At 71.0% G+C, this 57,671-nt stretch carries 39 protein-coding genes and 1 pseudogene (2 of these 40 cut by a window edge); 32 read left to right on the top strand and 8 right to left on the bottom strand.

Annotated elements, in window-relative coordinates; translation table 11 throughout:
- Positions 1-1,754 carry the 5' portion of a hypothetical protein gene (locus OG514_RS35850; protein ID WP_266901970.1) on the bottom strand. 394 nt of this gene lie to the left of the window's left edge, so only the first 1,754 of its 2,148 coding nucleotides appear in the window; the start codon lies at positions 1,752-1,754; its stop codon lies off the left edge, out of view.
- A gap of 292 nt (positions 1,755-2,046) precedes the next feature.
- Between OG514_RS35850 and OG514_RS35855 the strand changes: the two genes are divergently transcribed.
- From OG514_RS35855 to OG514_RS35930, 16 genes and pseudogenes are all read left to right on the top strand, one after another.
- The gene (locus OG514_RS35855; RefSeq protein ID WP_266901972.1) at positions 2,047-3,414 is read left to right on the top strand and encodes a ricin-type beta-trefoil lectin domain protein; all 1,368 of its coding nucleotides are present in this window, start codon (positions 2,047-2,049) and stop codon (positions 3,412-3,414) included.
- A 77-nt stretch (positions 3,415-3,491) separates the two neighbouring features.
- Complete coding sequence (locus OG514_RS35860; RefSeq protein ID WP_266901974.1) at positions 3,492-5,762, top strand: RICIN domain-containing protein; 2,271 nt, start codon at positions 3,492-3,494, stop codon at positions 5,760-5,762.
- Positions 5,759-7,021, top strand: a complete 1,263-nt coding sequence (locus tag OG514_RS35865; protein WP_266901976.1) for a ThuA domain-containing protein — start codon at positions 5,759-5,761, stop codon at positions 7,019-7,021. The genes OG514_RS35860 and OG514_RS35865 overlap by 4 nt, the downstream gene beginning before the upstream one ends.
- 106 nt (positions 7,022-7,127) lie before the next feature.
- A pseudogene (locus OG514_RS35870) lies at positions 7,128-7,891 on the top strand (IS5 family transposase).
- A 420-nt stretch (positions 7,892-8,311) separates the two neighbouring features.
- Positions 8,312-9,820: an MFS transporter gene (locus tag OG514_RS35875; RefSeq protein ID WP_266902313.1), complete on the top strand. Its 1,509-nt coding sequence runs from the start codon at positions 8,312-8,314 to the stop codon at positions 9,818-9,820.
- Positions 9,821-9,865: 45 nt separating this feature from the next.
- Positions 9,866-12,187, top strand: coding sequence for an alpha-N-acetylglucosaminidase (locus tag OG514_RS35880; protein WP_266901978.1), 2,322 nt, complete (start codon positions 9,866-9,868; stop codon positions 12,185-12,187).
- A 17-nt stretch (positions 12,188-12,204) separates the two neighbouring features.
- Positions 12,205-12,810 carry a maleylpyruvate isomerase family mycothiol-dependent enzyme gene (locus OG514_RS35885; RefSeq protein WP_266902315.1) on the top strand — a complete coding sequence of 202 codons (606 nt, stop codon included), beginning with the start codon at positions 12,205-12,207 and terminating at the stop codon, positions 12,808-12,810.
- A gap of 199 nt (positions 12,811-13,009) precedes the next feature.
- Positions 13,010-16,927 (top strand): Pls/PosA family non-ribosomal peptide synthetase, encoded by a 3,918-nt coding sequence (locus tag OG514_RS35890; RefSeq protein ID WP_266901980.1) that lies wholly within the window; start codon positions 13,010-13,012, stop codon positions 16,925-16,927.
- Positions 16,928-16,971: 44 nt separating this feature from the next.
- The gene (locus tag OG514_RS35895) at positions 16,972-18,384 is read left to right on the top strand and encodes a M1 family metallopeptidase (RefSeq protein ID WP_266901982.1); all 1,413 of its coding nucleotides are present in this window, start codon (positions 16,972-16,974) and stop codon (positions 18,382-18,384) included.
- 263 nt (positions 18,385-18,647) lie between these two features.
- A complete protein-coding gene (rhaI, locus tag OG514_RS35900; RefSeq protein WP_266901984.1) occupies positions 18,648-19,814 on the top strand; it encodes an L-rhamnose isomerase in 1,167 nt (388 codons plus the stop codon).
- Positions 19,815-19,900: 86 nt separating this feature from the next.
- Positions 19,901-21,940: a bifunctional aldolase/short-chain dehydrogenase gene (locus OG514_RS35905; RefSeq protein WP_266901986.1), complete on the top strand. Its 2,040-nt coding sequence runs from the start codon at positions 19,901-19,903 to the stop codon at positions 21,938-21,940.
- A 125-nt stretch (positions 21,941-22,065) separates the two neighbouring features.
- Positions 22,066-23,565, top strand: coding sequence for a rhamnulokinase family protein (locus OG514_RS35910; protein WP_266901988.1), 1,500 nt, complete (start codon positions 22,066-22,068; stop codon positions 23,563-23,565).
- A complete protein-coding gene (locus tag OG514_RS35915) occupies positions 23,565-24,320 on the top strand; it encodes a (Fe-S)-binding protein (RefSeq protein WP_266901990.1) in 756 nt (251 codons plus the stop codon). The genes OG514_RS35910 and OG514_RS35915 overlap by 1 nt, the downstream gene beginning before the upstream one ends.
- On the top strand, positions 24,317-25,741 hold the full coding sequence (locus OG514_RS35920) for a LutB/LldF family L-lactate oxidation iron-sulfur protein (RefSeq protein ID WP_266901992.1): 1,425 nt from the start codon (positions 24,317-24,319) through the stop codon (positions 25,739-25,741). Before OG514_RS35915 ends, OG514_RS35920 begins: the two co-directional genes overlap by 4 nt.
- Entirely contained in the window at positions 25,738-26,382 is a 645-nt protein-coding gene (locus tag OG514_RS35925; RefSeq protein WP_266901994.1) for a lactate utilization protein C, read from the top strand. Before OG514_RS35920 ends, OG514_RS35925 begins: the two co-directional genes overlap by 4 nt.
- A 242-nt stretch (positions 26,383-26,624) precedes the next feature.
- Positions 26,625-28,862 (top strand): hypothetical protein, encoded by a 2,238-nt coding sequence (locus OG514_RS35930; RefSeq protein ID WP_266901996.1) that lies wholly within the window; start codon positions 26,625-26,627, stop codon positions 28,860-28,862.
- A 73-nt stretch (positions 28,863-28,935) separates the two neighbouring features.
- Here the strand turns inward: OG514_RS35930 and OG514_RS35935 are convergent, their stop codons facing one another.
- Both OG514_RS35935 and OG514_RS35940 read right to left on the bottom strand, forming a co-directional pair.
- Positions 28,936-30,828 (bottom strand): long-chain fatty acid--CoA ligase, encoded by a 1,893-nt coding sequence (locus tag OG514_RS35935; RefSeq protein ID WP_266901998.1) that lies wholly within the window; start codon positions 30,826-30,828, stop codon positions 28,936-28,938.
- A 141-nt stretch (positions 30,829-30,969) separates the two neighbouring features.
- The gene (locus OG514_RS35940; protein ID WP_266902000.1) at positions 30,970-33,210 is read right to left on the bottom strand and encodes a CHAT domain-containing protein; all 2,241 of its coding nucleotides are present in this window, start codon (positions 33,208-33,210) and stop codon (positions 30,970-30,972) included.
- Positions 33,211-33,437: 227 nt separating this feature from the next.
- Between OG514_RS35940 and OG514_RS35945 the strand changes: the two genes are divergently transcribed.
- On the top strand, positions 33,438-34,685 hold the full coding sequence (locus OG514_RS35945) for a hypothetical protein (RefSeq protein ID WP_266902002.1): 1,248 nt from the start codon (positions 33,438-33,440) through the stop codon (positions 34,683-34,685).
- A complete protein-coding gene (locus OG514_RS35950) occupies positions 34,682-37,141 on the top strand; it encodes a caspase family protein (RefSeq protein WP_266902004.1) in 2,460 nt (819 codons plus the stop codon). Before OG514_RS35945 ends, OG514_RS35950 begins: the two co-directional genes overlap by 4 nt.
- A 61-nt stretch (positions 37,142-37,202) precedes the next feature.
- On the opposite strand, the gene OG514_RS35955 is transcribed toward OG514_RS35950, so the two are convergent.
- The gene (locus OG514_RS35955) at positions 37,203-37,724 is read right to left on the bottom strand and encodes an SMI1/KNR4 family protein (RefSeq protein ID WP_266902006.1); all 522 of its coding nucleotides are present in this window, start codon (positions 37,722-37,724) and stop codon (positions 37,203-37,205) included.
- A gap of 373 nt (positions 37,725-38,097) precedes the next feature.
- Between OG514_RS35955 and OG514_RS35960 the strand changes: the two genes are divergently transcribed.
- Positions 38,098-39,219: an ABC transporter substrate-binding protein gene (locus tag OG514_RS35960; protein WP_266902008.1), complete on the top strand. Its 1,122-nt coding sequence runs from the start codon at positions 38,098-38,100 to the stop codon at positions 39,217-39,219.
- Between the two features lie 59 nt (positions 39,220-39,278).
- On the opposite strand, the gene OG514_RS35965 is transcribed toward OG514_RS35960, so the two are convergent.
- Positions 39,279-40,190, bottom strand: coding sequence for a YhjD/YihY/BrkB family envelope integrity protein (locus tag OG514_RS35965; RefSeq protein WP_266902010.1), 912 nt, complete (start codon positions 40,188-40,190; stop codon positions 39,279-39,281).
- A gap of 6 nt (positions 40,191-40,196) precedes the next feature.
- Positions 40,197-41,513 (bottom strand): hypothetical protein, encoded by a 1,317-nt coding sequence (locus OG514_RS35970; protein ID WP_266902012.1) that lies wholly within the window; start codon positions 41,511-41,513, stop codon positions 40,197-40,199.
- Positions 41,514-42,097: 584 nt separating this feature from the next.
- Between OG514_RS35970 and OG514_RS35975 the strand changes: the two genes are divergently transcribed.
- From OG514_RS35975 to OG514_RS36000, 6 genes are all read left to right on the top strand, one after another.
- A complete protein-coding gene (locus OG514_RS35975; protein WP_266902014.1) occupies positions 42,098-42,511 on the top strand; it encodes a hypothetical protein in 414 nt (137 codons plus the stop codon).
- The gene (locus tag OG514_RS35980; RefSeq protein ID WP_266902016.1) at positions 42,508-44,406 is read left to right on the top strand and encodes a GMC family oxidoreductase; all 1,899 of its coding nucleotides are present in this window, start codon (positions 42,508-42,510) and stop codon (positions 44,404-44,406) included. The genes OG514_RS35975 and OG514_RS35980 overlap by 4 nt, the downstream gene beginning before the upstream one ends.
- Positions 44,403-45,290, top strand: coding sequence for a hypothetical protein (locus OG514_RS35985; protein WP_266902018.1), 888 nt, complete (start codon positions 44,403-44,405; stop codon positions 45,288-45,290). The genes OG514_RS35980 and OG514_RS35985 overlap by 4 nt, the downstream gene beginning before the upstream one ends.
- Before the next feature lie 204 nt (positions 45,291-45,494).
- Positions 45,495-47,171, top strand: coding sequence for an FAD-dependent oxidoreductase (locus OG514_RS35990; protein ID WP_266902020.1), 1,677 nt, complete (start codon positions 45,495-45,497; stop codon positions 47,169-47,171).
- Positions 47,168-48,685, top strand: coding sequence for an ATP-binding protein (locus OG514_RS35995; RefSeq protein ID WP_266902022.1), 1,518 nt, complete (start codon positions 47,168-47,170; stop codon positions 48,683-48,685). Before OG514_RS35990 ends, OG514_RS35995 begins: the two co-directional genes overlap by 4 nt.
- The gene (locus tag OG514_RS36000; protein WP_266902024.1) at positions 48,682-49,035 is read left to right on the top strand and encodes a UBP-type zinc finger domain-containing protein; all 354 of its coding nucleotides are present in this window, start codon (positions 48,682-48,684) and stop codon (positions 49,033-49,035) included. The genes OG514_RS35995 and OG514_RS36000 overlap by 4 nt, the downstream gene beginning before the upstream one ends.
- A gap of 30 nt (positions 49,036-49,065) precedes the next feature.
- Here the strand turns inward: OG514_RS36000 and OG514_RS36005 are convergent, their stop codons facing one another.
- Positions 49,066-50,289, bottom strand: a complete 1,224-nt coding sequence (locus tag OG514_RS36005; RefSeq protein ID WP_266902026.1) for a saccharopine dehydrogenase family protein — start codon at positions 50,287-50,289, stop codon at positions 49,066-49,068.
- Positions 50,290-50,479: 190 nt separating this feature from the next.
- Between OG514_RS36005 and OG514_RS36010 the strand changes: the two genes are divergently transcribed.
- A complete protein-coding gene (locus OG514_RS36010) occupies positions 50,480-51,208 on the top strand; it encodes a TetR/AcrR family transcriptional regulator (RefSeq protein WP_266902028.1) in 729 nt (242 codons plus the stop codon).
- Between the two features lie 239 nt (positions 51,209-51,447).
- Positions 51,448-51,837: a VOC family protein gene (locus OG514_RS36015; protein WP_266902030.1), complete on the top strand. Its 390-nt coding sequence runs from the start codon at positions 51,448-51,450 to the stop codon at positions 51,835-51,837.
- Positions 51,838-51,937: 100 nt separating this feature from the next.
- On the opposite strand, the gene OG514_RS36020 is transcribed toward OG514_RS36015, so the two are convergent.
- Positions 51,938-52,915: a GNAT family N-acetyltransferase gene (locus tag OG514_RS36020; protein ID WP_266902032.1), complete on the bottom strand. Its 978-nt coding sequence runs from the start codon at positions 52,913-52,915 to the stop codon at positions 51,938-51,940.
- A 53-nt stretch (positions 52,916-52,968) separates the two neighbouring features.
- Between OG514_RS36020 and OG514_RS36025 the strand changes: the two genes are divergently transcribed.
- From OG514_RS36025 to OG514_RS36045, 5 genes are all read left to right on the top strand, one after another.
- Positions 52,969-53,643, top strand: a complete 675-nt coding sequence (locus OG514_RS36025; RefSeq protein WP_266902034.1) for a TetR/AcrR family transcriptional regulator — start codon at positions 52,969-52,971, stop codon at positions 53,641-53,643.
- A gap of 211 nt (positions 53,644-53,854) precedes the next feature.
- Positions 53,855-55,087: an aminotransferase class V-fold PLP-dependent enzyme gene (locus OG514_RS36030; protein ID WP_266902036.1), complete on the top strand. Its 1,233-nt coding sequence runs from the start codon at positions 53,855-53,857 to the stop codon at positions 55,085-55,087.
- Entirely contained in the window at positions 55,072-56,406 is a 1,335-nt protein-coding gene (locus tag OG514_RS36035) for an extracellular solute-binding protein (protein WP_266902038.1), read from the top strand. Before OG514_RS36030 ends, OG514_RS36035 begins: the two co-directional genes overlap by 16 nt.
- A gap of 2 nt (positions 56,407-56,408) precedes the next feature.
- Positions 56,409-57,392 carry a carbohydrate ABC transporter permease gene (locus OG514_RS36040; RefSeq protein ID WP_266902040.1) on the top strand — a complete coding sequence of 328 codons (984 nt, stop codon included), beginning with the start codon at positions 56,409-56,411 and terminating at the stop codon, positions 57,390-57,392.
- Positions 57,389-57,671 carry the start of a carbohydrate ABC transporter permease gene (locus OG514_RS36045; protein ID WP_266902042.1) on the top strand. It continues 533 nt past the right edge of the window, so the window shows 283 of its 816 coding nt (coding positions 1-283); it begins with the start codon at positions 57,389-57,391; its stop codon lies off the right edge, out of view. The genes OG514_RS36040 and OG514_RS36045 overlap by 4 nt, the downstream gene beginning before the upstream one ends.

A 57,671-nucleotide genomic window follows, 5' to 3' on the forward strand; every position in this document is an offset into this window, starting at 1 on the left:
CGTACCACCGACCACCGGGACCAGGAGCTGCGCTCGGCGCGGGCGAGGACCGAGTCCAGAACTGCAGCGGCCTCGTCCGCGTCTCCGGTGATGCGCCAGAGCGCCTCGGCGAGAGCGGTGTCCGTGTCCAGCGCGGGCGTGGTGGTGCTGTCGGAGTCGCTGAGCGCCTCCCGCAGGGCCGGGGCCAGCGCCGCTCCCAGGGGACCGAGCGCGCCGAGGATCCCGGCCTCCCAGCTCATGTCGCGGGCGCCGGACCGAAGTTCGCGTTCGAGACAGCGCAGCAGCGGCGCGGACTCGCCGACGAGCGTGTGCAGGGTTTTCGCCGCGTGCAGCACTCCCCGTTCGGCCGCTGCCCTCAGGCACGTGACGGCGCGGGTACGGTCCGGTGGAGCGCAGGCTTCGGCGACGGACGCGATGGCCCGGGCCGCCTGGCTCGGATGGTGCGGAAGCGCCGCGCACAGCTCGGGCAACGCCGACGCGGCGTCGGCGCCCCACCCGGCCAGCAGGTTGGTCAGCTGCCACGGTTCGTTGCCGGTCAGGGAATCGGGCCGGGAGAGGCGGTCGCGGACCGCGTCGAGGAGCCCCTTGTCGAAGGGGAGGGCGGGATCGACCGGCTTCCGGAGTCCGGTGGCCGTGCCGAGGGCCCGTGGGCGGTGCCCCAGACCCGCGGTCAGCAGGGGAAGCGCCTGGTCGGGTGCGACGAGCACGAGCGCCGCCAGGGCCCGGTCCGCATGGTCGTCGTCCTCGCGCGGGTTTCGTCCGGCGAGCGGGGCGAGGACGTCCGCGGCCGGTGCGGCGACGCTGCCCAGCCGGCCGAGGAGGGACGCGATGTCGACCACGGACTCCTCGTCGACGGCCGCCGCGCGCAGGCCCGGCACCAGCCGTGACGGAGCGCTGCGGGAGAGCATGCAGGCGCGGTCGGCCGCCCAGAGGCCTTCGGCCCGCACTTCGGCCCGGCCGTCGCGCAGGGCCGCGTCGACCAGGGCGAAGGCGGCCTCGCGCTCCGGCTCGCGGCCCCTTTCCAGGAGTGCCTCGACGACGGCGGGCAGCGGTTCGGCGCGTTCCAGGTCGAGGTCGGAGTACAGCAGTTCGGCGGGCAGCAGGGACAGCATCGTCGTGTGCAGCGTCTCGGTCCACGGGGCGTCCGCGTCGAGGTGGGCGAACACGGCGGCCATGCGCACCTCGTCGGCCTGGGACGGGCCCAGTGCGGTGGCGGCCGCCTCCAGTCCTGCCCGTGGGTCGAGCCGGGCGATCCCACCCAGGACCGCCGCGCGAGCGGTGGGTTCGCCCTCCGCCTCCCAACGCGCGCGCAGCGGGGACAGCGCGATCCCGGTCACGCGGGCGTGGGAAATGGCCCAGGCAGCGATCCGGCGGATGTCCGGCTCGGCCGCGGCCAGCAACGGGAGGAGCAGGGGCAGCTGTCGGGCCACCGCCGCCCGCACCGCGCCCGGCGCGACGTCGTGCTCGTCCTCGCTCTCGGCCATGCCGCCGAGCAGCCCCAGGACGTCCGCCGAATGGTGCCCGGCCGCCGCGATCCCGGCAAGGAACGGGACCGCTTCCGCGCTGGCGGAGTAGACCGTCCCCTGGTGCAGCACACACCCGTACAGCTCCGACAGCGCCTTGTCCGCCGCATCCGTGTCGGTGCCGGTCAGCGCCTTCAGCAGACCGGGAACGTCCTCCGCGCTGCCGTACGCGTGGGTGAAGGAGCGCCAGGGGCGGGTGTCCAAGCCGTCGAGGGGACGTACGAGATCCATGCGGAACATCGTGCCAGCCGCGTCCGACGGTCAGCACTGCCGCTTCTGTCGTCAACACTTCACGCCAGCTCCCGACAAAACCCAACTCGCAGCGCCTCCAAGGGCGTTGTGCGTTCAAGGCCTGAATGCGCGAACTCTTGACGTGCCTGGTTCAGACCTTTACTTTTGCCGATCAGAAAGTGGAATGGCGTTCATGTCCTTGAACTGCCTGGTCGACCCGGTAGATCCGCGGTGGGCGTCGGCGCCCGGCCGCGTCCACCGACGAACCCTCCGCCACCCGAGAGGACCCCACATGCACCGGACCCGTCTGCCACTCACCGTGGCCGCGCTCGCCCTCGCCGCCGGTGGTCTCACCGTCGCCACCGACGCCCCCGCGGAAGCCGCCGCCGGCCGGATCACCGGAATCGGCGGCAAGTGCGTCGACGTCGCGGGGGCCAACACCGCGAACGGCACCCCCGTCCAGCTCTACGACTGCAACGACACGACCGCCCAGACCTGGGACGTGGGCGCCGACGGCACCGTCAAGGCCCTCGGCAAGTGCCTCGACGTGACCTCCGGCGGCACGGCGAACGGATCGACGGTCCAGCTCTGGGACTGCAACGGCTCCGCCGCCCAGCGCTGGACGGTGACCGCCGCCCGCGACCTCGTCAACCCGCAGGCCGACAAGTGTCTTGACGCCACGGGCAACAGCTCGGCCAACGGCACCCGGCTGCAGATATGGACGTGTACCGGTGCGGCCAACCAGAAGTGGACGGCTCCCCCGGCCGGCGGCACCGGCCCGGCCCCCGGCGGCACCATGGCCGTCGCCCCGTACCTCTACAACGGCTGGGGCAGCCCGCCGAGCCCGACGACCGTCATGAACGCCACCGGCGTCAAGTGGTTCACGCTCGCCTTCGTCCTCAGCAACGGCTACTGCAACCCGCAGTGGGACGGCGGCCGCCCCCTCGTCGGCGGCGTCGACCAGCAGACGGTCAACACGGTCCGGGCGGCCGGCGGCGACGTCATCCCGTCCTTCGGCGGGTGGAGCGGCAACAAGCTGGAGAGCTCGTGCTCCAGCGCGGGCGAACTCGCCGCCGCGTACCAGAAGGTCATCAACGCGTACGGCCTGAAGGCCATCGACATCGACATCGAGGCCGCCGCCTACGACAGCCCCACCGTCCAGCAGCGCACGGTCGACGCCCTCAAGACGGTCAGGGCCGGCAACCCCGGCCTGAAGGTGTACGTCACCTTCGGCACCGGCCAGAACGGCCCCGACACCAGCCTCATCAACCGCGCCGCCGCAGCCGGCCTCACGGTCGACAGCTGGACCATCATGCCGTTCAACTTCGGCGGCAACGGACAGAACATGGGCACCCTGACCGTCCGCGCGGCCGAGGGGCTCAAGACCGCGGTGAAGAACGCGTACGGCTACAGCGACGACCAGGCCTACCGCCACACCGGCATCTCCTCGATGAACGGCGTCACGGACGTGGGCGAGACCATCACCCAGGCCGACTTCCGCACCATCCTCGGCTACGCGCAGCAGCGGCACCTGGCCCGGCTGACCTTCTGGTCCGTCAACCGCGACCGGCCCTGCACCGGCGGCGGCGCCGACACCTGCTCCGGCATCGGACAGCAGGCCTGGGAGTTCACCCGGATCCTCGCCGCCTACAACGGCTGATCCACGGCCCCGGCGCCCCTCCCCTGCGCCTCCGCAGCTCCGTGTCTCTCCCCCTTCCCCTCCGTCCAAGGAGCCCCATGCCCGCCCCCGCCCCGCTTCCTCCGTGGAACGCCGCGCCCCGGCGCCCCGCCCGTGCCCGTCCGCGTCCCCACCGCCTCGCCGCGGCCCTGGCCACCGGCACGGTGCTCTGCTCGGCCCTCGTCGCGCTCTCCCCCGCCTCCGCCGCACCCGCCGCCAAGGCCGGGATCACGGCGGCTGCCGAAGTCCCCACCGGCCTGGTCACCGTCGTCAACTCCGGCAGCGGCAAGTGCCTCGACGCCCGCGCCGCCTCGACCGCCAACGGAACCGCCGTCCAGCAGTACGCATGCAACGGCACCACCGCCCAGCAATGGAACATCGCACCCACCTCCGACGGCCACGTCCGGATCGGCAGCAGCACCGACTCCGCCCAGGTCGTCGACGTGAGCGACGTCTCCACCGCCGACAACGCCGCCGTCCACCTGTGGACCTACGGCGGCGGCCTCAACCAGCAGTGGCGGGCCGTCGACGAGGGAGGCGGCGCCTTCCATCTCGTCAACCGCAACAGCGGGAAGTGCCTCGACGTCCCCGCCGCGTCCACCGCCGACAGCGTGCAGCTCGTCCAGTACACCTGCAACGGCACGGCCGCCCAGCGCTTCCAGGTCACGCCCGTCAGCACCGCGCCCGGGGACGTCGACCTCGGGCCGAACGTCGTCGTCCTCGACCCCTCGATGCCCTCCGCAACCGTCCAGGGCCGCCTGAACACGATCTTCCAGCGCCAGGAGACCAACCAGTTCGGGCCGGAGCGCTACGCCGTCCTGTTCAAGCCGGGCACGTACAACAACGATGTCAACGTCGGCTTCTACACCCAGGTCCTCGGGCTCGGCCAGTCGCCCGACGCCGTGACGATCAACGGCGCCGTGCACGTGGAGGCCGACTGGTTCCCGCCGCAGAACGCGACCCAGAACTTCTGGCGCGGCGCCGAGAACCTCTCCGTCAACCCCACCGGCGGCACCGACCGCTGGGCCGTGTCCCAGGCCTCGGCGTACCGCCGGATGCATGTGCGCGGCAACCTCGAACTGAGCGACGGCGGTTGGTCCAGCGGCGGATTCATGGCCGACACCAAGATCGACGGCCAGGTGCGGTCCGGCACCCAGCAGCAGTGGCTGACCCGCAACTCCCAGCTCGGCTCCTGGACGGGGTCGAACTGGAACATGGTCTTCGTCGGCAGCCAGGGCGTCCCCGGCACGAGCTTCCCCAATCCGCCGCACACGACCGTGGACCGCTCCCCCGTGGTCCGCGAGAAGCCCTTCCTCACCGTGGACGCCGCCGGCGCCTACAAGGTCGTCGTGCCCGCCCCGCGCACCGACTCCACGGGCACCACATGGGCGGCCGGCGGCACCCCCGCCGGGACCCAGCTGCCCATCGACCGCTTCCACATCGTGAAGCCGGGCGCGACCGCGGCCCAGATCAACGCCGCCCTCGCCGCGGGCAAGGACCTCCTGGTCACCCCCGGCGTGTACCACCTCAACGAGACCCTCCGGGTCACCCGTCCCGACACCGTGGTCCTCGGGCTCGGCCTCGCCACCTTCGTCCCCGACAACGGCGTCACGGCCATGACCGTCGCCGACGTCGACGGGGTGAATATCGCGGGTGTCCTCTTCGACGCCGGTACGGTCAACTCGCCGACCCTGCTGGAGCTGGGCCCCGCCGGATCGTCCGCCTCCCACGCCACCGACCCGACCTCGCTCCACGACGTGTACTTCCGCGTCGGCGGCGCGGCCGTCGGCAAGGCCACCACGAGCCTGGTCGTCAACAGCGACCATGTCATCGGCGACCACCTGTGGGTCTGGCGCGCGGACCACGGCACGGGCGTCGGCTGGAACACCAACACCGCCGACACCGGCCTCGTCGTCAACGGCGACGACGTCACCATGTACGGCCTGTTCGTCGAGCACTACCAGAAGCACCAGACCGTCTGGAACGGCAACCGCGGCCGGACGTACTTCTACCAGAACGAGATGCCGTACGACCCGCCCAACCAGGCCGCCTGGATGAACGGTTCGACCCAGGGCTACGCCGCCTACAAGGTCGCCGACTCCGTCACCAGCCACCAGGCCTTCGGACTGGGCAGCTACTGCTACTTCAACGTGAATCCCGGCGTCACCGCCGAGCACGCCATCGAGGCCCCCAACCGTCCCGACGTGCGTTTCCGGAGCATGGTCACCGTCTCCCTAGGAGGGACCGGCACGATCCGGCACGTCGTCAACGACCGCGGCGGCCCGTCCAACTCCTCCACCAACGTCGCGAACCTGGTGAGCTACCCATGAGACGACACCTGATACGGCTCCTCGGCCTGATGGCCCTCGTCCTCGGCGCCGTCGCACCCGCCCAGGCGGCCCCGGCCGCACCGGAGTTCAAGGTACTCGCGTTCTACAACGGCACCTGGGACGCGGCCCACATCGACTTCGTCAAGGAAGCCAACGACTGGTTCCCGCGCACCGCGGCCGCCAACAACTTCAGCTACACGGCGACCACCGACTGGAACCTGCTCGCCAACGGCGGCGTGGACGCGTACGAGGTCGTCGTCTTCCTCGACGACGCCCCGCAGAGCGCCGCCCAACGCGCGGGATTCGAGCGGTACGTACGGGGCGGCGGCGGCTGGCTCGGCTTCCACGTCTCGGCGTTCACCACCAACGCCTCGGGCTGGAACTGGTACTACAACCAGTTCCTGGGCAGCGGGAACTTCCGCTCCAACACCTGGGGCCCGACCACGGCCCTCGTGCGCACCGAGAACGCGACCCACCCCGCGGCGGCCGGGCTGCCCGCGACCTGGACCTCGGCCGTCAGCGAGTGGTACAGCTGGTCGAACAACCTGCGAGCGAACCCGTCCATCAAGGTGCTCGCCTCGGTCGACCCGGCCGGCTTCCCGCTGGGCACCGACCCGAACCAGACCTGGTACAGCGGCGACTACCCCCTCGTGTGGACCAACACGCAGTACCGCATGCTGTACGCCAACTTCGGCCACAACGCCATGAACTACAACACCGACACCCGGCTCTCCTCCACCTTCGCCAGCCCCACCCAGAACCGTCTCCTGACCGACGGCCTCAAGTGGCTGGCGGGCACCGGCACCACCCCACCGCCGGGCCCCTTCCCGGGGGACTCCTGGTACGCGCTGGCCGCCGAGGCCAACGGTCTGTGCGTCGACGTCCGGGCGGCGGGCACGGCCAACGGCACGCCCGTCCAGCAGTACACCTGCAACGGGACCCAGGCCCAGCAGTTCCGCTTCACCCCCACGACCGACGGCTACAGCCGCATCGGCGTCCGCCCCGCGCCCCAGCAGGTTCTCGACGTCACCGACCGGTCGACCGCCGACGGCGCGCCCCTGCAACTGTGGTCCTCGTCCGGCGGCACCAACCAGCAGTGGCTGCCGGTGGCCGAAGCCTCCGGCCGGTACCACTTCGTCGCCCGCCACAGCGGCAAGTGCCTGGCCACCACCGGCACCGGCACGGTCGGCGTCCCTCTCGTCCAACGCCCCTGCGACGGCTCCCCGTCGCAGAGCTTCCGGCCCACCGCGGTGCCCTAGGCCGTGTCCGTAAAGTCGATCGCTCGTTGCTCTGTTCGTGGTGCGTCGACATGAACTGACGGATGAGTCGTGGGCGTTGATCGCTCCTTTGCTGGCGCCGGGCCGGATGGGCCGGCCGGTGCGGGACCGGCGCCAGGTGGTGAACGGGATCCTGTGGAAGTTGTCCACCGGGGCCGCCTGGCGGGACCTGCCCGAGCGTTACGGCCCGTGGAAGACGGTCTACGAACGCTTCCGGCACTGGTCGGCCGACGGCACCTGGGACCGCCTCCTGGCCCACGTCCAGCAGCACTCCGACGCCGTCGGTCAGGTCGACTGGACGATCGTCTGCGTCGACTCCACGACGGTGCGAGCCCACCAGCACGCGGCCGGCGCCCGAAAAGGGGGCCCTGGGAAGGGGAAGCCCTCGGCCGGTCACGCGGCGGGCTGACCAGCAAAATCCACCTGGCCTGCGACGGACAGGGCCGGCCGCTGGCGTTCACGCTGACCGGTGGGAATGTGAACGACTGCACGCAGTTCGAGCCGGTCATGGACCGGATCAAGGTCGCCCGGCCGGGGCCGGGACGGCCCCGGACCCGGCCCGGACGCGTCGTCGCCGACAAGGGTTACTCGGCCCGCAAGATCCGCGCCTACCTGCGCAGGCGCGGGATCGCCTGCACGATCCCGGAGCGGATCGACCAGATCAACGGACGCATCCGCCGCGGCGAAAGCCTTTGTCGCCTCGACAAGGCCGCCTACCGGCGGCGCAACGTGGTCGAGCGCTGCTTCAGCTTGCTCAAGCAGAACCGGGCCCTGGCCACCCGCTACGACAAACGCGCCGCCCACTTCCAGGCCATGGTCACCCTCGCCTGCCTACGGCTCTGGCTCCCATGACTTTCCGGACACCCCCTAGGGGGTGTCTTGTCGATCAGGCCGGGCTCGCGACGCCTGGCACCGCGCCTCGCCGCGTTGTCGTCGGTCGGCATGGCTCCGCCATGCCTCCCTCCTCCGCCTTGCGATGCGTCCCCTCGGCCCCTGCGGGCCTGGGGAGACCCCATGCACCAGCCGCCGCTCCCTGATCCGGCCTGATCGACAAGACACCCCCTAGGCACCACACCCGCACCGAGGCCCCCATTCGGAGGCACCCCACCCACACGGTTCACCCTTCCGGCGCCGCCGCCCCCCGGGCGGCGGCCTCGGCATGCACGCCCGGTGCCCCGGGACGATCATCCGTACATGGCAGGTACTCCCCCACTCCCCGCTCCGACCGGCACCATCACCGAGGCGCCCCGCCAGAAGCTGGCGCTCGCGGCCATGCTCTTCGCGGTGTCGATGACCTTCATCGACCAGACCATCGTGTCGATCGCCGCCCCGAGCATCACCGACGAGCTCGGCCTCTCCGCCTCCGGAATGCAGTGGGTCGTCAACGCCTACCTGCTCTCCCTCGCCGCGTTCTTCGCGCTCGGCGGCCGGCTCTCCGACCTCTTCGGACACCGCCTCGTCATGCTGATCGGCACCCTGGTCTTCGTCCTCTCGTCAGTGCTGTGCGGATGTGTGCCGACCGGCGGCCTCGCACAGACCTGGCTGATCGTCTTCCGTGCCACCCAGGGTCTCGGCGCCGCCCTGATGTTCCCGGCGGCGCTGGCCGTCGTCATCGCCGTCTTCCCCGTCGAGCGACGAGGCCGGGCCCTCGCGCTCTTCTTCGGGCTCTCCGGCGCCCTCACCGCCGTCGGCCCCCTGCTCGGCGGCTGGCTGACCGCGTGGACCTGGCGGGCGATCTTCTGGGTCAACGTGCCGGTGGCCGTCGTCGCCATCGTGCTCGCCCTGCTGGCCCGGATCCCCGAGAGCCGTCGGTCCGAGCGACTGGACGCCGTCGGCGCCGTGCTCGTCGCCGTCGGGATGGGTCTGAGCGTGCTGGGCTTCCAGCAGGCCTCGTCCTGGGGCTGGGGCAGCTTCGCGACCTGGGCCTGTGTCATCGGCGGCCTGCTCGTTCTGGTGCTCTTCTTCGGTTACGAGCGGCGCACCACCCACCCGCTGATCGACTTCGACGTCTTCCGGGACCGGGCCTTCACGGTCGACAGTCTCGTGCTGTTCTTCGCGATGCTCGCCTTCGTGCCGGTCTTCTTCTTCTCGTCCGTGTACGCCCAGGTGTCGCTGAGCGCCTCGCCGAACCAGGCCGCGCTGTTCCTGCTGTACTTCTTCATCGGCTTCGGCATCGCCTCGCAGTGGGGCGGCAGGATCCTCGACAAGCGCGGTGCCCGGCCTGCGATGAAGCTCGGCTGCGCACTCGGCGCGGTCGGGTTCTACCTCTGGGCCCAGAAGATGACCGACCTGTCGATGCACGACCAGTGGCCGTACGCGGCCATGGCGGGCGCCGGCATCGGCTTCCTGCTCGCGCCGGCCTCCACCGACGCCGTCAACCGGGCCATCGGCGCCTCGTACGGCGAGGTCACGGGGATCACCCAGACGATCCGCAACTACGCGGCCGCCATCGGCATGGCCGTCTTCAGTACCCTGCTGGCCCATGTCTCCACGGACCGCATCACCGCCACGCTCCAGGACCGCGGCCTGCCGGCGGCCGAGGCCTCAGCCACCGCGGAGAAGGTCGCCGAGGCGGTCACCGGTCACCCGGACGGCCAGGGGCCGACCGGTGACGGGCCGGTGGCGAAGGCCCTGCAAGGCGCCGGGGACGCGATCCGGATGGACTTCGCCGAGGCCAACCAGTGGGTGTTCTACGGCATGGCGATCGCCCTGACCGTGGCGTTCCTGTGCGCACTCGCCCACCCCGGGACGCGGGTCACCGAGCGCACCCCGGAGAGCTGACCTCCGACCCCCGTCGCCGACCTCTTCCCCCCAGCAAGGAGCCATATGGGCCGCCGCCTGATCCTTCGATGCCGTACCGTCCTCACGGCCCGCTGCCGGAACGTCCTCACCCCCCACCGGCGTACCGCCCTCGCCGCCACGGTGCTCGCCGCCATGACGGCGGCCGCGCCCGGGATGCCACTGCCGGGCACCACCGCCTCCGCGGCCGCGACACCTGCCTCCGTCACCCCTTCGGCGGCCCTCGGCCCGTCCGGCACCTTCGACCCGGCGCCGGCCCGGGCGAGCCTGGAGCGCCTGCTGCCCTCCCGGGCGGAGCAGTTCACCCTGGTCCCGGTCGAGGAACCCGCCTCGGGCGACTACTTCTCGGTGTCGGGCGAGGCCGGGGCGATCCTCGTACGGGGCACCTCGCCGGCCACCCTCCTCACCGGGGTCGGCTGGTACCTGGAGCGGGTCGCGGGCGTCGACATCGGCTGGCCCGGGTCCAGCGTCGGCCGGCTGCCCGGCACGCTCCCGGCGGTCACCGGGACCATCACCCGGTCGGCGGCCGTGCCCCACCGCTACGCCCTCAACGACACCGACGAGGGGTACTCCGGGGCCTACCGCGACTTCGCCTCCTACCGGCACGACATCGACCTGATGGCGCTGCACGGCGTCAACGAGGTCTTCGTCCCGACGGGAGCCGAGTACCCGTACTACCGGGCACTCCAGGAGTTCGGCTACGACGCGGCGGAGTTGCGCGACTGGATCCCCGCCCCGGCCCATCAGGGCTGGTGGCTGCTGCAGAACCTGTCGCACTTCGCGGGGCCGGTCTCGGAGCAGCTGATCGAGGCCCGCGCGACCCTCGGGAGCCGGATCGCGGGCCACCTGCGTTCCCTGGGGATGGCGCCCGTGCTGCCGGGCTTCTTCGGCACGGTGCCCCCGGACTTCGCCGCGCGGAACGACGGCGCGGTCACCGTCCCGCAGGGCAGATGGGTGGGTTTCGACCGGCCCGACTGGCTGGATCCGACCGGCCCGGTCTTCCCCCGTCTGGCCGCCGCCTACTACCGGTTCCAGCAGGAGCGGTTCGGTGCCGGAGACATGTTCAAGATGGACCTGCTGCACGAGGGCGGGATTCCCGGCACGGTCGACGTCGCGGCGGCCGCCGGGGCCGTCCAGCGGGCCCTGGAGGCCTCGCATCCCGGCGCCACCTGGGTCATGCTCGGCTGGCAGCACAACCCGACGCCCGCCCTCCTGAGCGGGGTCGACCGCAACCGGGTGCTGATCGTCGACGGCCTCTCCGACCGCTACGACGGGCTCGACCGCGAGACCCAGTGGGACGGCACGCCGTACGCCTTCGGCACGATCCCCAATTTCGGCGGCCACACCAGCATCGGCGCCAACACCGGCGCGTGGGTGGACCGCTTCCACACCTGGCTCGCCAAGCCGGACAGCGCGCTGCGCGGCATCGCGTACCTCCCCGAGGGCACCGGCGGGAACCCCGCCGCGTTCGACCTCTTCACCGAACTCGCCTGGCAGCCGGACCCGATCGACCAGAAGAGCTGGTTCGCCGCGTACGCCGCCCGGCGCTACGGCGGTGCGGATCCGCATGCCGCCGCCGCGTGGGAGGAGCTGCGCCGCGGCCCGTACAGCATGCAGACCGGCACCTGGAGCGAGCCGCAGGACGGCCTCTTCGCGGCGCGGCCGAGTCTGACGGCGGCCACCGCCGCGAAATGGAGCCCGAAGGCCATGCGGTACGACGCGGCCACGGTGGAGCGGGCGCTCGCGGAACTGCTGAAGGTGGCCCCCCGGCTGCGGGCCACGGACGCGTACCGCTCCGATCTCGTGGACGTGGCACGGCAGGCGCTGTCGAACCGCAGCCGGGTCCTGCTGCCCCGTATCAGGGCCGAGTACGAGGCCGGCGAGCTGGCGTCCTTTCGGGCGCTGGTACGGGAGTGGCAGGCGCACGAGGAGCTGCTCGGACGGCTCGTCGGCTCCGACCGGCGGTTCCTGGTCGGTCCCTGGCTCGCCGACGCGCGTTCCTGGGGCGCCGACCCGGCCGAGCGGGACCGCCTGGAGTACGACGCCCGCTCGATCCTCACCACCTGGGCCGACCGGGGACAGAGCGAGACGGGCGGTCTGCGCGACTACGCCAACCGTGAATGGTCCGGCCTCGTCCAGGACGTCTACGCACCCCGCTGGGCCGCCTACTTCGCGAGTCTGGACAGCGCGCTCGTGAACGACACGGCGCCGGTCGCCGTCGACTGGTTCGCCAGGGACCACGCGTGGGCACAGGGCCACCAGCAGTACCCGACGACACCGACGGGTGATCCCGTCGCCCTGGCGGGCGAGGTGCAGACGGCCCTGACGGCGACGAGGGAGAAGGCGTGACCGAGGAAGTCTGGCCGATGGTGCACGCCGAGCGTGCGGCGCTGATCGGCGACCTGGCCCGTCTTGAGGACGAGCGGTGGCTGGAGCAGTCGCTCTGTGACGGTTGGACGGTGCACGACGTGCTCGCCCATCTGGTCGACAACGCCCGCACCACGCGCCTCGGTTTCGTGAAGGGCATGGTCCTCGCGCGGTTCGACTTCGACCGCCAGAACAGGCGCGGTGTGGAGCGCGAGCGCGCGGCCACACCGCGGGAGACCCTGGAGCGGTTCCGTCGGGTGTCGTCGAGGACGTCGGCCCCGCCGGGGGCCCTGGACAGCCGGCTCGTCGAGGAGATCGTCCATGGCGAGGACATCCGTCGGCCCCTGGGTCTCGCCCGCGGCTACCCGTTCGAGGCCGTCGTCAGGTCCCTGCGTCTCCAAGCGCGTACGCCGGTGTCCTTCGGCGGTGCCAAGGAGCTGCTGACCCGGGTCCGACTCACGGCGACGGACGCCGACCTGACGCTGGGAACCGGGCCGGAGGTGAACGGCCCCGCGCTGTCCCTCCTGCTGGCGGTGACGGGGCGTCGGGCGGTACTGGACGACCTCCGCGGCCCGGGCGTCGCCACGCTGTCGGCCGGCGCCTGAGCTGCCGGACGGTGGTGCGGGGGACCCCGTACCGCCGTCCCCTTTACCGTCCCGAACCGGCCACGCGCAAGACGTCGGCCGGAGAATCCTCGCCGGCGCATTAGACTGGCGGGCTGTTTGGCGTCGGACCGGAACAACCTGGGCAGACCCGGGCTCCGCCGACGACCCGGACGTTGCCGGGAACGAGACGCGAGGTCCGATGGCAGCCACATCCGAGCACGGTGACACCACTCTGCTCCACGACGGGGACGCGTGGGAGGAGGAGTCCGGAAAGTCCGCCCGGTTCTCCGCCGGGCCCGCGGCCCCGGTGCGCACCCTCGTCGACATCTTCGAGGCATCCGTCCTGGCCCACCCCGACGAGCTCGCCCTGGACGACGGCACCACCCGGCTGACCTACCGGGCGCTGGCCGTGGAGGTCGAACGCCGGCGGCGTGCCCTGGCGGCCGCCGGAGTGGGGCTCGGCGACCGGGTCGGCGTCCGGGTGCCCTCCGGGACGAACGAGCTGTACGTGGCCATCCTCGCCGTGCTCGCCGCGGGCGCCGCCTATGTGCCGGTCGACGCCGAGGACCCGGACGAGCGGGCCGAGCTCGTCTTCGGCGAGGCAGGCGTACGCGCCGTCGTCGGGCCGGAGCAACGAATCGACACCGTAGGGCCCTTGGAGGACCCGGGACACCGCACCCCCGCCGTACGGCCCGGCCCCGAGCACGACGCGTGGATCATCTTCACCTCCGGATCCACGGGCAAGCCCAAGGGGGTCGCCGTCAGCCACCGCAGCGCCGCCGCGTTCGTGGACGCGGAGGCCGCGCTGTTCCTCGTCGAGGAGCCGATCGGACCGGGCGACCGGGTCATGGCGGGGCTCTCCGTCGCCTTCGACGCCTCCTGCGAGGAGATGTGGCTGGCCTGGCGCTACGGCGCCTGCCTCGTGCCCGTCCCCCGGTCCCAGGTGCGCAGCGGCGCCGACCTCGGGCCCTGGCTGGTGGAGCAGGAGATCACCGTGGTCTCCACCGTGCCGACCCTCGCCGCGCTCTGGGATCCGGAGACCCTCGACGAGGTCAGGCTGCTGATCTTCGGCGGCGAGGCCTGCCCGCCCGAGCTGACCCAGCGTCTGGTCACCGAGGGCCGCGAGGTGTGGAACACGTACGGCCCCACCGAGGCCACGGTCGTGGCGTGCGCCTCCCTCCTGACCGGTGAGGAGCCCATCAGGATCGGTCTGCCGCTGAACGGCTGGGAACTGGCCGTGGTCGACGAGTCCGGCGAGCCGGTGCCGATGGGCGGCAGCGGCCAGCTGGTGATCGGCGGCGTCGGGCTCGCCCGCTACCTCGACCCCGAGAAGGACGCCGAGAAGTACGCCCCGCTGGAATCCCTCGGCTGGGAACGGGCGTACCGCAGCGGTGACCTCGTCCGCGCCGAACCGGAGGGCCTGGTCTTCCTCGGCCGCGGCGACGAGCAGATCAAGCTCGGCGGGCGCCGCATCGAGCTGGGTGAGGTGGACTCCGCGCTGCAGGCCCTGCCGGGCGTCGCGGGCGCGGCCGCCGCCGTCCGCACCGCGCGCAGCGGCAACCAGCTGCTCGTCGGCTACCTCGTCACCCAGGACGGCTGGGACCACGCGGCGGCGGTGGAGCGGCTGCGCGCCGAACTCCCCGCCGCCCTCGTGCCGCTCCTCGCACCCGTCGCCGAGCTGCCCACCCGTACGTCGGGCAAGGTCGACCGGGACGCGCTGCCCTGGCCGCTCCCCGACCAGGAGACCACCGGTCCCGCCGAGCAGCTGTACGGCACCGAGGCCTGGCTGGCCGAGCAGTGGAGCGAGACCCTCGGGGTGGCTGTCACCGACGCGGCCGACGACTTCTTCGCGATCGGCGGCAACAGCCTCGCCGCCGCCCAGCTCACCACCCGGCTGCGCACCCGCTATCCGAGCGCGGCCGTCGTCGACATCTACCAGCAGCCCACCCTGCGCAAGCTGGCCCGGCGCCTGGAGAAGTCCGTCCAGGACGACGGCGCCGTACGGACCGTCGCGCCGGTTCCGCTCCGGGCCCGGCTCCTCCAGACCGTCCTGCTGCTCCCGCTGTTCACCGTGGTCGGGCTCCGCTGGACGGTGGCGCTCCTCGCCCTCGGGAACGTCCTGCACCGGTTCGGTCCCTACCCGTGGGTGCCGACCGCCTCGTGGTGGCTCGTCGCCGTCGGCGCGGCGCTGCTCTTCAGCCCGCCCGGCCGGCTCGCGATCGCGGCGGGCGGCGCACGCCTGCTGCTTCGCGGGGTGAAGGCGGGACGCCACCCGCGCGGCGGAAGCGTCCACCTGCGGCTGTGGACGGCGGAACGGCTGGCCGAGTGCGTCGGCGCGACCTCCCTCACCGGCTCCTGGCTGGAACGCTACGCGCGGGCCCTCGGCGCCAAGGTCGGCCCCGAGGTGGACCTCCACTCGCTGCCGCCGGTCACGGGCATGCTCAAGCTCGGACGCGGCTGCGCCGTGGAGTCCGAGGTGGACCTCTCCGGGTACTGGCTGGACGGCGACCGGCTGGAGATCGGCCCGGTGAAGGTCGGCGCGGGTGCGGTGGTCGGCACCCGCAGCCTGCTCTTCCCCGGGGCGCGGGTCGGCAAGCGGGCCGAGGTGGCCCCCGGTTCGGCCGTGGCCGGGCAGATCCCGACCGGCCAGCGCTGGGCCGGAGCCCCTGCGGGCAAGCTCGGCAAGGCCAAGCGGAACTGGCCCAAGGAGCGGCCGGCGCGTGCGGTGCGCTGGCGCGCGGTGTACGGAGCGACCGGCTTCTTCCTCACGGCTCTGCCCGTGCTCGCCGCCCTTCCCGCCCTGCTGGTCGTGAGCCGCTTCGTGCCCGCCGACGCCGGGCTCGCCGAGGCGCTGACGGGCGCGCTGCTCGCCGTGGTGCCCGGGGCGCTCGCCTACGGGTTCGCGTACGCGTCGCTCGTGCTGGTCTCGGTACGGCTGCTGAGCCTCGGGCTGCGCACCGGAAGCCATCCGACGCACAGCCGGGTCGCGTGGCAGGCGTGGACGGTCACGCAGCTGATGGACCTGGCGCGGGAGACGCTCTTCCCCCTCTACGCCGGGCTCATCACTCCCGTCTGGCTGCGGCTGCTCGGGATGAAGATCGGCCGGGGCGCGGAGGTGTCCACGGTGCTCGCGCTGCCGAGCCTCACCACCGTCGGCGAGGGCGCGTTCCTCGCCGACGACACCCTGACCGCCCCGTACGAGCTGGGCGGCGGCTGGGTGCGGATCGGGCACTCGGAGATCGGCCGCCGGGCGTTCCTCGGCAATTCGGGCATGACCGCGCCGGGCCGCACGGTGCCGGACGACGGTCTGGTCGGCGTGCTGTCGGCGACGCCGAAGAAGGCCAAGAAGGGCAGCTCGTACCTGGGCCTGCCTCCGGTGAAGCTGCCGCGGTCGGCGGCGGACTCGGACCAGAGCAGGACGTACGAGCCGCCCGCGCGCCTGCTGTGGGCGCGCGGCCTGGTGGAGCTGTGCCGGCTGCTTCCGGTGTTCTGCTCGGCCGCCCTGGCGGTCCTGACCGTGGCGGCGCTCTGCGCCCTGGCCACGGCCACCGGTCTGGGGATCTGGGGCACCGCGCTGCTGTCGGGGGCGGTCCTCCTCGCCGCCGGTGCGGCGGCGTGCCTGGTCGCCGTGGCCGCCAAGTGGCTGCTCGTGGGCCGGCACCGGACGGGTGAGCACCCGCTCTGGTGCGGGTTCGTGTGGCGCAACGAACTGGCCGACACGTTCGTCGAGGTGCTCGCCGTGCCGTGGCTGATCGGAGCGGTGCCGGGAACACCGGTGCTCGCCCTGTGGCTGCGCGGGCTCGGGGCACGAATCGGCCGGGGCGTGTGGTGCGAGAGTTACTGGCTGCCCGAGACCGACCTGGTCGTGCTGGGCGACGCGGTCAGCGTGAACCGCGGCTGTGTGTTGCAGACTCACCTCTTCCACGACCGGATCTTGAGGACGGATACTGTGGTCCTCCGCGAGGGTGCCACCTTGGGCCCGGGCGGAATCGTCCTGCCCGGCAGTACGGTCGGGGCCCGCAGCACGCTGGGTCCCGCCTCTCTCGTGATGGCCGGGGAATCCGTCCCCGCCGACACCCGCTGGCTGGGCAATCCGATCGAGGCGTGGCGGGCCTGAACGGGCAGCACGAGCACAGCACAGGGCAGGGAGCGGAAGCGGCAGTGAGCGGCCAGCGGACAACGGCATCGGACCCGTACTTTCCGGACCACGGCGACTCCCGGTACCGCGTGCACCGGTACGAACTCGCTCTGGAGTACCGTCCCGGCCCCAACCGGCTGGCAGGGACGGCCCGGCTCAGCGCCATCGCCGGGCGGGCGCCGCTCACCGAGTTCCACCTCAACCTCTCCGAGTTCAAGGTGGGCCGGATCCTGGTGGACGGCCGGGCGCCGCACTACGCCCACCGCGGCGGCAAGCTCCGCGTCCGGCCGGCGAAGCCGCTGCCCGCGGGTGCCGCCTTCACCGTCGAGGTGCACTACGCGGGCAACCCCAAGCCGGTGCGCAGCCCCTGGGGCGGGCTCGGCTGGGAGGAGCTGACCGACGGCGCGCTGGTGGCGAGCCAGCCCGTCGGCGCGCCCTCCTGGTACCCCTGCAACGACCGGCCCGCCGACAAGGCCTCGTACCAGATCTCGGTCAACACGCCCTCCGCGTACACCGTGGTGGCGGGCGGCCGGCTGCTCACCCGTACGACCAAGGCCAGCACGACCACTTGGGTGTACGAGCAGTCCGCGCCCACCTCCAGCTATCTGGTCGGTCTCTCCATCGGCATGCACCAGACGGTGCTGCTCGGGGATCCCGGGCTCGGTGGGGTGCCGCAGAGCGCCCATGTGCCGGCGCACCTCCTGCCCCGCTTCTCCCGCGACTTCGCCCGGCAGCCCGCCATGATGCAGCTGTTCGAGGAACTCTTCGGTCCCTACCCGTTCGGCGAGTACGTGGTCGTCGTCGCTGACGAGGAGCTCGACGTCCCGGTGGAGGCCCAGGGCCTCTCCCTCTTCGGGACCAACCATGTCGACGGCGCGCGCGGCTCCGAGCGCCTCGTCGCCCACGAGCTGGCGCACCAGTGGTTCGGCAACAGCGTGACCATCGCCGACTGGCGGCACATCTGGCTGAACGAGGGTCTGGCCAAGTACGCCGAGTGGCTCTGGTCGGAGCGCTCCGGCGGCCGTACGACGCACGAGCTCGCGGCCGCCGCGCACCGGATGCTGGCGCGGCACCCGCAGGACATGAAGCTCGCCGACCCCGGCCGCAAGCTGATGTTCGACGACCGGCTGTACGAGCGCGGGGGTCTCACCGTGCACGCGGTCCGCTGTGCCCTGGGTGACGGCGCCTTCTTCCGCATGCTGCGGGACTGGGCCACCGTGCACCGCCACGGCGTGGTGACCACCGCGGCCTTCACGGCCCACGTGGCCCGCTACGCGACCGAGCCGGTGGACCAGCTGCTCACCGCCTGGCTCTACCAGCCGGCCCTTCCTCCCCTGCCCTCCCCCCACGGCTCCGCGTCGATACCGGAACGCCCCGCGTACCCGCCCACGAACGGCGGATCCGGATCCACGGGCCGGGGCAGGGCCTCCGCGTAGCGACGCGGGCGACGACAGCGGGCGGGTGGGACCGCGCGGGGTCGGCTCTCCGTTCTGATCTGACGCCGTCGGCGACCCGTCCCCGGTCGGCACCCGCTCGGACCTCGGCATGAAATGTTTCATTCGCGCGCCCGGATGCCGGGGTCGCCCGCCCGACCGGTCATGAGCCCACGTCTGCCGACCGGTCAAGAACCTTGACGACCATCACCTCCGGAGCTAGCTTCCACTCACGTAATGAATCGATTCACTAGTCCGAGGTGACCATGCCTGACATAGCCGCCGTGAAGGCCGCGCTCGCCGGCCAGCGGATCGAGACACCCTCCTGGGGCTACGGAAACTCCGGCACCCGGTTCAAGGTGTTCGCGCAGCCGGGCGTACCGCGCACCCCGCAGGAGAAGCTGGACGACGCGGCGCAGGTCCACGCGTTCACCGGCGTCGCCCCCAAGGTGTCCCTGCACATCCCGTGGGACAAGGTCGACGACTACGCGGCTCTCGGCGCGTACGCCAAGGAGCGCGGCCTCGAACTCGGCGCGATCAACTCCAACACCTTCCAGGACGACGCCTACCGGCTGGGCAGCGTCTGCCACCCGGACGCCAAGGTCCGCCGCAGGGCCGTGGACCACCTGCTGGAGTGCGTCGACATCATGGACGCCACCGGTTCGAACGATCTGAAGCTGTGGTTCGCCGACGGCACGAACTACCCCGGCCAAGACGACATCGTCGCCCGCCAGGACCGGCTGGCGGAGGCGCTGACCGAGGTGTACGGGCGACTCGGGGACGACCAGCGGTTGCTACTGGAGTACAAGTTCTTCGAGCCCGCCTTCTACACGACGGACGTGCCCGACTGGGGCACCTCGTACGCCCACTGCCTCAAGCTGGGCCCGAAGGCGCAGGTCGTCGTGGACACCGGGCACCACGCCCCGGGCACCAACATCGAGTTCATCGTGGCCTTCCTCCTGCGGGAGGGAAGGCTCGGCGGCTTCGACTTCAACTCGCGCTTCTACGCGGACGACGACCTGATGGTCGGCTCCGCCGACCCGTTCCAGCTCTTCCGGATCATGCACGAGGTCGCCCGGAACGGCGGCCTGGATCCCGCCACGAACGTGGCGTTCATGCTCGACCAGTGCCACAACATCGAGGCGAAGATCCCGGCCGTCATCCGCTCCGTGACGAACGTGCAGGAGGCCACCGCCAAGGCGCTCCTCGTCGACACCGACGCCCTCGCCGCCGCGCAGCGGTCCGGTGACGTGCTGGGAGCCAACGCGGTCCTGATGGACGCGTACAACACCGACGTACGGCCGCTGCTGCGCGAACTGCGGGAGGAGCGAGGCCTCGCCCCCGATCCCGTCACGGCCTACACCGCCTCCGGTCGGCAGGAGCGGATCGCGGCCGAGCGGGTCGGTGGGGAGCAGGCGGGGTGGGGGGCCTGACCGACGCGTTCCGCCCCGTCGAGCACGGGGCTTCCACTCCCCCGCCTTCTCTCACCGCACGTTCTCTTCCGAAGGGCTGATCCCGCATGGCTACCCACCCCGAAGTCGCCGCGCTCCTCGACCGCGCGCACCGGCTGGGCTCCGACCCGCGCAACACCAACTACGCGGGCGGCAACGCGTCCGCGAAGGGCGCCGTCACCGACCCGGTGACCGGCGGCGACATCGAGCTGATGTGGGTGAAGGGCTCGGGCGGCGACCTCGGCACGCTCACCGAGGACGGCCTCGCCGTGCTGCGGCTCGACCGGCTGCGGGGGCTCAAGGAGGTGTATCCGGGGGTGGAGCGCGAGGACGAGATGGTCGCCGCGTTCGACTACTGCCTCCACGGCAAGGGCGGCGCCGCCCCGTCCATCGACACGGCCATGCACGGTCTGGTGGAGGCCGCTCACGTCGACCACCTCCACCCCGACTCCGGAATCGCCCTGGCCTGCGCGGCGGACGGTGAGGCGCTGACCAAGGAGTGTTACGGGGAGAAGGTGGCCTGGGTGCCGTGGCGACGTCCGGGGTTCCAGCTCGGTCTCGACATCGCCGCGATCAAGGAGGCCAACCCCCGGGCGGTCGGTGTGGTCCTGGGCGGGCACGGCATCACGGTCTGGGGCGCGAGCGCCGAGGAGTGCGAGAACAACGCCCTGTGGATGATCCGTACGGCGGAGACGTTCCTCGCCGACCGGGGCAAGGAGCAGCCGTTCGGCGCGCCGCTGGAGGGCTACGGCGCGCTGGACGCGGAACCGCGCAGGGAACGGGCCGCCGCCCTCGCGCCCGTCATCCGGTCGCTCGCTTCCCAGGACCGGCCGCAGGTCGGGCACTTCACCGACTCCGAAGCGGTCCTCGACTTCCTCTCCCACGACGGTCACCCGCGTCTCGCCGCCCTGGGCACCTCCTGCCCGGACCACTTCCTGCGGACGAAGGTCAGGCCGCTCGTCCTCGACCTGCCCGCCACGGCCGAACTGGGCGAGGCCGTCACCCGGCTGAAGGAGCTGCACACCGCGTACCGCGAGGAGTACGCCGCCTACTACGCGCGCCACGCCACCACCGGATCCCCCGCGATGCGCGGCGCGGACCCGGCGATCGTCCTGGTCCCCGGCGTCGGCATGTTCTCCTTCGGCAAGGACAAGCAGACCGCCCGGGTGGCCGGCGAGTTCTATGTGAACGCGATCAACGTGATGCGCGGCGCAGAGGCGGTCTCCTCGTACGCGCCGATCGAGGAGTCGGAGAAGTTCAGGATCGAGTACTGGGACCTTGAGGAGGCCAAGCTGCGGCGCATGCCGAAGCCGAAGCCGCTGGCCACCCGGGTCGCCCTGGTGACGGGCGCCGGCTCCGGCATCGGCCGGGCCATCGCGCAGCGGCTGGTCGCCGAGGGCGCGTGCGTGGTGGTCGCCGATCTGAACGGGGAGAACGCGGCGGCCGTCGCCGAGGAGCTCGGCGGTCCGGACAAGGCGGTGGCGGTCACCGTCGACGTCACCTCCGAGGAGCAGATCACGGAGGCGTTCAAGGCCGCCGCCCTCGTCTTCGGAGGCGTCGACCTGGTCGTCAACAACGCGGGAGTCTCCATCTCCAAGCCGCTGCTCGACACGACGGCCGGGGACTGGGACCTGCAGCACGACATCATGGCCCGGGGGTCCTTCCTCGTCTCCCGCGAGGCCGCCCGCGTCATGGTCGAGCAGGGGCTCGGCGGCGACATCGTCTACATCGCCTCGAAGAACTCCGTCTTCGCCGGCCCGAACAACATCGCGTACTCCGCCACCAAGGCCGACCAGGCCCACCAGGTCCGGCTCCTCGCCGCCGAGCTCGGAGAGCACGGCATCCGCGTCAACGGCGTCAACCCGGACGGGGTCGTGCGCGGCTCCGGCATCTTCGCCGGCGGCTGGGGCGCCCAGCGGGCCGCCACCTACGGGATCGAGGAGGAGAAGCTCGGCGAGTTCTACGCCCAGCGGACCCTGCTCAAGCGCGAGGTGCTCCCCGAGCACGTCGCGAACGCCGTCTTCGCCCTCACCGGCGGCGAGCTCAGCCACACCACCGGTCTGCACGTCCCCGTCGACGCGGGGGTCGCGGCGGCGTTCCTGCGCTGACGGGCACGCTGCGATAGCCCTGGAGCCGGCGGTCGCCGAACCGACGCCGACCGCCGGCCCAGGTACACCCACCGTGTCCCGCAATCTCCTCCTTCGAACAGCCGCGTGTCCGCGGAGGTATCCACGTGACCCCCACCCCCTCGTCCTCCGCCTACCCCTCTGCCTTCGCTGCGGTCGATCTCGGCGCCACCAGCGGTCGGGTGATTCTCGGCCGGGTCGGCCCGGACCGTCTCGACCTCACCGAGGCACACCGCTTCCCCAACACCCCGGTGCGTCTTCCGGACGGCCTGCGCTGGGACGTACTGGCCCTCTTCCAGGGCGTCCTCGACGGTCTGCGCGCGGCGGCCCGCTCCGGGCCGGTGGCCTCCATCGGCGTGGACAGCTGGGCCGTGGACTACGGGCTCCTCGACGCCGACGGCGCCCTGCTCGGCCAGCCGCACCACTATCGCGACGAGCGGACCACCGGGGCGGCCGAGCGCGTATGGGCCTCGGTCGGCCGCGAGGAGCTGTACGGGATCACCGGCCTGCAGCACCTGCCGTTCAACACGGTCTTCCAGCTCGCCTCGGCGGCCGGGAGTGTCCAACTGGGCGCGGCTCGCACCATGTTGCTCATCCCGGACCTGCTGGTCCACTGGCTGACCGGAGCCGTCGGTGCCGAGGAGACCAACGCCTCCACCACGGGTCTGTTCGACGCGCGCACCGGCACCTGGTCCGGGGAGCTGCTGAACCGGCTCGCGCTCGACCCCGGCCTGCTGCCTCCGCTGCGCTCCCCCGGCGACCGGGCGGGGAGCCTGCTCCCCCATGTCGCCGCGTACACCGGGCTCGCCGCTCTGACCCCGGTGACCACGGTCGCCTCGCACGACACCGCGTCCGCCGTGGTCGCCGTGCCGGCCGCCCGGCCGGACTTCGCCTACATCTCGTGCGGCACGTGGTCGCTGGCCGGGCTCGAACTGGACGCCCCCGTCCTGACGGAGGAGTCCCGGGCGGCGAACTTCACCAACGAGCGCGGCGTCGACGGCACGATCCGCTATCTGCGCAACATCATGGGCATGTGGCTGCTCGAAGAGTGCCGGCGCACCTGGGACAAGGAGGGCCTGCCGGACCACCTCCCCACGCTCCTCGCCGAAGCCGCCCGGTCGGCGCCGTTCGCCTCGGTGGTCGACCCGGACGCCCCGGAGTTCCTCGCCCCCGGCGACATGCCGGCCCGCATCCGGGACTTCTGCGCCCGCACCGGCCAGCCCGTGCCCGGCAGCCAGGGCGCCGTGGTCCGCTGCGTCCTGGAGAGCCTGGCGCTGGCCCACCGTCGTACCCTTCGCCAGGCCGCCGACCTCGCGGGCCGCGACATCACCCGCGTCCACATCGTCGGCGGCGGGTCGCGCAACGAACTGCTCTGCCAACTCACCGCCGACGCCACCGGACTGCCCGTCGTCGCCGGACCCACCGAAGCCACGGCCCTGGGCAATATCCTCGTCCAGGCCAGGGCCACGGGTCTGGTCGGCGACCTCGCCGCCATGCGAGAGCTCGTCGCCTCCACCCAGCACCTGCGGCGCTACACCCCCCGGGGTGACAGCGTCGTCTGGGACGCGGCCGCCGCCCGACTCGACACCGCCCCGAGGAACTCCTGATGCGCGTCGCCCTCTTCGCCACCTGCGTCAACGACGCGGTCTACCCCTCCACGGCCATCGCCACCGTCAAGGTGCTCGAACGCCTCGGCGTGTCCGTGGACTTCCCCGCCGCCCAGACCTGCTGCGGACAGCCCCAGTTCAACACGGGCTACCGCCGGGAGACCGAGCCGTTGGTACGCCGCACGGCGCGGGCCTTCGAGGGCTACGACCATGTGGTCACCCCCTCCGGCTCCTGTGTCGCCATGGTGCGGGACAACTATCCACGGATCGGGCGGAAGGCGCGCGCCGAGGGGCGTGGCAGCGCCCTCGCGGACGCCGCCGAGTCCCTCGTCCCGAGGACGTACGAGCTGACGGAATTCCTCGTCGACGTCCTGGGCGTGACGGACGTGGGGGCGTACTTCCCGCACAAGGTGACCTACCACCCCTCCTGTCACGGTCTGCGCATGCTGGGCCTGGGCGAGCGGCCGCGCAGCCTGCTGCAGGCCGTGAAGGGGCTGGAGCTGGTGGAGCTGCCGGGGGCCGAGGAGTGCTGCGGCTTCGGCGGCACGTTCGCGGTGAAGAACGCCGACGTGTCGACGGCGATGGGCGCCGACAAGGTCCGCAACTCCCTTGCCACCGGCGCGGAGGTGCTGTGCGGCGCCGACAACTCCTGTCTGATGCACATCGATGGCATGCTGCGTCGTCAGGACGCCCCGCAACGCGCCCTGCACATCGCCGAGATTCTCGCGAGCACGGAAGAGGAGCCCCTGGCATGAGCGGCACGTTCATCGGAATGCCGGCCTTCCCGAAGGCCGCGCACGAGGCCGTACGGAACAGCACCCTGCGGGCGAACCTGCGCCACGCCACCCACACCATCCGCGACAAGCGGGCGGTGGCCGTGGCCGAACTCGACGACTGGGCGGAGCTGCGCGAGGCGGGCAAGCAGATCAAGGACCACACGCTCCACCGGCTCGACCACTATCTGGTCCAGCTGGAGGAGTCCGTCACCGCCGCCGGCGGGACGGTGCACTGGGCGGCGGACGCCGCCGAGGCGAACCGCATCGTCGCCGACCTGGTGAAGGCGACCGGCGAGACCGAGGTCGTCAAGGTCAAGTCGATGGCCACGCAGGAGATCGGCCTCAACGAAGCCCTGGAGGCCGAGGGAATCTCCGCGTACGAGACCGACCTCGCCGAGCTGATCGTGCAGCTCGGCGAAGACCGGCCCTCGCACATCCTGGTACCGGCGATCCACCGCAACCGGGGCGAGATCCGCGACATCTTCCGCTCCGAGATGGGCAAATGGGGCCGCTCGGCGCCCGAGGGCCTCACCGACAGTCCCGCCGAGCTGGCCGAGGCGGCCAGGCTGCATCTGCGGGAGAAGTTCCTGCGGGCCAAGGTCGGCATCTCGGGCGCCAACTTCATGGTCGCCGAGACCGGCACCCTGGTCGTCGTCGAGTCCGAGGGCAACGGCCGGATGTGCCTCACCCTGCCCGAGACGCTCATCTCCGTCGTGGGCATCGAGAAGGTCGTCCCCTCCTGGCGCGACCTGGAGGTGTTCCTCCAGACCCTCCCGCGCTCGTCGACCGCCGAGCGCATGAACCCGTACACGAGCATGTGGACCGGCACGAGCGACGACGACGGGCCGTCCGCCTTCCACCTGGTGCTCCTCGACAACGGACGCACGGACGCGCTCGCCGACGAGGTCGGCCGGCAGGCCCTGCGCTGCATCCGCTGTTCCGCCTGTCTGAACGTCTGCCCCGTCTACGAGCGGGCCGGGGGGCACGCCTACGGCTCGGTCTATCCCGGGCCGATCGGCGCCATCCTCACCCCTCAACTACGGGGAACGGCAAGCGAGATCGACGCCTCCCTCCCCTACGCCTCCTCCCTCTGCGGCGCCTGCTACGACGTCTGCCCCGTCGCCATCGACATCCCCGAGGTCCTCGTCCACCTCAGGGAGAAGGTCGCCGACCAAGGCGGCCGGGGGCACCGGCTGGAGAAGGCCGCGATCAAGGCGGCGGGCTGGGTCCTCGACAACCCCGGCGTCCTGGCGGCGGGTGAGCGCGTCGCGGCCAGGACCCGCCGGCTCCACCCCAGGAAACTCCCCGGACCGGGCGCAAGCCGATGGACCGACAGCAGGGACCTGCCGCAGATGCCCGCCGAACCGTTCCGCGACTGGTGGAAGAAGAACCGCACATGACCACACCCCCGGCACCCTCCTCCCGCGAGCGGATCCTGAGCCGCATCCGTACGGCGCTCGCCGAAGCACCCGACACCCCGAGCGCCCCACGCGGCTACCTCACCACCCACAGCCCCGACGACCCCGCCGCGGTCCTCGATCTCCTGCACGAGAACCTCGCCGACTACCGGGCGCACGTGCACCGCGCCATGGAGGCCGAACTCCCGGCCCTGATCGGTGGGTTGCTGGCGGACCACGGGGCTGGCTCGGTCGCCGTCCCGCCGGGGCTGCCCGCCGCCTGGCTGTCGGGCACACCGGTGGAACAACGCCACGCGCCCCTCACCCCGTACGAACTCGACGCCACGGACGCGGTGGTCACCGGCTGCGCCCTGGCGATCGCCGAGACCGGCACGATCGTCCTGGACGGCGGCGCGGGCCAGGGCCGCCGCTCCCTCACCCTCGTGCCCGACCTGCACATCTGCGTCGTACGGGCCGCCGACCAGATCGTCGCCTCGGTCCCGCAGGCCATGCCGCTCCTCGACCCGACCCGCCCCCTCACCTGGATCTCGGGCCCCTCCGCCACCAGCGACATCGAACTCGACCGGGTCGAAGGGGTACACGGCCCCCGCACACTGCACGTGGTCCTGCTCACGACCCGGTGAGGAGCCCCGCCCAACACGAAGCCGTCCGGGCGGAGGTCGCCCATCCGCCGGGTACCGGGGTGACACCACGCGCGCCGCCCCTCAGCGACGACACCCGGCTCGCCTTCGACGGCGACACGCTCCGCCGGTGGCGCACCACCTGACGCTCCGTCCGCTCCTGGGCTCCTGCCCAGGAGACCGAACTCCTCGTACAACCACTCGACCCGATCATGAGTCTGAGTGGGCATCATGCGAGGAGAATCGTGAACCATTACATATCAGGGCGCCGGCTCGCGGCCGCCCTCCTCACCCTGACCACGGTCACCGGCGTGACGGGGACTCTCGTCACCGCCGCCCCGGCCGTCGCCGCCCCCACCAGCGCCGAGGGCCGGTGTGCGCCGACCGCCCCGGGCCTGCTGCCCGTCGCGGCCGAGATCGTCTCCACCGGCGCCTACGGCTACGTCACGACGTGCACGGACGAGAACGGCGCCACGGCGCTGGAGTGGCACAAGAACGACGGCACGGTGTCGCCCCTGGGCGGGCCGTACGGCTACGACTCCGTCTCCGACTTCATCGTGACGGGTGACGGCAGCAGGTTCGTCGCGTACCACCCGGCGACGTCCACGTACGCCAACCACAACATCGGCACGGTCGGCTCCGGTGCCGAGGTGGTCGGCGTGGCCGGCTCCGTCCTGTACGTGAGCGTGCCGACGACCGGCGTGGGCCGGGAGCTGTGGCAGCTGGAGAACGTGAACGGCATCGTCCGGAAGACGAAGCTCTCGAACCCGTACCGCGGCGAGACCGAGACCGGCCACAAGGTCGTCGCCGCGGGCAAGGACAGCAACGGCAGGCCCATCGTGCTGATCCTCGGCAAGGGGCTGCGCGACACCGGCGGGGGCGGGAGGCCGGCTCCGTACGCCTGGCGGGCCGTCGTCCCCGTGGTCTCGGGGACGGTCATCGACCCGGCGTGGACGAACGGTTCGCCGGAGTGGAACGCGGCGACCACCGGCGCCCTCACCTCGAAGTACGAGGCGTGGACCACGAACGTGGCGGGCAGCCACCAACTCGTGGTGCGCGGCTCCGGGCTCGCCAAGAGCATCCCGCTCGACGACATCCCGGGGCAGCCTGTCCTCGCCGGGATCATCGGTGACTCGGCCCTGTACGCGGCACAGCGCGACCCGCTCGCCGGGCCGGAGGCCCTGACCCCGCTGTACGCGCGGAACATCGTCACGGGCGCCGCTCCCACCAAGCTCCTGGTGAACTACTCTTCCGTCGCCCACGCCGCCGACGGCAGCCTGCTGGTGCGCGGTGCGACGACGGAGTCGGACGGCCTGTTCCGGATCACCGAGGGCGTCGGCGGCACACCGACCGTCACGCCCGTCGCCGACACCGGCCGGGTGCTCGGCGTCAAGGTGACGGAGTCGAAGGTCCCGACGGCGATCGACCTGGAGAAGCCGGTCAGCACGGCGATGGAGTGGGCGCTGTCGCGCGGCAACGCCCGCGTGGACCTGACGCTGACGCACAACCGGTCGGGCAGGAAGCAGGTGACGCGCCTGACGGAGTCCGGGGGTCCCGCACGCTTCGCCTTCTCGTGGGACGGGCTCCTGAACGGGGCCAGCGCGCCGAACGGCGCCTACTCCTGGCAGCTGACCGCCACCCCGCTCGACGGTGTCGGCACTCCTGCCACGGCCTCCGGTGCCTTCACGGTGTCCCGCAGGGCCAACCCCCACGACTTCACCGACAACGGCTCCGGCGACCTCCTCGCCCGCGACGCCGCCGGCGTGCTGTGGAGCGACGACCTGTTCGACTGGCCGGTGAACGGGCAGGTGAAGCCGGCCAAGCGGACGAAGATCGGGCCGGGCTGGAACACGTACCAGCAGATCGAGGCCGTCGGGAACATCGGCGGCGGAGCGCACGGCGACCTCATCGCCCTCGACGGCTCCGGTGTGCTGTGGAACTACCTCGGCAAGGGCGACGGCACCTTCACCGCCCGGACGCGGATCGGCGGCGGGTGGGGCGGCTACACCAAGCTCGCCGGCGGCTCGGACCTCGGGACGGACGGCAAGGCGGACCTCTTCGCCGTCGACACCGCGGGCTTCCTGTGGCGCTACCTGGGCACCGGCGACGCGGCGAAGCCGTACGGGCCCCGGGTCCGGATGGGCGGCGGCTGGGGCGGCTACAACCAGCTGACCGCCGTCGGCGACATCGCCGGTGACGCGGGCGGCGACCTCGTCGCCCGTGACGCCTCCGGCGTCCTCTGGCTCTACCCGAGCAACGGCTACACGTACTCCACCCGCGTCCGCGTGGGCGGCGGGTGGGGCGGCTTCAGCCAGCTCGTCGGCGCCGGTGACGTGACGAACGACGGCCGCCCGGACCTGATCGCGTACGGCTCCGCCGGCACGTACGTCTACCGCTCGACGGGCTCCGCCACGGCGCCGTTCAGTCGTCAGTCGACATCGCTGTACGCGGGCGAGGGCACCAAGTACACCAACGTGTCCTGAGCCGTTCCCAGGGGTGACCCCGGCGCCCGTCCGGTACGGCTGTGGTCTGCCGTACCGGACGGGAGGTCGGACGTCATGCCTCGCGGGAACCCTCGTACATGGCCTCGACGACCTCGGCGTACTCCCGCTCCACGAACGGCCGCTTGACCTTGAGGCTCGGGGTGAGTTCGCCGTGCTCGACATCGAGGTCGCGCGGCAGCACCGAGAACTTCTTGATCGTCTGCCACCGCTGCAGATCGCCGTTCACCCGCTGGACGAAGCCCTCGATCAGCGCGTGCGCCTCCGGCGAGGAGACGACGTCGGCATAGGTACGGCCCCCGAGGCCGTTCGATGCCGACCAGGGCATGATCGCGGTCTCGTCGAGCGTGATCAGTGCGGTGCAGTAGTTGCGGCCGTTGCCGATGACCAGGATGTTGCTGACGAACGGGCAGACGGCCTTGAAGCGGCTCTCGATCTCCGTGGGTGCGATGTACTTGCCGCCCGAGGTCTTGAACAGGTCCTTCTTGCGGTCGGTGATCCGCACGAAGCCGTCCTTGTCGACGTCTCCGATGTCGCCGGTGTGGAACCAGCCGTCGCTCTCCAGCACTTCGGCGGTCTTGTCCGGGAGGTTGTGATAGCCCCGCATGACGCCGGGTCCCCGCAGGAGGATCTCCCCGTCCTCGGCTATCCGGACCTCGGTGCCGGGCAGCGGCCTGCCGACCGTGCCCACCCGGAAGTCGTCGACCGGGTTGACCGTGACGGCCGCACTGGTCTCCGTCAGTCCGTAGCCCTCGAGAACGGGCACGCCCGCGCCGGCGAAGAAGTAACCGATGTCGGCGGCGAGTGCGGCGCTTCCCGAGGCGCTGCCCCGGAGTTCACCCCCGAAGGCCGCGCGGATCTTGCCGTAGACCAGTTTGTCGGCGACGGCGTGCTGCACGGTGAGCCAGAGGGGCAGCTTGCGCCTTCCCGTGGCCACCATCTGCTCCTGCCCGGTCCTGGCGTGGTCGCGGGCGACCTTCGCCGCCCACAGGAAGATCTTGTACTTGGCGCCGCCCTCGGCCCTCGCCCTGGCCGCGATGCCGTTGTAGACCTTCTCGAAGATCCTCGGTGCGGAAGCCATCACGGTGGGCCGGACGACGGGCAGGTTGGTGACGATGCGGTCGATGCGCCCGTCCACCGCGATCACGCTTCCGGTCTTCACCTGACCGGCGATCAGGGCGTTGCCGAAGACATGGGACAGCGGCAGCCAAAGGAACTGCACGTCGTCGGGGAGCAGCAGCCCGCTGACCTCCTGCGCGACGGCCTGGTAGGACCAGCAGTCGTGCACCAGGCGCACGCCCTTGGGACGGCCGGTCGTTCCGGAGGTGTAGATCAGGGTGGCGAGGTGATCGGGCCCGATGGCCCGGACCGCCGTGTCGACCGCGTCCGGATGCTCCTGCAGATGGGCCTCGCCGCGCTTCTCCAGCTCGGCGAGGGTCAGTACGTCCAGCCCGTCGACCCGGGGCGTGTCCGCGTCGGGGTCGGGGTCGAAGAGGATGGCGTGGTCGAGACCGGGCAGACGGTCGGCGTGGGCGGCCACCTTGGCCAGTTGCTCGGCGTTCTCGACGAAGATCGCCCGGCTGCCGGAGTCGGAGAGGATGTACGCCGTCTCTTCGGCGTTGGTGCTCGGGTAGACCGCGGTGGCGGCGCCTCCCGCACAGGCGACGCCCAGGTCGGCGAGGATCCACTCCACCCGGGTCGAGGAGGAGATGGCCACCCGCTCCTCCGGCCGCAGCCCGAGGGTGAGCAGGCCTGCCGCGATGGCCTTGACGCGCTCCGCGGTCTGCGCCCACGTCAGCGAGCGCCACTCCTCGGCGCCGGGAGCACCGCCGTCGGCCGCCACGGGGTGGCGATAGGCCTCGCGGTCGGGTGTGGCCGCGACCCTGGAGAGGAAGATGTGCGCCACTGATGGCGGGCGGCTGTCGAGAAGGTTCTGCGCGGCACTCATGGCAACCCCCGGGCCCAGTGCGCCTGCCAATGATTCATTGACCGGCCGGTAACTTGCGAGTTCTGGAGAGGCTAAGGGGAAACCCCGCGGCACGTAAGGGGAGCAGGCGAGGAAAATGCTCGACGCTTCGCCGACGGTCCGTCAGATGGTCGCGGACTCGGAGGATGCCAGCGTCTCCACCAGCGGGTGCTGTGGGCCGAAGGTGTTGTGGACCCAGAACTCCGGGCGCGGTCCCTTCCAGAAGAACTCCAGCGAGTCGCCCACCCGGGCGATGAGTTCCAGATTGCCCCCTGGTCTGCCGTCCTTGCCGCCGTAGGTGCTCTGGATCATGGTCAAGGCGGTGACCTCCAGCTCCTGCGCCGCGAAGTAGGGCATGCTCCACGGCAGGCCGTCGGCATCGTTCCTGCGACGGAGGAACAACATCCCGCCGTGCACTGCGGGGCATGCCAGCAGGAGGTCGCCGGGTTCTGTGGTGCGATCCTGGATCAGTACCGGGTTGCCCGTCGCCCCACGGGCGATCGGGTCCTTCAGCTCATGCCAGTCGGTCGGTTCCGCGGTCTCGTTCCAGAGGAACCGAAGCTCCTCCCCCGTCCTCACGACGACTTCCAGACCACCCCGACCGCCGCCGAGATCGCTCTCCACCATGCCCACCGCCGCGACCTCTCCCAAGCCCGGGGCGAACACGTAGGGAGCGGTCCATGGATAGCCCTCCGTGTCGTTCCTGCGAAGCATGAACATCAGGCCACCGCCCGCGGCAGGACACAGCAGGTGGAAGTCGCCGGGATCGCCGTGCCGGGACTGGACGAGCGCCGGAATGCCGGACGCCCGTCCGGCTATGGGCGTCGGCAGCACATGCCAATCGGCGGGGTCCGCGCTGTCGTTCCAGGCGAACTCCAGCTCCTCCCCTGTTCTCGCGACGACTTCGAGACTGCTCCTCCCCTCGCCGAGTCTGCTCTCCACCATGCCGATCGCGTCGACCTTCCCGAGCCGGGGAAGAATGAAGTTGGGCGGTCCCCAGGGAACGCCGCGTATGCCGTTCTTCCGGCGCATGGAGACGATCCCGTTCCGCGGCCCGGGAAAGACCAGCTCGAAGTCGGTCCGAGTGAACTTCCGCCGCTCGCCGGCAGTCGAGTCGCCTGCGGGTCTCTTCTGGATCAGTACCGGATTTCCGTGGATCTGCGTGCTCCTGGAGGCCTGGGCCGCGATGAGTCGCTCTTCGTCGCGCCGCACGCTCTCGACAGCCCTCTCGAAGTTCGGCGTCTGCTGCACGACGTCGAACAGTCGGACGTCCTTGTCGCTGCGCACGTACAGCACCGGTGTCGCCCACTCGAGGCTCTGGTCGTCGTGCAGCAGCATCGCGACTCGCCCGTGGTGCACCGCCACGTCGACGGGGCGCCCGAGGCCGACCAGCGCCTGGTAGAAGAAGCGGGAGAACGCGACCGCAGCGCGGTCGGACACCGCGAACTGCATGGCGACCACGGCCGGGACGAACTTCAGCAATTCCGCAGCCACACTGGAGTACAGCTCGTCGTGGCTCCCCTTCCCCGTCTCGCACCCGTTCAGAACCACGAGCTGCGGCTTCAGACGCGCCTGCTTGATGGCCTTGCCCATGGCATCGCCATGGATGAGCCGCTTCCGGCCCTGCTGGTCGCTGAAGACGAGCGCACCCGCCTGATGCTCTTCGTCGTACTCGCCATGGCCCACGTAGTGGAGCACATGGCATCCGGCGGACCTGAAAGTGAACTCGTCCAGCATCCTCGTCCAGTTACGCGCCTGCACCCAGCGCAGTTGGGCGACTCCTCCTTCGACCAGCCCCCTCAGACTTCTCCGCAGATTGCGCTCCTCGCCCAGCACGTCCAGCGACCGCTCGAACGGGGGCGCTGACACGAGTCCCGTCACCTGGACCGGAGGTTCCGTCGGAGTCGGACCGTGAGGGTCGGACAGGTCGACACAACGCACGACCTCGTCCTCCAGGCACAGGTAGCCGAAGTCCTGACTGTGGATCAACTCCCAGGGCAGTGTGGTCAACTCCGGGGTGTCCATGCGGAGCATCATCCGCAGGTTCTCACCCCGGGCGGCGGCCCTCCGTCGCCGGTCGGCATAGAGCTCGCCCACATCACCGGGACAGAGCGCCCCGAAGAGCTCGTCGCCGATCTCCCGGGCGGACAGGTCCCGCGTGGCGAAGGACCCCCTTGGCGATCTGCTCGCCATCGAGGTGGATCCCGAGCTGTCCTGGAGCGCCCCGGAGCGCTCTCTGATGTTTTCCACGTCCAAAGCGACGTCAGAAACAATGACGGGGGTCTCAGTTCCTGTCGTCGCACTGACCGAATAGCGGCCGTGGCCGCCGGAGATTTCCAGTGCAAAAGTGTTACGTTCCACCACTCTGCCCACCTCTAGGCGCCGAACTCCTGGGCAGGGACGCGCCACTCCTGGGCATGGACGCGCTGAATTCACTCTACTCCCGTCCACTCCCGGCGCGATGGACAGGGGATCACAACGGTCGCAAGCTGGAAGAAGAACCGCCCTGGCACCGATGCGAGACCAGACCGCGGACAAGCCTTCCCGTCGACGTGCTCCCGCCGGTGTACTTCAGATGCCCAGGAGGAGCTATGGAGGGCTCATTGGTATTCGTGCATGGCACGGGGGTCCGTGAAGGCGTCAAAGACACACTGGAGAAAGTACGCACCGGCATGGAGGGGCTGGGCCTGCCTCGGGAGTCCGTATCCGCACCACACTGGGGCGAGAAGGTCGGGCCGGCCGACCTCGACGTGACACCCATCCTGCCGGAATCCTCAGTGAGTACACGTGCGGCAATGGAGGTCGAGGCGCCTGAAAGCGGCGAGAGCGAAGCAGCCACCTGGGGGCTGCTCATCGAAGACCCGCTCATCGAACTGCGGATACGCGCCGCCGCCCGTCCCGGACCGGCGGACGTCGTGCTCGGTGTCGTACCGCTGCAAGTCGAAGTGCAGCAACGGATGGACGGGGCCGCGGTGCCACAAGGCGCGCTCAAAGCCGCAGGGGTCACCGACGAGGAGCTGCGCTCGGCCATCACTTCGGTACGCGATTCCGATGTCCTGATCGGAATCGTCAGAGCGATGGACCGCGCCCGCAATAAGGACGAGCCGGTCGACGCCAATGAGCAGAAGCTACTGCTCGATGCCGTCTCGCGATCCGTCGTCGCCTTCATCCTGCGCGGTCACCGCATCGCTGTTCCTCCGAAGCTGTCGCCCATAGCGATTTCCGGTGACGAGCGAACACAATTCGTCGACGCGGTCAGCGACACATTGTCCGGCGCCCCCACCAGGGGAGTCGTCACACAATCGCTCTGGAAGGTCCTCGGACCTCTGGCGGTGCGCATCGGCAACGCCAAGGCCAAGGAACACCGGGCGAAGCTCATGGACCCCTTCTCCGACTTCATTCGCGACGTGGCGTTCTACATACGTCGCGGGGAAGCGGTCCGCGAAGTTCTTGCCACCGCCATCTCCGACCTGCCTCCGAACGGCCCTGTCGTCGTCGTGGGACACAGTCTCGGCGGGATCGCCATGGTGGATCTGCTGTCCGGCGACGACGCTCCACACGTGGACCTGCTGGTGACGGCCGGTTCACAGGCACCGTACCTGTATCTGCTGGACGCCCTGGTGTCACTCGAACCCGGCAAGAACGCGAAGCCGTTCACTCCCTGGCTGAACATCTACAGTCCAGCGGATTTCCTGTCCTTCCGCGCGGCCCCCGCCTTCGACGGGGTGAGCGGAATCGTCGACAGGGATGTCGATGCCGGAGTCCCGTTCCCGGAATCGCACAGCGCCTACTGGGCCCACGCAGCCACCTACGCTTTGATCAAAGATAACTGGCCATGACCGGCACATATGAGGATAGCTGGGCGCTGGTGGTCGGAATCGATGCCTACGACCATCCGGATATCAACGATCTCGGCGGCGCCGTGCAAGATGCATGCCAATCGGTGGAGTGGCTACGGAAGGCGGGGGTTCCTGATCAACGCATCCTTTTGCATGCACAGCCGACAGAGACAAGTCGCCCGTTGCTCACATCACTGGACCCGGTAGTGCCCTGGGAGAATGCGACGGAGGCCGATATAACGAAATCCCTTGAAAAGCTTCGCGAGGTGCACGGGAGTCACCTGTTCGTATTCCTTTCGGGGCACGGCATCTATGATCCCGCCACGAAGAGGCTCTTCGTCACCTGCGAGGCATCACCCAAGGAAAAGGGCGTGTTCCACAACCTCGGCATCGAGGAGCACATTGAATTGTTCCGGTCCATGGATTTCCCGGAACAATTGCTGATCATGGACGGCTGCCAGAATGTTCCCTTTACCGAGAGCGAGCGATCCAGGGTCGTCGCAGGGATGCCGTTCTCGGGCTTCAACGCCAAGGCCGGCAACACGCTGGTCTTCTGCTTCGCATGCCAGCAGAGCGAGATGGCGATGGAGATAGAGGGGCGAGGCCTCTTCCTCAAGAAGTTGCTTAAGATCATCGACACACAGAATCCGACCCCTCGGACTCTCCACCTGGATTTCGACAGCGGTGACGTCAGCATCGACCTGCGCAGGGCGGTGACGGAAGTCGTCGGTCCGGAGGTAGCGGAAACCGCGTGGACGAAACGCATCCGCCAGACCCCCGGGGTGCAGGTGTACGGAGCAGGTACGGCCCAGAATGTCTGGCCCCTTCACCTCCCTCCGACTCCCGCTGCGCGCATGTCCATATCCGTGACACCCGCCTCTGCCGCGAAGGATGTGCGCGAGATACTGGTACGGGTGGACGACGCGCCCTATTGGCGCAGAGAGGCTCCCGTACCGCCTCGTACGACGGTGGAGCTGCCCTTCGAGAACCACCTCCCCCACGAGACGAGCCTGAGCGTGACCTGCCGGCTCAAGGACAACTCGGGCTGGCGAAAGCCGGCCGAACGTCGGATTCACATCGGCGACAGCGACAGCGAGATCGTCTTCAAGTTGAAGCCGGACCCGCCGGGGTCTCCACCGGACTCGCCGCCGGAAGGCCGACTGCGCGGCAGGAGATGGTCGTTGCCGCCCCGGCCCGACACCTACCGGTCCTCCAGGAAGCCGATGGACGACGACACCGCATGGGTCTTCGTCGGAAACGTCGACTCCAGCGGCAGCCTCACCTCCTCCACTTCTCACGAACTCCGTGGGAGCATCCGGAAGTACCTGCGGAATCCGCCGAACAGGATCGAGGTCACAGAAGAAGAGGGGGGCCTCTATATTTCAGGACGGTACGGAGACCGGGAACTGCTCATGCAGTTCGCATCGGAGGTCGCCACCACCTTTGCCTCCGTGACACCGGACGACATATCGACCACGATCCGCGAATCATCGGAATTCCCCGATCGCACGGCAGTCAGGGTCGTGCTGCCCGAAGGCGGAACGGGACAACTGGTCGGCGCTGTCACAGACACTCCCACCGTAACCGTCGGCCAGACCGAGCGGGCCATACGGGAGATCGAGGCGGACCCATTGTTCAGCGTGTCACCAGGCCACGTCCAGGTGAGGGTCGACCTACCTTGGGGATCCTGGTCCGAGATGGTCGAGGTCTTCGCGGGGACCGAGAAGACCGTACCGCTGCCTCGCACCATCGGGAACAGCTTGGCGCCACTCAGGGTGATCATCCAGCCTGAGGTCTGGGAAGAACTTCCCGGATATTCCGTCATCGATCTCGACCGTCGAACCGGCAAGTGGCTGATCACGACGTATCCGAAGGAATCCGCATGGGGGACCTGCGTGTCACTCCCCGGAACCGGCACGGGCGTGACATTCCCTCTCCATCCCTCGCTACCCCTGGCGCTCGACATCAGCGACAGGGCGACCCGGGTGGAACCACTCTCGACAATTCCGACCCCGGAATGGGACGCCCTCGTTTCACTGGGGAACTTGAGCGGTCACAATCCCAAGAGACTGTTCACTGCGGACAAGACCTGGGCACCCGATCCGGCCCTGACCCTGGCCCGCGCCTACGCCTGCTACGCCGCCGGCGAGGACAAGTACACCAGAGGCCTCCTGAAACTCCTGAGCGAGCGGGGCTCCGACATCTGCGACATGGCCGTACTGGAGGGCGCGACAGCGCTTCGGTCGAACGCCTCCGCGCCGAAGTCCGTGCGCGCCGACCTCGAGCGCTGGGCCGACGCAGGCACCGTGCCGGTCCTGCGGTGGGGTGTCGCGCCGGCCGTGGTACTGGCCCAGAAGCTGGGGCTGGACGGGTGGCGTGCCCGGCTGGAGGCCATAGAGGAATCACTGTCACCCGTGTCGACCTGGACGGTCTGGACGGTCCGACAAACGCCGTGACGGCCCCTCACACGGTGGTATCCCCTGCCCGTCAGGGCAGCGGATACCACGGCGTTCACCTCTAGGGCAGGAACTCGTAGAAAGGGCCGTCGGGTGCGCGGTCGCGAGAGCACAACGTCACGTCCCTCCCCTTGAGATAGGCCAGCAACCACTCGCTGAACGTCATCTCGTAGAGAGTCCAGGACGGACTGTCCATTTCCTGGACCACGACGCGCCACGGGGACGAGGAGTCGTCAGGGATGCGGAGGAAGATCATTTCCCCCGTCGTGGCCGTCGCCACCGGGATCAACTCACCGGGGTTCGTTCCAGCCGGGCCGGGCAGGAACTCGGCCATGTCCTCCTCGCGCCAGAATTCGAGGTCCGCCCTGATCATCGTGCCCAGATCATGCAGAAGGTGCTCGGCCGGGTGCTTCAGATACAACTGTCCGTTGATCTCGATCGAACCGTAGGCGTCGATGATCTCACGGAAGTCCGCCGGGAATTCGATGCCGAATTCCCGCTCCCTTGCGGTCCATGGCGCCGGATCCGACCAGTTGAACGTGGACTCACCCAACAGGGCGCTTATCTCGGAAAGCGTTGCCACCACTAGGCCCCTTCCAGCGCTTCGCGCCGACACCTGACCGGGAGTTGATCGCAGTGTACGAGGAGGTGTCCACGGCATTCCCCCGGGGTCCGCACGCGTGCACGCGGTCGTTCCCACCTGCACCAGGGACGGGGCACGGTCGACATCTCGTACCGTGCACCACGACGGCGACAAGGCCGCGCCGTCGTGCGCACGGCGGCGTGCCGTGGAGGAAGAACGTGAGCCTTCCGCCCGGCGTTTGATACCGGTCGCGCCCGTGACGGCACCCTCCTCCGATCGCTCGACCAGGGGCTCGACTAGTCTCGGCGCCGATGACGTTCACTCTGCTGTCGGGGCGAGTGGCGACCGATTCGTCACTCGGGGGACGCGCCGCATGCACACACCACCATCGCCGCCCGCAGCGGAGCGCGCTGACGGATCATCCGACTCCTCCGTCAAGATCGGTGCTCTCGTTCCGCTGACCCGGCCCGGCTGGGTCGATGCGGGCCGGCACGTGCTCGCCGGACTCGAACTGGGCGTGCGCGAGGTCAATGACGCCGGTGGGATCGCCGGACGGCCCGTCGAGCTGGTGGTCCGCGACACCGCCGCCGATCCGCAGAGGGCCGCTGCGGCCGTGGACGAACTGGAGGGCCTCGGCGTGGCCGCCGTGGCCGGCGAGTACCACAGCGTCGTCGCCCGCGCCGCTGCCGCCAGGGCCGACGCCCTGGGTCTGCCGTTCCTCTGCTCGTCAGCCGTTCTCGACGCGCTCACCGACCAGCCGACGGAGTGGGTCGCACGCGTCGCCCCGGCGCAGTCCCACGGCTGGCGGATCTACGCGGACTTCCTCCTCGACGCCGGCCACAGCCGGATCGCCGTGGCCGCCGATCCGAGTGTCTACTGGGCATCCGGGGCCGGGATTCTGCGGGACCACCTCGCCCCACGCGGCGGCACGGTCATCGAGCTCGACATGCGCGGGCTCACCCCCGCGGCGGTGTGCGACGCACTCGTCGAGCACCGCGCGACCGCCCTCCTTCTGCTGGTCGGCCACCCGGAGCCGGCGGTGCCGATCGTCAAGGCCGTCCGCCGCGACCCGCGCCTCGCCGAAACCGTGCTGGGCGCTCCGGCCGGGCAGCCGGAGTTCGCCGAATGGGCGACGCTCCTGGGCGCCGACGGCGCCGGGATCCCCTTCCTGCGCTACCTCCCCGAGCGGCTCGGCCCACTCGGTGCACGCGTCGGGACGGCCCTCCGTGAACGGCTGGGCGAAGCGCCCTCCTTCGTCGCCTTCGAGGGCTACGACACGATCGCCGTCCTCGCCGACGTGCTGCGTTCCCACGGCACGGACCGGAAGCGCATCGCCGAATCCTGGCCGGGCGTCGCGGTCGAAGGCACCCGCGGTCGGATCCGGTTCTCCCGGCCGCCGGGCATCAGCGTGTGGCAGTGGGCCTGGCCGCCCGTCCAGGTCGTTGATCGAGATCCGGCGGAACCCGGTCGCTTCCGGATCCTCCGCACGGGCTGAGGACCCCGACGCCGCCGGTCGTCGAGGGCCTGATCGGCGGCGGCCGCGGAAGCGGCAGGTCACGAGTTCCCGGCCGGGGGCTCCTCCGTCGGACCGTGGTTGTCCGCCTCTGTCCGCTCCTCGTACACCATCCCCAAGTAGTGGCACAGGGGCGGTTCCTGCGCGAGCACCGCCCCGATGGTGAACGCGAAGGTGACCGCCGCGCACACGACGATCAGCCAGGACAGCATGGTGAGGACGAGCCCCAGGGATCCGTACTCCCCCAGCGCCCTGTTGAACGCGGTGGGCATGTACAAGCGCGCCGTCAGCGCCAGCCCGCTCGTGGCCGTCGCCGCCAGGACCGCACCCGGCAGCAGCGGCAGCCATCGGACGCGGTTGGCGAGGAGCAGGTGCTGGGTCCACATCCAGATCCCGGTGCTCACGAGGAAGAAGACCGGCACGCCGACCCACAGGCCCGCCCCGAAGCCGTCCCGCATCGGCCCCTGCATCAGGACCACGAGCAGCAGAGCCAGCAGCCACACCACCCAACGCCAGACCGCGACCCGCGTCTTGGATTTGGGCAGCGCCCAGGCCCGCTCGCAGACCCGGGCCATCGCCCGGCTGAAGCTGGTCGCCGAGACCAGTGCGACGACCAGACCGACCGTACCCGTCGTCTCCTTCAGGTCGCCGTCGGCGGAGTCACCGAGCACCTGCTGCAGCTCGACGTCGGAACGACCGCTCAGTCCGAACATCGCGCGCAGGGATTCCCTCAGCTGGTCACGTACCGAGTGCGGGGCGAACGCCGCGACGGCGAAGAGGAGCGGCACGGCGGCCAGGAACGCCTGAGCCGCCAGGCGGGTGCCCGCGTCCAGCAGGTTCCCGGACAACAACCGGCTCGCGATCTCGGTCAGGACGGGCAGGCGCGCCTCGGCCCCCGCACGCAGCAGTCGCCATCGTGTCGCAAGGGCCGCCCTGCGGCCTTCTCCCGGCATCCGCCCCTACGCCTGCGTCCGCACTTCGTCATCGGTGCCGGCGTCGGTGTCCGTGTCCGTGTCCGAAGGCTCGGCCGCGAGGAACCCGGTCACCGCGAAGGCGACGAGCAGGCACAGGGCGAGACCGACGACGACCCAGCCGGTGGGGTGGTCCCACAGGATGTAGACGAGTACGGCGATCCCGACCAGGATCCAGGTGATCCACTTGCGGTGGCGACGGACGAACGGGCCGACCGGTCCTGTGCGCAGACCCAATCCGTCCGCCGCGCTCCGGGTGGCGACGATGCCGGAGTTCCAGATGCGGCGGGTGACGACGGCGGGGCGGCTGGGACCGGTGAGCCAGGCGGCCAGGGCGAGCACCACGCCGAGGACGATGACCATGCGGACCGTGGTGCGCAGGAAGTGGATCAGCGCGTCGTAGACGGACTCGGCCGCGGGCTGGGAGACGGTGTCGGGCAGTGCGTTGAGGTAGACCGTACGGAACACGGTCAGGCCGACGCCGAGGACCAGGGCCGCGAAGGCCAGGCCGAGTGCCGAGGCGATCAGGGTGCGACGGCGGTGGGTGGAGAGCAGGATGCCCGCGGCGATCAGCAGGAGGGCGAGAAGGGGCAGCCACACCCCCATGATCTGCAGCAGCCGGAAACCGGTCTTGACCTTGCCGATGTCGTCGGACTTGACGACGGTGAAGTCGGTGTGGATCTCGGGGATCTTGCCGGCGACGGTGAGCCCGGAGTCGACCAGCCGCTCCTTGACCCGTTCGATCACGGGCGCGAGGTCGACGGTAACGGTGTCGTTGTTGATCTGTACGGCTCCGTCACCGCTGCCCGTCAGGGCGCGGACGAGCGAGGTGTGGATCGCCCTGTTCGCGTCGGTCCAGACCGTCTTGAAGGCGTCCGAGGCGACGACCTCCTGCGTCTTCTCGTGGACGAAGCTGCGGATCGCGCTCTCCAGCGATCCGCCCAGCTTCCCCAGCGCCTTGGCGAGCAGCGGGCGCTGGTCGGGGGCGACCCCTTCCAGGAGGTCCTGCAGGTCGATCTTCTCCATGACCGCGCCCGTCACCCGGTTCGCGACCGCCACCTGCACGTCCTCGTCGGAGGCGAGCGGGGCGACGGTGGAGACGTACCGGTCGGTGTCGCCGACGATGTCGGCGGTCCAGGAGGCGACGATGCCCAGCGGGGCGAGCAGGCAGCCGATCACGATCAGGACGGCGGCCAGGAACGAGCGGCCACGATGGCGCCGGGGCGCGCGGGCCGCGTCTGCTTCCAGTGCGGCGATCCGGGCTCGCAACGCCGCAAGCTCGTTCGTGCTCTCGTCGTCCGGCACGGTTGCCTCCTCGCAGTTGGACTCAGACAAACCCTCCCGCACCGTTCCGGCCAGGCAGGGTGGACAAACGGGTGACTCGGGAAGCCTCCGGCCGACGCGCGGAGCGCGGGCGCGGGCGGCCGCCCGGGTACAGGCCGGCTCAGGCGCGGGCGGCTCAGGTGCGGAGAGCAGTCGTGCCGAGAGCGCGCTGCGACCACCGGTACCCCCACGGCATGCGCCTGTTCGGCCAGCCATCGTCCGTAGAGGACGCTCACCCGCGCTGGATGGTGCTGTGGCCCCTCCTCCGGCTCACGCGCCAGGTAGTGGGAGACCAAGTGCGCTTCGCTGTCCACGACGGGGACGTCGTACCGCCGCGCCAAGGCCCGGCTGGCCCGGGTCTTGCCCATCCCCGACGCACCCCCGACGACCAGCACACGCCAGCCGGGGAGTGCCCGCTCCTCTTCGTCGCCGCCCACCCGGGAACTCGGCCCATCCGTGCGCGGCCCTCTCCGGGGGAGCGCCCAGGGGTAGCGCCCAGGGGCGTGATCAAGCCCTTCATGGGGCGCGGCGCATGGCCCGGCAAGCGGCGGGGCACCGATGCCCGCGTGCCCATCACAGACGAGACACAGCGCTTCACCGCCCTGTCGGCGCGGCTGACCGGTTTCGACGAAGAGGACCTGGCGGCCACGGGGCTGACCGATGTGTACCGTGCGGTGGCCTCGGAGCGGCTCGGCCCCCGGCGATACGGGCGGCTGCTGCGCGAGGTGCCGGCATGGCCGGACGATGTCGTGGACGGGGAGCTGAGACAGGCCGCCCGGGAGGTGACCTATCTCTGGTACACGGGCAGTTGGCCGGGGTCACCGCCGTTCGTGGTGTCCCCGCGCGCCTACGCCGAGGGCCTGGTGTGGAAGGCGGCCGGCGTCAGGGCTCCCGCCACCGACCCCGGGGGTTACGGAAGTTGGGCCGCCGCGCCCGACCGTTCGGGACCGGGCTCCACGGCCGAGGGGAGCGGCCCGTGACGCGATACGACGTCATCGTCGTGGGCGCCGGCGTCGCGGGCTCGCTCGTCGCCCACCGGATCGGTCGGCTCGGCCGACGGGTCCTGGTCCTTGAGGCGGGCACAGCAGGCACGGCGGGTACGGCGAGCGCCGCAGGCCCTCCAGACGCCACCGGCGCGGCAGGCCCCGGCCACGAAGGGGAACCGGCCTCGGACCCGCCCAGCACCGGCTTCCCCTTCCGGCCCCATCCGGCAGCCCCCTGGCCCGAGGTGTCGGATCTGGCCGGCACGGACGGGATCCCCGGGTACCGGGCGTCCGGTCACCTCCGGCAGGACGGTCCGCTCCCGTACGCCAGCGGATACGTCCGCGTCAACGGCGGCACCGGCAACGTCTGGACCGGCCTCGCGCCCCGGATGCTCCCGGAGGACTTCGACACGGAGCCCTTCGGGTACGGGCGGCGGTGGCCGCTCACGTACGACGAGCTCGAACCCCACTACCGGGCCGCGGAGGAGGAGTTGGGGGTGGCCGCCGACGCCGACGAGCAGCGCGAGCACGTCGGGCTGCCCTTCCCCGACGACTACGCGTTCCCCATGCGGGCCCTGCCGGCCGCGCGTCTGGACCGCGTCCTCTCGGCCCGCCTCGACGGGCGGCGCGTGAAGGATCCCGTGGCCCGGCGCGAGGTCGAACTGAGGGTGGTCGGCACCCCGCACGCGCGCAACGGCGTCCCGGATCCCCGGTACGACGCAGGTCGCGGCTACGTGCCGCGCGGCCGGGACGGGCGGCCGGACCCGGACAGCCGGTGCGTGGGCAGTGCGAGTTGCATCCCGCACTGCCCCTCGTACGCGAAGTACACCCCGCTCAAGACGCAGGGGCGCTGGAGCGCGACCGTCACGCTCCGGGACAGGTCCGTGGTGAGCCGGGTCCTCGTCGACGCGAGCGGGCGTGCCACGGGCGTGGAGTACCGCTCGTACGACGGGAAGGTGTCCGTCGCGCACGCCGACGTCGTGGTGCTCGCCGCGCACGCCGTGGAGAACGCCCGGCTGCTGCTGCTCTCCGGGCTCGCCGACCGCAGCGGCCAGGTCGGCCGCAACCTGATGGACCATCCGGTCCTGCTGACGTGGGGCCTGCTGCCCGAGGACGCCGGGCCGTACCGGGGCCCCGGCTCGGTCTCCGGCTTCGAGGGCTTCCGGGCGGGCCCCGCGCGCCGCCTGCGGGCGCCGTTCCGCGTCGAGTTCGGGACGTGGGGCTGGATCTGGGCGAAGGGACCCGTCGACACGGACGTGCATCACTTCCTCGCCGAACGGGGCCTCTTCGGGGCGGAGTTGCGTCGGGCGGTCGGTGACCGGATCCGCCGCCAGTTCACCCTTCAGTTCGAGATGGAGCAGAGCGCCGACCCCTCGAACCGGGTCACCCTCCACCCGCACGAGCGCGATGCGCTGGGCCTGCCCCGCCCCCTCGTCACGTACGACCTCGACGAGCACGTGCGTGAGGGGATGGTGGCGGCCCGGGCGGTCTCGGACCAGATCTTCGAGCTGCTCGGCGCCGAGGACCACACCGACTACGCACCGGTGGCGGCCTGGCCGGGCCGCTTCGAGCACGGCGGCCGCGCGTACGGATACCGCGGGGCCGGCCATGCCGCCGGCACCCACATCATGGGCGACTCCCCCGCCACCTCGGTGGTGGACGGCAGGCAACGCTGCTGGGACCACCCCGGTCTGTACGCGGTCGGCTGCGGCAGCATGCCCTCGGTGGCCACCTCCAACCCGACGCTGACCATGGCCGCGCTCGCCCTACGGAGCGCGGAGCACATCGAGGCGGACCTGGCGTCCCGCGACCGCCCGGTGACCCTCGCTCCCCCTCCGCCGCCTTCCCCGGCCGGCGAGACATCACCGACCTCCCGAGGAGCCTCCGCATGACCGCCCCACTGCCCCTGCCGCCCGTCAGCGATCCCTTCCGACTCCCTTTCCATTACGGGGCGTTGCACCAGGTGGGCATCGACTGGCTGGTCGAACCGGGACCGGTTCGCGAGCTGCTCGCCAAGCACCACCCGGAGCTGACCGCGGCCGCGTTCGAGGACGGGCGGGCGCTGGTCTCGCTCAACTACCAGCTGTATTTCGCGCAGTACGCGTTCGGTGGCGGCGTCACCCAGGAGATCGAGTTCAACGTGATCGCGTTCCCGAGGGGCGCGGAGGGCCGGCTGCCCCGCCTGAGCTACGCCCAGTACGCGCAGGGCTGGGACCAGACGAAACTGCTCGGCATCGCTCGCGTGCACGTCGTCTGCGACAACCCGTTCGCGATCAGGGCCGGGCGCGAACTCTACGCCGAACCCAAGTTCCCGGGCCGGTTCGAAGTCGGCCTGCCCTCGCTCAACGGGCCCGCCGGCGAGACCTGGAACATCCGGTGCAAGGCGGCCGCGATCGGCCCGGACGACACGCTGGGGGACGACCTGGGACCCCTGCTCGACATCACGGCGGACCTCGACGGCCTCACCCCCGTCGCCGCCAACTCCGCTCCGATCACCGGCTACGGCACCGACCGCGAGGGGCGCCTGCTGGCCGGCCCCATGAACGTCTACCAGCCGTACCGCTGGTACGACCTGGCCGCCCCCGAACACTCCGGCCGCGCACGGCTGGCCGTACACGCGCCGGAGAGCGATCTCGGCTCCGACGTCCTCACCCTCCTCTGCGACGGAACCGACGGGACCGAAGGGACACCGGCCGCGGGTGCCTGGACGTACCAGTCGCCTCCCGTGGCAGCGCACAACCGCCCGTACTACGTGCCGACGGGGCGGCGCCCCTGACCTGCGCCGGAGTGTGAGGGCCGGGGGCTCCCCCGCTGCGGTACCAGCCCCCCAGCCGTCGTCGCCGCGGTCACCTGGCAGGCCAGGCCGCTCTCGGTGCGTCGTGTGCCGGAGCGGCCTTCCGCGATCGAACATACGATGGGCAGGAGCCGGTGTCGGCAGCTCGTCGTGCCGGTCGTCCGGAGCGAACAGGGCGGAGACCGCATGGCACAGGCCACCGACGCGGCGCGGACCGTCATCCTGACGGTGGACGACGACCCGGGCGTGTCCCGCGCCATCGCCCGCGACCTGCGGCGCCACTACGGCGGCGGGTACCGGATCGTGCGGGCCGAATCCGGCGAATCCGCTCTTGAGGCGCTGCGCGAGCTGAAGCTGCGGGGCGACCTGGTGGCCGTGATCCTCGCCGACTACCGCATGCCGCAGATGAACGGCATCGAGTTCCTGGAGCAGGCCCTCGGCGTGTATCCGGGGGCGCGGCGCGTACTGCTGACCGCCTACGCCGACACGAACGCGGCCATCGACGCGATCAACGTCGTCGACCTCGACCACTACCTGCTCAAGCCGTGGGACCCGCCGGAGGAGAAGCTCTACCCGGTCGTGGACGACCTCCTCACGGCCTGGCGCTCCAGCGACTACCGCCCGGTTCCCGCCACGAAGGTGGTCGGGCACCGCTGGTCGGCCCGCTCCTCGTACGTCCGCGAGTTCCTGGCCCGCAACCAGGTGCCGTACCGCTGGTACTCCTCCGACGAGCCGGAGGGGCGGCGGCTCCTTGAGGCGGCCGGGGTCGACGGCCATCGGCTGCCCCTGGTGATCACGCCGGACGGCACCGTACTGGTCGAGCCCGATGCCCCTGAGCTGGCCGCCCAGGTGGGTCTCGCGACGACACCGGCCGCCGATTTCTACGACCTCGTCGTCATCGGCGGCGGCCCGGCCGGGCTCGGCTCGGCGGTGTACGGGGCCTCCGAGGGACTGCGGACCGTGCTGGTCGAGCGCTCGGCGACCGGCGGGCAGGCCGGCCAGAGTTCCCGCATCGAGAACTACCTCGGCTTCCCCGACGGCGTGTCCGGCGCGCAGCTCACCGAACGCGCCCGCCGACAGGCGAGCCGTTTCGGTGCCGAGATCCTCACCGCGCGCGAGGTCACGGGCCTTGAGGTGAACGGCGCGGCCCGCGTCGTACGGTTCTCGGACGGCTCGGAGGTCGCCGCCCACAGCGTGATCCTGGCGACCGGGGTGTCCTACCGGCAGCTCCTGGCGCCGGGCTGCGCCGACCTGACCGGCCGCGGCGTGTACTACGGCTCCTCCCTCACCGAGGCGTCCTCCTGCGAGGGCCAGGACGTGTACATCGTCGGGGGCGCGAACTCCGCCGGGCAGGCGGCCGTACACCTGGCCCGGGGTGCGAAGTCGGTGACGCTGCTGGTGCGCGGGGAGTCCCTGACGGCGTCGATGTCGTACTACCTGATCCAGCAGATCGAGGACGCGCCGAACATCACCGTGCGGCCCAGGACCGTCGTCGAGGCGGCGCACGGCGACGATCACCTGGAGCGGCTGACCCTGCGCGACGCCGGGACCGGCGCCACGGAAGCCGTCGACGCCCAGTGGATGTTCGTGTTCATCGGGGCGGCCCCGCTGACCGACTGGCTCCACGGGACGGTGCTGCGCGACGAACACGGCTTCATCCTGGCCGGACCCGACCTCACGCCGGACGGGCGGCCGCCGGCCGAATGGGCACTGGACCGGCCGCCGTACCACCTGGAGACCAGCATTCCCGGCGTGTTCGTGGCGGGCGACGCCCGCGCCCAGTCCGCGAAGCGCGTCGCCTCCGCCGTAGGAGAGGGAGCCATGGCCGTGATGCTCGTCCACCGTTACCTGGAGCAGTCATGAACGGCCGGGTCATGCCCTGCGACCAGCACGAGATCGCCTCGCTCTTCCTCTTCGAGAAGCTCTCGCCGGAGCAGCTCGGACGGCTGTGCGCCGAGGGGCGGGTGGAACTCTTCGGGCCCGGCCCCGTCTACACCGAGGGCGACCCGGCCGGCTGCTTCTACGTGATGATCGAGGGCACCGTCGTCCTGTACCGCCGGGTCGGCGGCGACGACGTCGAGGTGAGCCGCACCTCGCAGCGCGGGGTGTACGCGGGTGCCATGCAGGCGTACCTGGGCGACCGGGTGCCGCAGACGTACAACAACTCCATGCGGGTGACCGAGCCCACCCGGTTCTTCGTGCTGCCCGCGCAGTCGTTCGCGGACATCATGCGGGAATGGTTCCCGATGGCGGCGCACCTGCTGGAAGGGCTCTTCTTCGGCTCCAAGAACACCCAGCGCGCCATCGGCCAGCGTGAACGGCTCCTCGCGCTCGGATCGTTGTCGGCCGGACTCACCCACGAGCTGAACAACCCGGCGGCGGCGGCCGTCCGGGCCACCGCCGCCCTGCGGGAGCGGGTCGGCAAGATGCGGCACAAACTGTCCGTCATCGCCCGGGGCCCCTACACCCGGGAGGCCCTCGCCGAGCTCATCGAGATCCAGGAACGCACTGCCGAACGGGTCGCCAAGGCACCGGTGTTGAGCCCTCTGGAGGCGTCCGACCGGGAGGACGAGCTCGCCGACTGGCTGGAGGACCACGGCATCCCGGAGGGCTGGCGGATCGCACCCACCTTCGTCCAGGCCGGTCTTGACACGGACTGGCTGGAGCAGGTGGCGGCGACCGTGGCCGAGGACGTCCTGCCGGGAGCCGTCGGCTGGCTCAACTACACGGTGGAGACAGAGCTGTTGATGGACGAGATCGACGACTCCACCAACCGCATCTCCCATCTGGTGGACGCGGCCAAGCAGTACGCGCAGCTCGACCGTGCCCCGCACCGCGACGTCGACGTCCACGAACTCCTCGACAGCACCCTGCTGATGCTGTCCGGCAAGATCGGTCGCCGGGTGCGTCTGGTCAAGGACTACGACCGTTCCCTTCCTGCCGTGCCCGCCTATCCGGCGGAACTGAACCAGGTGTGGACCAACCTCATCGACAACGCGGTGTCCGCCATGGGGAGCACCGGGGGCGACGGCACCCTGACGGTCCGTACGGCCCGGGAGGGCGACCGGCTGCTCGTGGAGTTCCGCGACACCGGCCCCGGCGTTCCCGAGGACATCCGCAGTCGTATCTTCGACCCCTTCTTCACCACCAAGCCGGTCGGCGAAGGCACCGGTCTCGGCCTCGACATCTCCTGGCGGATCGTCGTCAGCAAGCACCACGGGAGCCTCCAGGTCGAGTCCGTCCCGGGTGACACCCGGTTCCAGGTACTGCTGCCGCTGACCGCCCCGGAGACCGATCCCGGAGCCGAGACGGAAACACAGACCGAAGCCGAGACCGAGACCGGAACCGAGACCGAGACCGCCGAGGAGCCCGCATGACCGAGACCGACGGAATCGACCCGAGCGCCCGGCCCAGCGGCGCGGGCTGCGCGGACTGCGACGCGGTGGGGGGCTGGTGGTTCCACCTGCGGCGCTGCGCCCAGTGCGGCCACGTCGGCTGCTGTGACTCCTCGCCGGCCCAGCACGCCACCGCGCACTGGAAGTCGACCGGGCATCCCCTGGTGCAGAGCTTCGAGCCCGGCGAGGAGTGGTACTGGAACTACGCCACCGACGGCCTGTACGACGCCGGCCCCGCGCTGGCGCCGCCGGGCGACCACCCGGCGGACCAGCCCACCCCGGGCCCGGCAGGCCGTGTCCCGCAGGACTGGCAGCAGCGGCTGCACCGCTGAGCACCAGACGGCGCCGATGCCGCGGCGGGCTCACGTCTGGTCGCGCAGTCCCCACGGAGACCCGTACGCGTTCAGCAGGTCGAGGAAGGGGCGCGGCGGAAGGGCTTCCGGACCGAGGACGCCCTGCCCGGCCCAGGCGCCGGTGGCCAGGAGTTCCAGGGCGACGACGGGGTTGACGGCCGTCTGCCAGACGACGGCCTGGGAGCCGTACTCGCGCATGGACCACTCGTTGTCGACCACGTGGTAGAGGTACGTCTCCCGCGGCGCGCCGTCCTTCGTGCCCTTCACCCAGGTGCCGGCGCAGGTCTTGCCGGTCATGCGCTCCCCGAGCGTCGCGGGGTCGGGGAGGCAGGCCGCGACGACGTCGCGCGGAGAGACGCGTACCGGCCCGTCCTTGCCGGGAACGGTCACTTCGGCGGTGGAGTCCAGGCCGAGCTCGTGGAGCGTCTTGAGCTTGGCGATGAAGTCGTCGCCGAGGCCGTACTTGAAGGTGACGCGGCGGGCGTCCACCCAGCGCGGGACCAGCAGCACCTCCTCGTGCTCGACGTTCACGCACTCCACCGGTCCGATGCCCTCGGGGAAGTCGAAGACCTCGGGCTCGCTGAACGGGGCGGTGGTGAACCAGCCCCGGTCCCGCTCGTAGACCACGGGCGGGTTGAGGCATTCCTCGATGGTCGTCCAGATGCTGAAGGACGGGGCGAAGTCGTAGCCCTCGACGGTCAGGTTCGCGCCGTCACGGATGCCGATCTCGTCGATCTCGTCGAAGAGTTCGTCGGCGGCGTAGCGGGCGAACACATCGGAAAGCCCGGGCTCGACGCCCATCCCGACCAGGGCGAGCCTGCCGCTCTCCTCCCAGCGGCCCGCCAGCGCGAACTGTTCGTCGCCGAGTTTCACACCGCATTCCTCGTACGGACGCTCCGGGTGGGGCGCCGACAGGGACATGGCCATGTCCACGTAGTGGGTGCCCGCCTCCAGGGCGGCCCCGAAGAGGGACATCACGAACCTCGGGTCGGTGGCGTTGAGCAGCACGTCGCAGTTCTGCTCGGTGAGCACCCGCAGGACGGCCTCCTGGTCGGACGCGTCCAGGCGCAGCGCGCTGAAGCGTCCGCCGCGCTCGCCCAAGGCCGCGACGGCGGCCTCGGCCCGGGCGGGGTCGTAGTCGGCGACGACCATGTGGGTGAGGAAGGCCCTACGGGCCGCGATGCGGGTGACAGCGGTTCCGACGCCGCCTGCGCCCACGAGAAGTACTCGCACGTCAAACACCTTCCTTGCGGGGAGGCGGACGCCTCCGGGCAGGGCTGATGCAACGGGATGGCACACGTTAAGGTCAATGCTGTTGGCATAAGGCGTGTCGCGGGCAGAAACCGGCGTACGGACCGGATGCGACCGCCGTACGGCGGAAGGCTGCCGGAGGACGACCGGACGACGAGAGCGGGTGGCGGGCGTGGCCAAGCAGGTGGTTCCGGAGGCGGCGCGCCGTCGGCGACGCCCCACCCAAGGCGGCACCGTCCTGTCCGAGGAGCTCTTCGTACAGGCCGCTCTGCGGGTGCTGCGGGAGCACGGCATCACCGGATTGACGGCCCGCCGTCTGGGTACGGCGCTGGGCACGGACCCGAGCACCCTCTACCGGTACTTCGCCGGGATGGACGATCTGACCCGCGCCATCGGCGACGAGTTGATGGGGCGGGCGCTCGACGGCTGGGAGGCGACCGGGGACTGGCGGGTGGATCTGAGGGCCCTCGGCCTGGCCGTCCACGCCTCGTATCTCGCCCACCCGCAGGCGGCCGTGCTCACCGCCAGCCGGGTGAGCGGCCGGCCCCGCGAGATCGCGGTGGACGAGGCGGTCCTCGGCATCCTGCGGGGCGCCGGGCTGTCCGATCCGGCGGCGGTCCGCACGTATCACGCGTTCATCGACCAGAGTCTCGCCTTCGCCGCCCTGGACGCGGGCTCGCTGGCCCTGACGGACGAGGCCCGCGCGGAGGACGAGGCGATGTGGCAGTCGACGTACGCGCGGCTGCCCGCCGCGTCGCATCCCCACATCGCCGCGACGGCCGGCCTTCTCGCCCGGAGCATGCCGTACAGCGCCTATCCGGCGGTTCTGGAGATGCTGCTGGAGCACACGGCGGCACAACTGGCGCGAACGGATCGCGCCGCGGGCACGGCAGGGGTGTGACGGCTGTCGCCCGCCGCGCGAAGCCCTCCCGGGGCCGCCCTGCCGGAGGGCCGGCCGCCGTCGACCTCCGTCCCGCCTGCGCCATAGACTGGGAAACAGAGCGATCGCCCCACGGGAAACAGCCACACGGGCAACAGTTAGCTGGACAGCACCGACTAGGATCTCTACGGCGACATCGCGTGCCGGTCACCGACCGGGTGCGGCATGGAGGTGTCGGGAGATGCCCTCGGAGGCATTCCTTGTCAGTCGAGTTGAACCACACGATCGTCCACGCCCGGGACAACCGGGAATCCGCGGAGTTCTTCGCGAACCTGCTGGGCCTTGAGATCACCGCCGAGTGGGGTCCGTTCGTCGCGGTCGGTCTGAGCAACCACGTCACGCTGGACTTCGCCACCATTCCCCCGGACAGGATCACCCCCCAGCACTACGCCTTCCTGGTCTCCGAGGAGGAGTTCGAGGCGGCGTACGTGCGGATCAGGCGAGACGGCATCGAGCACTACGCCGACCCGCACCGGAAGCAGCACGGCACGATCAACCACCATGACGGCGGCCGCGGCGTGTACTTCCTCGACCCGGTGGGTCACCTCATGGAACTGATCACCGTGCCGTACGGCGGCTGGACCTCGTAGGCGACCACGTCGAGGGCCGCATCCGGCGCGGAGTACGGCCCTCGACGACGTCCTCGATCTGGACCTCGACCTCGATCTCGCCGGGATCGGATCCGTGCGGTCACCCGGTGCCGGCGGCGGGCACGTCGTCCCAGGCCAACGAGGACATCCGCCATCCCGCCGGGGTCAGGAGGTACTGGGTGGTCTTGTGGCCGGAACCCTCGAACCACTCGCCGTTGTGGTAGCCGGACTTGCTGTACTCACTGAACCGGTGGGCGATCGATCCGAAGATCTCGGTGCGCGCGGAGACCTCCCGTTCGGAGAACTCCGTCAGCGTCCCGTCGGTGAGCATCCTCTGGCGGGGTTCGATGAACGCGTCGAGGTCGTAGATCACCGGTTCGTCTCCGACGTTCGCGATGATCCTCCCCTGCGGAATGAAGACGTCGCGGATGACCCCGAGGTCGGGCCGCCTGCCGCCGGTGTTGGTGAAGGCATCGACGAACACGCCCATCAGCCGGTCGAGTTCGGCCTGGACGCCCGACGCGGACCCCTCCCCGGCAGACGGCCACTCCTCGGAGAGGACCGACCAGACCTCGATGTCGTGCCGCACCCCTCGGTACGGAGAATGCCGGCGCAGCACACCGTCGCGCGTCATGCCGAGCCGGCGCGCGGCCCCGATGCTGCGGGCGTTGTGCGCCGCGACCCACCATTCGACCCGGCTCATGCCCCGCTCGGTGAAGGCCCAGTCGATCAGGGTCCGGCAGGCCCGGTTCACCAGGCCGCGCCCCTCCCCCGCCTCCTCGAGCCAGCAGCCGATCTCAGCCACCCCGGAGGTGCTGTCGAAGCGGGTGAACATGACGCCGCCGACCAGCGTGCCGTCCAGCCAGATGCCGAAGATCCCGCCGTTGTCCGTGGCCTGCCGGTCGGCGTAGCGCTGGAGGGTGGCCGTGGCGGAGGGCAGGTCGGTGCTGAAGGTCGCCCAGGGGATCCATGGGTCGACGCTGTCCCGCGCGCGGTCGATGTGGGCGAGGAACTCCGGCGCCTGCCAGGGCTCCAGGGGGCGGAGCCGGGCACCATCGCCGATGGGCAGAGTGAACATGTGAGCATCGCTCCCTCGGTGCGTAACAAGCGTTCGGTACGTAAGCTAGCAGCATGCCGCCCGCACCTGGAGACCGCGATGCCCGCCGCGAGGACGTATCCGAGACGGTGTGGCAGGTGCTCGCCGGCAAGGGGTTCGGCGGGCTGACCCTGCGCGCCGTCGCGACCGCGATGGGTGTCTCGACCGGGATGCTCATGCACTACTTCCCGACCAAACGGGCCCTGATCACGCACGCCCTGGACCTGCTGGAGAAGCGCACCGCGGAACGGCCCCGCCGGGCTCGCCCCGCCGCGGGCCTCGCCACCGTGCGCGTCATGCTGCTGGACATCCTGCCGCTGACTCCGGGCGACACCGCACGCAACCGCATCTGGGTCAGCTCCTGGGACCTCTCCCTCGCCGACGACGACCTCGCCGCGGAGCAGGCCGGCCGCTACACCCGGCTGCGCTCGACCCTCCTCCCCCACCTGGAGGCCGCCCGCGACCTCGGTGAGCTCCCGGCAGACGTCGACCTGGAACAACTCGCCGCCACCGCCGTCGCCTTCACGCACGGCCTCGTCGTCCAGGCCCTCTTCGACCCGACCCGGTTCCGCGAAGAGGCGCAGACCGCGATGCTCGACGACTTCCTCGCGTCGATCGCGGCGCCCCGGCCCGGCCCGGCACCGGCGGCAACCGGCAGGCCCCCGGCCACCGGTAGACCCCGACCGACGGTAGACCCCGGCTGCCGGTAGACCCCGTAGGCACGGCCGCGGCAGTCCACCTCGGCAGAACTCTTGCCGGGGCGGCTCCGCCTCTCTAATGTGAACCTTCAAATCCCGGGATCGTCTTACAGTTGGCCACTTTGAGGGACTGAATTTGAACGCTCCAATCCCATGCTCATCCGATGCCGCCACACACGCGGCTCCCGGCCCCGCTCCCGGTCCAGCCCTCGATCGCGGTCCGATGCCGGGCTACCTCGACCACGCCAGGATCGGACCGCTCTCCCACCGGGCCGCCGCCGCGCTCGCCGCCGCGACCGCGCTGGCCGGCCGCGCGGACCCCGCCGACCTCGACCGGCTGTTCGCCCTGAGTGACGCCGCCCGGACCTCCGCGGCGCGGCTGCTCGACGCCCGGCCCCACGAGATCGCCCTCGCCCCGTCCACCAGCAACGGCCTGTTCACCGTGGCCGCGGCACTCCGCGGCCCCGGCACCGTGCTTGTGCCCCGCGGCGAGTTCCCCGCCAACGTCTATCCCTGGCTCCGTTTCGCCGGCCGCGGCGGCCCGGACGTCCGCCTCCTCGACCCGGACGGGCAGCGCCACATCACCGCCGACCTCCTGCGCCGTCATCTCACTCCCGACGTCACCGCCCTCACCGTCAGCGCCGTCGACTCGCTCACCGGGCATGTGGCCCCGCTCGCCGCCCTCAAGGAGGTCCTCGGGCCCGACCGGCTCCTGATCGTCGACGCCATCCAGGGGCTCGGCGCCGTCCCCCTCGAAGCCGATGCCGCCGACGTCCTCGTCAGCGGCGGCCAGAAGTGGCTCCGGGCCGGCTGGGGAGCAGCGCTGCTGCTGATCCGCGACCAGTGCGGCGAGCGTCTCGCTCCCGGGCTCGGGGGCTGGGCCGGTGTGACGGAGCCCTTCGCCGTACGGCATCCGGCGCCGTCCCTGCCCGGGGCCGCCGCCCACCTCGCCACCAACCCGGACTTCCCGGCCGCCGCGGCCATCGGCGCGGCCGTGGACGACCTGCTCGACCAGGGCGGCCCGGCCGTCGTCGGTACCCGGATCCGGGCCACCCTCGCGGAGCTGCTCGACCGGGCGCGACGGGCGGGCGCCGAAGTCCTGTCGGACGGGCTCGGTCACCGGGAGCGCGCCGGAATCGGCACCTTCCGCCTGCCCGGTCATGACCCCGCCACCGTCCACCGCGCACTCGAAGCATCCGGGGTCATCGTCACTCGCCGGGACGAGTGGATCCGGCTCTCCCCTCACGCCTCCACCCCGTCCGCCGCGGCGGACCTGTTCGCGGAGGCACTGCAGACCCCCACCCACCGCACGACGCGCACCCACACCGACACCCACAGCACCCCCGGCACCACCGCCAGCACCAGCACCAGCACCAGCACCAGCACCAGCACCAGCACCGAAAGCAGCGCCCACCCCCGTACCGACATCCAGGAGCCGACATGTCCCACCAGCTGACCCGCCGACAGATGCTTCACCTCGCCACCGCCTCCGCCGCCGGGCTCGGTCTGGCCGCCTGCGGCGGTGGCGGATCGGGCGGCGGCGCCGCCGGTGCCGACGGCGACAGCGGGAAGATCACCGTCTGGAGCTGGACCACCGCGGCCGAGGCGCTGCGCGGTGTGGTCCCCTCCTTCGAACGCGACAACCCCGGCATCACGGTCGACGTCCAGGACGTGGGCAACCCCGCCATCTGGGACAAGATCACCGTCGGTCTCGCCTCGGGCGGCAAGGGCATCGCCGACGTCCTGCACATCGGCGTCGACTACCTGCCCGGCTACCTGGAGAAGTTCCCCCAGGGCCTCGCCGACCTGTCGAGACTCGGGGCCGACCGGCACGAGGACGCCTTCGTCGAGGGTCTGTGGCCGACCGTCGTGGGCAAGGACAGAGCCGTCCACGCCCTCCCATGGGAGGTCAACCCCCTCGGGCTGTTCTACCGGCACGACTACTTCGAGAAGGCCGGTGTCGACCCCGCCTCGCTCTCCAGCTGGGACGACCTGATAGCTGCGGGGCCCAAGATCCGTGCGGCCACCGGCGCCCAGCTGCTGGGGCTCGACAAGCCCGGCACCACCCAGGACATGGACTTCTTCCAGAACCTGATGCAGCTCCAGGGGGCCTTCTACTTCGACGCCGAGGGCAGGGTCACGCTCGCCTCCCCGGAGGCCGTGCGGGCCCTCACCGTCATCAAGCGGCTCAACGACGGCGGCCTGCTCGCCGACACCGCCGGCCAGGGGACCTGGAAGCGGCTCGTCGGTCAGGGGAAGCTCGCGACCGCCCCGTACCCCGCCTGGGCCATCGAGTACCTGGCCACCAAGTTCCCCGCCCAGAGCGGCAAGTGGCGCGTCATGCAGCCGCCCGCCGCCGTCCCCGGGGGCGGGCGCAGCGCCATCGTCAACTCCACCTATCTGACCGTCTCCGCCACCAGCAAGCGCCGCAAGGCCGCCTGGCGCTTCATCGAGTACGCGCTGACCAAGCCGGCCGAGATCAACCGGATGTTCGCCTCCGGCGGCGTCTTCCCCGCCCTCAAGAAGGCATACGCGGACCCGAAGTTCAGCGCGCCCCACTCCTTCTACGGAGGCCAGCAGGTGCTGCGGTCCTTCGTCGCCTCGCTCGACTCCGGTTCGGCCGCCACCAACTTCACCGGTGACTACAGCCGCGCCCTGAAGCTCGCCGCCGACGCCCAGAGCCAGGTGCTGATCAAGGGTGCCGACCCGGCCCGGGCGCTGAAGGTCGCGGCCGAGCAGCTCGCCCAGCAGACCGGTCGGCAGCAGGCGGCCTGACCATGTCCCTCGCCCCGTCCGAGAGCGCCCCCGCCGGAGCCCCTGCCGGGGCCGCCGCCGCTACCGGCACGCCCGCCGGCCGCGGCGGCCACCGCCGCCGCGGAGGCGCCCGCCCCGGCCGACGGCGGCTGCTGACCCGCGCCTCCGTCCCGTACCTGCTGATCATGCCCGCCGTCCTGGGCTTCGCGGTCTTCAAGGCGTACCCCATCGCGGCCTCGTTCTGGATCAGCCTCACGACCGGCAACGGCGACGCCCGACAGTTCGCCGGACTCGCCAACTACCGGCGGCTCCTGGACGATCCGCTGTTCTGGACCGCGTTGAAGAACACCGCGCTGATCCTGGTCGTCCAGGTGCCCCTGATGCTCGGCCTCGCGCTGCTCGTCGCCCTCGGGCTCAACTCCACCAAGGTCTGGCTGCGCCCACTGTGGCGACTCGGGGTCTTCGTCCCCTCGCTGACCGGCCTGGTCGCCGCCGGCGTGATGTTCTCCGTGATCCTGAACCACGACGCGGGACTGCTGAACTGGGTCCTCTCCCTGTTCGGCATCGACCGGGTGAACTGGCTCGGCAGCCCCTTCTGGGCCCGCGTCGGCGTCGTCCTCGTCATCACCTGGCACTACACCGGCTACAACGCCGTGATGTACCTCGCCGGACTCCAGGGCATCCCCAAGGAGCTGTACGAGGCCGCGATGGTCGACGGCGCGGGACCCGTCCGCCGCTTCTTCGCCATCACCCTGCCCCAGCTGCGGCCGATCCTCCTGCTCACGGTGGTGCTCTCGACCATCGGCACCCTGCAGCTCTTCGACGAGCCGTACGTCCTCACCGGCGGCGGCCCCGACAACTCCACCCTCACGGTCACCATGTACCTCTACAACAACGGCTTCAAGTACTTCGACTTCGGCTACGCCTCGGCCCTCGCCTACGCGCTCGCGCTGATCGTGTCCGTACTCGGCATCCTCCAGGTCCGTCTGATGGGAGAGCGCCGATGAAGTTCCGCGGCCCCCTGCTCACCGTGCTGCTCGCGGGTGCCTTCGGGCTCTGCGTCGGACCGTTCTGGTGGCTGGCCATGGCCGCCACCCAGGACGACAAGGACGTGTTCTCCTGGCCGCCGAAGCTGCTGCCCGGCGGCCACCTCATGGAGAACCTCCACGGCCTCCAGGAGTCCATCGGCCTCACGCGCGTCCTCGTCAACACCCTTGTGGTGGCGGGCCTCCAGACCGTCGGCGCGGTCGTCGTCTCGGTCCTCGCGGGTTACGCCTTCGCCAAGT

The organism is Streptomyces sp. NBC_00572, assembly GCF_026341815.1.
GTDB lineage: Bacteria > Actinomycetota > Actinomycetes > Streptomycetales > Streptomycetaceae > Streptomyces.

Excerpts from the sequence above, each read along its gene's own strand:
- OG514_RS35995 (WP_266902022.1), top strand. The coding sequence starts at position 47,168 with ATGAACGGCCGGGTCATGCCCTGCGACCAGCACGAGATCGCCTCGCTC.
- OG514_RS36035 (WP_266902038.1), top strand. The coding sequence starts at position 55,072 with ATGTCCCACCAGCTGACCCGCCGACAGATGCTTCACCTCGCCACCGCC.
- OG514_RS35990 (WP_266902020.1), top strand. The coding sequence starts at position 45,495 with ATGGCACAGGCCACCGACGCGGCGCGGACCGTCATCCTGACGGTGGAC.
- OG514_RS35875 (WP_266902313.1), top strand. The coding sequence starts at position 8,312 with ATGCTCTTCGCGGTGTCGATGACCTTCATCGACCAGACCATCGTGTCG.
- OG514_RS35920 (WP_266901992.1), top strand. The coding sequence starts at position 24,317 with ATGAGCGGCACGTTCATCGGAATGCCGGCCTTCCCGAAGGCCGCGCAC.
- OG514_RS35905 (WP_266901986.1), top strand. The coding sequence starts at position 19,901 with ATGGCTACCCACCCCGAAGTCGCCGCGCTCCTCGACCGCGCGCACCGG.
- OG514_RS35950 (WP_266902004.1), top strand. The coding sequence starts at position 34,682 with ATGACCGGCACATATGAGGATAGCTGGGCGCTGGTGGTCGGAATCGAT.
- OG514_RS36025 (WP_266902034.1), top strand. The coding sequence starts at position 52,969 with ATGCCGCCCGCACCTGGAGACCGCGATGCCCGCCGCGAGGACGTATCC.
- OG514_RS36030 (WP_266902036.1), top strand. The coding sequence starts at position 53,855 with ATGCCGGGCTACCTCGACCACGCCAGGATCGGACCGCTCTCCCACCGG.
- OG514_RS35965 (WP_266902010.1), bottom strand. The coding sequence starts at position 40,190 with ATGCCGGGAGAAGGCCGCAGGGCGGCCCTTGCGACACGATGGCGACTG.
- OG514_RS35860 (WP_266901974.1), top strand. The coding sequence starts at position 3,492 with ATGCCCGCCCCCGCCCCGCTTCCTCCGTGGAACGCCGCGCCCCGGCGC.
- OG514_RS35985 (WP_266902018.1), top strand. The coding sequence starts at position 44,403 with ATGACCGCCCCACTGCCCCTGCCGCCCGTCAGCGATCCCTTCCGACTC.
- OG514_RS35855 (WP_266901972.1), top strand. The coding sequence starts at position 2,047 with ATGCACCGGACCCGTCTGCCACTCACCGTGGCCGCGCTCGCCCTCGCC.
- OG514_RS35925 (WP_266901994.1), top strand. The coding sequence starts at position 25,738 with ATGACCACACCCCCGGCACCCTCCTCCCGCGAGCGGATCCTGAGCCGC.
- OG514_RS35890 (WP_266901980.1), top strand. The coding sequence starts at position 13,010 with ATGGCAGCCACATCCGAGCACGGTGACACCACTCTGCTCCACGACGGG.
- OG514_RS36000 (WP_266902024.1), top strand. The coding sequence starts at position 48,682 with ATGACCGAGACCGACGGAATCGACCCGAGCGCCCGGCCCAGCGGCGCG.
- OG514_RS35865 (WP_266901976.1), top strand. The coding sequence starts at position 5,759 with ATGAGACGACACCTGATACGGCTCCTCGGCCTGATGGCCCTCGTCCTC.
- OG514_RS35885 (WP_266902315.1), top strand. The coding sequence starts at position 12,205 with ATGGTGCACGCCGAGCGTGCGGCGCTGATCGGCGACCTGGCCCGTCTT.
- OG514_RS35935 (WP_266901998.1), bottom strand. The coding sequence starts at position 30,828 with ATGAGTGCCGCGCAGAACCTTCTCGACAGCCGCCCGCCATCAGTGGCG.
- OG514_RS35880 (WP_266901978.1), top strand. The coding sequence starts at position 9,866 with ATGGGCCGCCGCCTGATCCTTCGATGCCGTACCGTCCTCACGGCCCGC.
- rhaI (WP_266901984.1), top strand. The coding sequence starts at position 18,648 with ATGCCTGACATAGCCGCCGTGAAGGCCGCGCTCGCCGGCCAGCGGATC.
- OG514_RS35945 (WP_266902002.1), top strand. The coding sequence starts at position 33,438 with ATGGAGGGCTCATTGGTATTCGTGCATGGCACGGGGGTCCGTGAAGGC.
- OG514_RS36040 (WP_266902040.1), top strand. The coding sequence starts at position 56,409 with ATGTCCCTCGCCCCGTCCGAGAGCGCCCCCGCCGGAGCCCCTGCCGGG.
- OG514_RS36020 (WP_266902032.1), bottom strand. The coding sequence starts at position 52,915 with ATGTTCACTCTGCCCATCGGCGATGGTGCCCGGCTCCGCCCCCTGGAG.
- OG514_RS35960 (WP_266902008.1), top strand. The coding sequence starts at position 38,098 with ATGCACACACCACCATCGCCGCCCGCAGCGGAGCGCGCTGACGGATCA.
- OG514_RS35915 (WP_266901990.1), top strand. The coding sequence starts at position 23,565 with ATGCGCGTCGCCCTCTTCGCCACCTGCGTCAACGACGCGGTCTACCCC.